57 protein-coding genes (2 of these 57 cut by a window edge) are annotated in these 57671 nt (G+C 49.5%); 40 read left to right on the top strand and 17 right to left on the bottom strand.

The genetic code is table 11. The features are described from left to right. The 10 genes from HMPREF9473_RS25665 to HMPREF9473_RS25620 form a co-directional block, all read left to right on the top strand. Positions 1-29 carry the 3' portion of an aminotransferase class I/II-fold pyridoxal phosphate-dependent enzyme gene (locus tag HMPREF9473_RS25665; protein WP_006783151.1) on the top strand. The gene continues 1453 nt to the left of window position 1, outside the view, so only the last 29 of its 1482 coding nucleotides appear in the window; the start codon falls outside the window, past its left edge; its stop codon occupies positions 27-29. Then, positions 17-691 (top strand): dTMP kinase, encoded by a 675-nt coding sequence (locus HMPREF9473_RS25660; RefSeq protein ID WP_006783150.1) that lies wholly within the window; start codon positions 17-19, stop codon positions 689-691. The genes HMPREF9473_RS25665 and HMPREF9473_RS25660 overlap by 13 nt, the downstream gene beginning before the upstream one ends. A gap of 68 nt (positions 692-759) precedes the next feature. Next, positions 760-1749, top strand: coding sequence for a DNA polymerase III subunit delta' (gene holB / locus HMPREF9473_RS25655; protein WP_006783149.1), 990 nt, complete (start codon positions 760-762; stop codon positions 1747-1749). 4 nt (positions 1750-1753) lie between these two features. Further along, the gene (locus HMPREF9473_RS25650) at positions 1754-2662 is read left to right on the top strand and encodes a PSP1 domain-containing protein (RefSeq protein ID WP_006783148.1); all 909 of its coding nucleotides are present in this window, start codon (positions 1754-1756) and stop codon (positions 2660-2662) included. Then, entirely contained in the window at positions 2652-3389 is a 738-nt protein-coding gene (locus tag HMPREF9473_RS25645) for a tRNA1(Val) (adenine(37)-N6)-methyltransferase (protein ID WP_006783147.1), read from the top strand. The genes HMPREF9473_RS25650 and HMPREF9473_RS25645 overlap by 11 nt, the downstream gene beginning before the upstream one ends. Before the next feature lie 79 nt (positions 3390-3468). Continuing rightward, a complete protein-coding gene (rsmI, locus tag HMPREF9473_RS25640) occupies positions 3469-4326 on the top strand; it encodes a 16S rRNA (cytidine(1402)-2'-O)-methyltransferase (RefSeq protein WP_006783146.1) in 858 nt (285 codons plus the stop codon). 108 nt (positions 4327-4434) lie between these two features. Beyond that, entirely contained in the window at positions 4435-4884 is a 450-nt protein-coding gene (locus HMPREF9473_RS25635) for a PTS sugar transporter subunit IIA (RefSeq protein WP_006783145.1), read from the top strand. 3 nt (positions 4885-4887) lie between these two features. Further along, entirely contained in the window at positions 4888-5952 is a 1065-nt protein-coding gene (locus tag HMPREF9473_RS25630; RefSeq protein ID WP_006783144.1) for a PTS fructose transporter subunit EIIC, read from the top strand. Positions 5953-5970: 18 nt separating this feature from the next. Beyond that, positions 5971-6279 carry a PTS fructose-like transporter subunit IIB gene (locus HMPREF9473_RS25625; protein WP_006783143.1) on the top strand — a complete coding sequence of 103 codons (309 nt, stop codon included), beginning with the start codon at positions 5971-5973 and terminating at the stop codon, positions 6277-6279. A gap of 129 nt (positions 6280-6408) precedes the next feature. Further along, on the top strand, positions 6409-8445 hold the full coding sequence (locus tag HMPREF9473_RS25620; RefSeq protein ID WP_034860224.1) for a BglG family transcription antiterminator: 2037 nt from the start codon (positions 6409-6411) through the stop codon (positions 8443-8445). 68 nt (positions 8446-8513) lie between these two features. Here HMPREF9473_RS25620 and HMPREF9473_RS25615 read toward each other — a convergent pair whose 3' ends face one another. The 7 genes from HMPREF9473_RS25615 to HMPREF9473_RS25585 form a co-directional block, all read right to left on the bottom strand. After that, a complete protein-coding gene (locus HMPREF9473_RS25615; RefSeq protein WP_006783141.1) occupies positions 8514-9275 on the bottom strand; it encodes a MerR family transcriptional regulator in 762 nt (253 codons plus the stop codon). A 59-nt stretch (positions 9276-9334) separates the two neighbouring features. After that, positions 9335-9688, bottom strand: a complete 354-nt coding sequence (locus HMPREF9473_RS25610) for an SdpI family protein (protein ID WP_434061521.1) — start codon at positions 9686-9688, stop codon at positions 9335-9337. A gap of 102 nt (positions 9689-9790) precedes the next feature. Continuing rightward, positions 9791-11002 (bottom strand): toxic anion resistance protein, encoded by a 1212-nt coding sequence (locus HMPREF9473_RS25605; RefSeq protein ID WP_006783139.1) that lies wholly within the window; start codon positions 11000-11002, stop codon positions 9791-9793. Then, the gene (locus HMPREF9473_RS25600; protein ID WP_006783138.1) at positions 10999-12285 is read right to left on the bottom strand and encodes a 5-bromo-4-chloroindolyl phosphate hydrolysis family protein; all 1287 of its coding nucleotides are present in this window, start codon (positions 12283-12285) and stop codon (positions 10999-11001) included. The genes HMPREF9473_RS25605 and HMPREF9473_RS25600 overlap by 4 nt, the downstream gene beginning before the upstream one ends. A gap of 164 nt (positions 12286-12449) precedes the next feature. Then, positions 12450-13721: a PTS ascorbate transporter subunit IIC gene (locus tag HMPREF9473_RS25595; protein ID WP_006783137.1), complete on the bottom strand. Its 1272-nt coding sequence runs from the start codon at positions 13719-13721 to the stop codon at positions 12450-12452. Further along, positions 13721-14005, bottom strand: coding sequence for a PTS sugar transporter subunit IIB (locus tag HMPREF9473_RS25590; protein WP_006783136.1), 285 nt, complete (start codon positions 14003-14005; stop codon positions 13721-13723). Before HMPREF9473_RS25590 ends, HMPREF9473_RS25595 begins: the two co-directional genes overlap by 1 nt. Positions 14006-14010: 5 nt before the next feature. Continuing rightward, positions 14011-14445 carry a PTS sugar transporter subunit IIA gene (locus tag HMPREF9473_RS25585; RefSeq protein WP_006783135.1) on the bottom strand — a complete coding sequence of 145 codons (435 nt, stop codon included), beginning with the start codon at positions 14443-14445 and terminating at the stop codon, positions 14011-14013. Between the two features lie 148 nt (positions 14446-14593). Here HMPREF9473_RS25585 and HMPREF9473_RS25580 point away from each other — a divergent pair, with 148 nt between their 5' ends. From HMPREF9473_RS25580 to HMPREF9473_RS25515, 15 genes are all read left to right on the top strand, one after another. Next, positions 14594-16645: a BglG family transcription antiterminator gene (locus HMPREF9473_RS25580; protein WP_006783134.1), complete on the top strand. Its 2052-nt coding sequence runs from the start codon at positions 14594-14596 to the stop codon at positions 16643-16645. Next, positions 16635-17387 (top strand): sugar isomerase domain-containing protein, encoded by a 753-nt coding sequence (locus tag HMPREF9473_RS25575; RefSeq protein ID WP_006783133.1) that lies wholly within the window; start codon positions 16635-16637, stop codon positions 17385-17387. The genes HMPREF9473_RS25580 and HMPREF9473_RS25575 overlap by 11 nt, the downstream gene beginning before the upstream one ends. A 111-nt stretch (positions 17388-17498) precedes the next feature. Continuing rightward, complete coding sequence (locus HMPREF9473_RS27530) at positions 17499-17795, top strand: hypothetical protein (RefSeq protein WP_006783132.1); 297 nt, start codon at positions 17499-17501, stop codon at positions 17793-17795. Positions 17796-17806: 11 nt separating this feature from the next. After that, a complete protein-coding gene (locus HMPREF9473_RS25570) occupies positions 17807-18289 on the top strand; it encodes an RNA polymerase sigma factor (protein ID WP_006783131.1) in 483 nt (160 codons plus the stop codon). Next, entirely contained in the window at positions 18282-19127 is an 846-nt protein-coding gene (locus HMPREF9473_RS25565; RefSeq protein WP_006783130.1) for an anti-sigma-I factor RsgI family protein, read from the top strand. Before HMPREF9473_RS25570 ends, HMPREF9473_RS25565 begins: the two co-directional genes overlap by 8 nt. Before the next feature lie 57 nt (positions 19128-19184). Then, the gene (locus HMPREF9473_RS25560; RefSeq protein WP_006783129.1) at positions 19185-20168 is read left to right on the top strand and encodes a CAP domain-containing protein; all 984 of its coding nucleotides are present in this window, start codon (positions 19185-19187) and stop codon (positions 20166-20168) included. Positions 20169-20445: 277 nt separating this feature from the next. Continuing rightward, positions 20446-22068, top strand: coding sequence for an ABC transporter substrate-binding protein (locus HMPREF9473_RS25555; protein WP_006783128.1), 1623 nt, complete (start codon positions 20446-20448; stop codon positions 22066-22068). Positions 22069-22181: 113 nt separating this feature from the next. Further along, the gene (locus tag HMPREF9473_RS25550) at positions 22182-23141 is read left to right on the top strand and encodes an ABC transporter permease (RefSeq protein WP_006783127.1); all 960 of its coding nucleotides are present in this window, start codon (positions 22182-22184) and stop codon (positions 23139-23141) included. Between the two features lie 19 nt (positions 23142-23160). Continuing rightward, positions 23161-24054, top strand: coding sequence for an ABC transporter permease (locus HMPREF9473_RS25545; protein WP_006783126.1), 894 nt, complete (start codon positions 23161-23163; stop codon positions 24052-24054). Between the two features lie 10 nt (positions 24055-24064). Next, complete coding sequence (locus HMPREF9473_RS25540; RefSeq protein WP_006783125.1) at positions 24065-25093, top strand: ABC transporter ATP-binding protein; 1029 nt, start codon at positions 24065-24067, stop codon at positions 25091-25093. Beyond that, positions 25094-26098, top strand: a complete 1005-nt coding sequence (locus tag HMPREF9473_RS25535; protein ID WP_006783124.1) for an ABC transporter ATP-binding protein — start codon at positions 25094-25096, stop codon at positions 26096-26098. It abuts the gene before it with no gap. A 2-nt stretch (positions 26099-26100) separates the two neighbouring features. Further along, the gene (locus HMPREF9473_RS25530; RefSeq protein WP_006783123.1) at positions 26101-26553 is read left to right on the top strand and encodes a YhcH/YjgK/YiaL family protein; all 453 of its coding nucleotides are present in this window, start codon (positions 26101-26103) and stop codon (positions 26551-26553) included. A gap of 52 nt (positions 26554-26605) precedes the next feature. Continuing rightward, positions 26606-27523: a dihydrodipicolinate synthase family protein gene (locus HMPREF9473_RS25525; RefSeq protein WP_006783122.1), complete on the top strand. Its 918-nt coding sequence runs from the start codon at positions 26606-26608 to the stop codon at positions 27521-27523. A gap of 45 nt (positions 27524-27568) precedes the next feature. Beyond that, positions 27569-29005 carry a hypothetical protein gene (locus HMPREF9473_RS25520; RefSeq protein ID WP_006783121.1) on the top strand — a complete coding sequence of 479 codons (1437 nt, stop codon included), beginning with the start codon at positions 27569-27571 and terminating at the stop codon, positions 29003-29005. 188 nt (positions 29006-29193) lie between these two features. Further along, positions 29194-29922, top strand: a complete 729-nt coding sequence (locus HMPREF9473_RS25515; RefSeq protein ID WP_006783120.1) for a DUF554 domain-containing protein — start codon at positions 29194-29196, stop codon at positions 29920-29922. Positions 29923-29944: 22 nt separating this feature from the next. On the opposite strand, the gene HMPREF9473_RS25510 is transcribed toward HMPREF9473_RS25515, so the two are convergent. The 7 genes from HMPREF9473_RS25510 to HMPREF9473_RS25480 all read right to left on the bottom strand — a co-directional run bounded on the left by HMPREF9473_RS25510 (position 29945) and on the right by HMPREF9473_RS25480 (position 37737). Beyond that, on the bottom strand, positions 29945-30829 hold the full coding sequence (locus HMPREF9473_RS25510) for a LysR family transcriptional regulator (RefSeq protein ID WP_006783119.1): 885 nt from the start codon (positions 30827-30829) through the stop codon (positions 29945-29947). 31 nt (positions 30830-30860) lie between these two features. Next, positions 30861-31805, bottom strand: a complete 945-nt coding sequence (locus HMPREF9473_RS25505; RefSeq protein WP_006783118.1) for a homocysteine S-methyltransferase family protein — start codon at positions 31803-31805, stop codon at positions 30861-30863. Positions 31806-31845: 40 nt separating this feature from the next. Continuing rightward, positions 31846-34050, bottom strand: a complete 2205-nt coding sequence (locus HMPREF9473_RS25500; protein ID WP_006783117.1) for a DNA topoisomerase III — start codon at positions 34048-34050, stop codon at positions 31846-31848. 61 nt (positions 34051-34111) lie between these two features. Then, positions 34112-34648, bottom strand: a complete 537-nt coding sequence (locus HMPREF9473_RS25495; RefSeq protein WP_034860219.1) for a flavodoxin domain-containing protein — start codon at positions 34646-34648, stop codon at positions 34112-34114. Positions 34649-34659: 11 nt separating this feature from the next. Beyond that, complete coding sequence (locus tag HMPREF9473_RS25490) at positions 34660-35142, bottom strand: MarR family winged helix-turn-helix transcriptional regulator (RefSeq protein WP_006783115.1); 483 nt, start codon at positions 35140-35142, stop codon at positions 34660-34662. Positions 35143-35247: 105 nt separating this feature from the next. Further along, the gene (locus HMPREF9473_RS25485) at positions 35248-37071 is read right to left on the bottom strand and encodes an alpha/beta hydrolase (RefSeq protein WP_006783114.1); all 1824 of its coding nucleotides are present in this window, start codon (positions 37069-37071) and stop codon (positions 35248-35250) included. Positions 37072-37221: 150 nt separating this feature from the next. After that, complete coding sequence (locus HMPREF9473_RS25480) at positions 37222-37737, bottom strand: MarR family winged helix-turn-helix transcriptional regulator (RefSeq protein ID WP_006783113.1); 516 nt, start codon at positions 37735-37737, stop codon at positions 37222-37224. Between the two features lie 284 nt (positions 37738-38021). On the opposite strand from HMPREF9473_RS25480, the gene HMPREF9473_RS25475 reads away from it, so the two are divergent. From HMPREF9473_RS25475 to HMPREF9473_RS25425, 11 genes are all read left to right on the top strand, one after another. Further along, positions 38022-38984 (top strand): beta-ketoacyl-ACP synthase III, encoded by a 963-nt coding sequence (locus tag HMPREF9473_RS25475; protein ID WP_006783112.1) that lies wholly within the window; start codon positions 38022-38024, stop codon positions 38982-38984. A gap of 118 nt (positions 38985-39102) precedes the next feature. Then, positions 39103-39336, top strand: coding sequence for an acyl carrier protein (acpP, locus tag HMPREF9473_RS25470; RefSeq protein WP_006783111.1), 234 nt, complete (start codon positions 39103-39105; stop codon positions 39334-39336). Positions 39337-39371: 35 nt separating this feature from the next. Then, complete coding sequence (gene fabK / locus HMPREF9473_RS25465; protein ID WP_006783110.1) at positions 39372-40298, top strand: enoyl-[acyl-carrier-protein] reductase FabK; 927 nt, start codon at positions 39372-39374, stop codon at positions 40296-40298. A gap of 87 nt (positions 40299-40385) precedes the next feature. Then, complete coding sequence (gene fabD, locus HMPREF9473_RS25460) at positions 40386-41306, top strand: ACP S-malonyltransferase (protein WP_006783109.1); 921 nt, start codon at positions 40386-40388, stop codon at positions 41304-41306. Between the two features lie 10 nt (positions 41307-41316). Continuing rightward, entirely contained in the window at positions 41317-42057 is a 741-nt protein-coding gene (gene fabG, locus HMPREF9473_RS25455; RefSeq protein WP_006783108.1) for a 3-oxoacyl-[acyl-carrier-protein] reductase, read from the top strand. A 44-nt stretch (positions 42058-42101) separates the two neighbouring features. Beyond that, on the top strand, positions 42102-43340 hold the full coding sequence (gene fabF / locus HMPREF9473_RS25450) for a beta-ketoacyl-ACP synthase II (protein ID WP_034860214.1): 1239 nt from the start codon (positions 42102-42104) through the stop codon (positions 43338-43340). Between the two features lie 17 nt (positions 43341-43357). Then, positions 43358-43903 carry an acetyl-CoA carboxylase biotin carboxyl carrier protein gene (gene accB / locus HMPREF9473_RS25445; RefSeq protein WP_006783106.1) on the top strand — a complete coding sequence of 182 codons (546 nt, stop codon included), beginning with the start codon at positions 43358-43360 and terminating at the stop codon, positions 43901-43903. Between the two features lie 68 nt (positions 43904-43971). Continuing rightward, complete coding sequence (fabZ, locus tag HMPREF9473_RS25440) at positions 43972-44394, top strand: 3-hydroxyacyl-ACP dehydratase FabZ (protein ID WP_006783105.1); 423 nt, start codon at positions 43972-43974, stop codon at positions 44392-44394. Between the two features lie 13 nt (positions 44395-44407). After that, complete coding sequence (locus HMPREF9473_RS25435) at positions 44408-45760, top strand: acetyl-CoA carboxylase biotin carboxylase subunit (RefSeq protein WP_006783104.1); 1353 nt, start codon at positions 44408-44410, stop codon at positions 45758-45760. Positions 45761-45808: 48 nt separating this feature from the next. Continuing rightward, positions 45809-47533: an acetyl-CoA carboxylase carboxyl transferase subunit gene (locus HMPREF9473_RS25430; RefSeq protein ID WP_006783103.1), complete on the top strand. Its 1725-nt coding sequence runs from the start codon at positions 45809-45811 to the stop codon at positions 47531-47533. 53 nt (positions 47534-47586) lie between these two features. After that, positions 47587-48687 (top strand): NAD(P)H-dependent flavin oxidoreductase, encoded by a 1101-nt coding sequence (locus HMPREF9473_RS25425; protein ID WP_006783102.1) that lies wholly within the window; start codon positions 47587-47589, stop codon positions 48685-48687. 6 nt (positions 48688-48693) lie between these two features. Here HMPREF9473_RS25425 and HMPREF9473_RS25420 read toward each other — a convergent pair whose 3' ends face one another. The 3 genes from HMPREF9473_RS25420 to HMPREF9473_RS25410 all read right to left on the bottom strand — a co-directional run bounded on the left by HMPREF9473_RS25420 (position 48694) and on the right by HMPREF9473_RS25410 (position 52877). Next, positions 48694-49554, bottom strand: coding sequence for a PhzF family phenazine biosynthesis protein (locus HMPREF9473_RS25420; RefSeq protein ID WP_006783101.1), 861 nt, complete (start codon positions 49552-49554; stop codon positions 48694-48696). 40 nt (positions 49555-49594) lie between these two features. Further along, positions 49595-50545 (bottom strand): adenosine deaminase, encoded by a 951-nt coding sequence (locus HMPREF9473_RS25415; RefSeq protein WP_006783100.1) that lies wholly within the window; start codon positions 50543-50545, stop codon positions 49595-49597. Positions 50546-50618: 73 nt separating this feature from the next. Beyond that, positions 50619-52877 carry an ATP-binding cassette domain-containing protein gene (locus tag HMPREF9473_RS25410; protein WP_006783099.1) on the bottom strand — a complete coding sequence of 753 codons (2259 nt, stop codon included), beginning with the start codon at positions 52875-52877 and terminating at the stop codon, positions 50619-50621. Between the two features lie 456 nt (positions 52878-53333). On the opposite strand from HMPREF9473_RS25410, the gene HMPREF9473_RS25405 reads away from it, so the two are divergent. The 4 genes in view from HMPREF9473_RS25405 to HMPREF9473_RS25390 are tightly spaced (at most 12 nt apart) and all read left to right on the top strand, a layout consistent with a single transcriptional unit that may run on beyond the window. Beyond that, the gene (locus HMPREF9473_RS25405; protein WP_006783098.1) at positions 53334-54971 is read left to right on the top strand and encodes an ABC transporter substrate-binding protein; all 1638 of its coding nucleotides are present in this window, start codon (positions 53334-53336) and stop codon (positions 54969-54971) included. A 3-nt stretch (positions 54972-54974) separates the two neighbouring features. After that, the gene (locus HMPREF9473_RS25400; protein WP_006783097.1) at positions 54975-55985 is read left to right on the top strand and encodes an ABC transporter permease; all 1011 of its coding nucleotides are present in this window, start codon (positions 54975-54977) and stop codon (positions 55983-55985) included. Continuing rightward, positions 55982-56815: an ABC transporter permease gene (locus HMPREF9473_RS25395; protein ID WP_006783096.1), complete on the top strand. Its 834-nt coding sequence runs from the start codon at positions 55982-55984 to the stop codon at positions 56813-56815. Before HMPREF9473_RS25400 ends, HMPREF9473_RS25395 begins: the two co-directional genes overlap by 4 nt. A gap of 12 nt (positions 56816-56827) precedes the next feature. Then, positions 56828-57671, top strand: the 5' portion of a protein-coding gene (locus tag HMPREF9473_RS25390) for an ATP-binding cassette domain-containing protein (RefSeq protein WP_006783095.1). 86 nt of this gene lie beyond the right edge of the window; the window shows 844 of its 930 coding nt (coding positions 1-844); the start codon lies at positions 56828-56830; its stop codon lies beyond the right edge, outside the window.

The following is a 57671-nucleotide window of genomic DNA, read 5'->3' as shown; positions in this document are numbered from 1 at the left end:
TAAAGGAGAAGGAAATATGGGAAAAGTAATTGTGATAGAGGGCAGTGACGGGAGTGGGAAGGCAACACAGACAGCATTATTGTATGAGTATCTGAAGGCGGCAGGGCGGCAGGTGCGGATGGTGACTTATCCCAACTATGACAGTCCGTCCTCTTCTCTGGTGAAGATGTATCTGGGGAAGGAGTTTGGGGATGACGCGTTTGCGGTAAATGCTTATGTGGCGTCGTCATTTTTTGCGGTGGACAGGTTTGCCTCTTATATTAAAGACTGGAAAGAGTTTTATGAGGCGGATGAGAACAACATTGTTATCTGCGACCGCTATGTGACCAGCAATATGCTGCATCAGACGGCCAAGATTGAGGGACGGGAAGAGAAACTGAAATTCCTGGACTGGGAGTATGATTTTGAGTTTGTAAAAGGCGGGCTTCCGGTGCCGGACAAGGTGTTTTTCCTGGATGTGAATCCGGATACCACGTTCCGGCTGATGAGGGACCGGGAGAATAAATTTACCCACGAGGCGGAGAAGGATATTCATGAGTCTAATCCGGAGTTTTTGATTAAGTCTTACGAGAACAGTCTTCTGCTTGGAGAGCGGTATGGGTGGGATAGAATCCCCTGCTGTGACGAGGAAGGGCGGATGAAGTCCATTGAGGCGATTCATGAGATTATCTGCCAGCATTTAGATGATTAGTTTTTCTATACAGAGTTTTGATAATGTGATATACTTATCGAGTATAGGTAAAATCAGGAGGACGTACCATGCTTGTTTTTCAGGACATTTTAGGACATGAGATGATAAAAGAGCATTTCCAGAAGGCGATTGAGGCCCAGAAGGTTTCTCATGCATATATCCTGTCTGGAGAGGCCGGTATGGGGAGGAAGTCGCTGGCCAATGCATTTGCCCTGACACTGCTCTGTGAGAAGGGGAAGAGCCAGCCGTGTATGGAGTGCCACGCCTGCAAGCAGGTGTTGTCCGGCAACCATCCTGATTTGGTATATGTTCACCATGAGAAGCCGGCCAGTATCGGTGTGGATGATATCAGGGAACAGATTAATGATACGATTATGATACGGCCGTACAGCAGTTATTATAAGATATATATTGTGGACGAGGCGGAGAAGATGACCGTGCAGGCGCAGAACGCGCTGCTCAAGACGATTGAGGAACCGCCGGCTTACGCGGTAATTATTCTGCTGACTACCAATCCGGATGCATTTCTTCCGACGATTTTGTCCAGGTGCGTGCAGTTGAAATTGAGGCCGCTTCCGGACAATGTGGTGAAGGGGTACCTGGTTGGAAATATGGGAGTATCGGAGAATAATGCGGAGCTTTACGCGGCATTTTCCAGGGGGAACTTAGGGAAGGCCATCAAGCTGGCAAGCTCGGAGGAATTCCGGGTGTTGTATGACTCGGTGTTGTTTTTGCTGAAGCACGTGAGGGATATGGATATCTCGGAGCTGCTGGATTATATCCGCAAGCTGAAGGATGAGAATCTGGATATCTACGAGTGTCTGGATTTCATGCAGATATGGTATCGGGATGCGTTGATGTTTAAGGTGACCAATGACGCTAATCTGCTGATTTTTAAGGATGAGTATACGATCATCAATGAGATGAGTAAGAATACGGGTTATGACGGATTTGAGAACGTGTTACAGGCCATTGACAAGGCGAGAGTCCGGCTGGATGCGAATGTTAATTTTGAATTAGCCATGGAGCTGATGCTGCTGGCTATGAAGGAGAACTAGATACATGACGAAAGTAATTGGAGTGAGATTTAGAAATGCGGGCAAGATTTATTATTTTGCGCCGGGGAAATTTGATATTAAGTCCGGGGACCATGTGATTGTGGAGACGGCCCGGGGGATTGAATATGGGTTTGTTGTGCTGGGAAGCCGTGAGGTGGAGGACAACAAGGTGGTACAGCCGTTAAAGTCCGTGATTCGGATGGCGAATGCGGAGGATGAGGCCACGGAGAGCAGCAATAAGAAAAAAGAAAAAGAAGCGTTCAAGGTATGTCTGGAGAAAATCAGGAAGCACAATCTGGAGATGAAGCTGATTGATGTGGAATATACGTTTGACAATAACAAGGTGCTGTTCTATTTCACAGCGGATGGGAGAATTGATTTCCGGGAGCTGGTGAAGGATTTGGCGGCGGTGTTTAAGACCAGGATTGAGTTGCGTCAGGTGGGTGTCAGGGATGAGACGAAGATTGTAGGCGGAGTCGGTGTGTGCGGCCGTGCGCTGTGCTGCCACTCTTATCTGTCGGAGTTTATTCCGGTTTCGATTAAGATGGCGAAGGAGCAGAATCTTTCTCTGAACCCGACGAAGATATCGGGCGTGTGTGGAAGGCTGATGTGCTGTCTGAAGAATGAGGAAGAGACTTATGAGTATTTAAACAGCAAGCTGCCGGGAATTGGCGATTATGTGACCACGGACGACGGGCTGAAAGGGGAGGTTCACGGAGTGAATGTGCTCAGACAGCTGGTGAAGGTCGTGGTGACGGTTGATAGGGACGAGAAGGAAATCCGCGAGTACAAAGTGGAGCAGCTGAAGTTCCGACCGAAACGCAAGAAAGAGAAGGTCCATGTGGACGATGAGCTTAAGAAACTGGAAGCTCTTGAAAAAAAGGAAGGAAAATCCAAGTTAGATGACAATTAATCTAAAAGACAATGAGCGCTTTGATGATTTGCAGCGGAATGGTTACCGGATTATCCAGAAGACGGACGGGTTCTGTTTCGGGATGGATGCGGTGCTGCTGTCGGGATTTGCACAGGTGAAGGATGGGGAGCGGGCGCTGGATCTGGGAACGGGGACGGGCATCATTCCGATTCTTCTGGAGGCGAAGACGGACGGGAAGCATTTTACCGGGCTAGAGATTCAGGAGGAGATGGCGGATATGGCCGCCAGAAGCGTTTTATACAATCATCTGGAAGATAAGATTGAGATTATAACAGGGGATATAAAAGAAGCCAGCCGGCTGTTTGGCTTGGCTTCTTTTGATGTGGTGACATCGAATCCCCCTTATATGAATGATGCCCATGGGCTCAAGAACCCGGATATGCAGAAGGCCATATCGAGGCATGAGGTGCTTTGTACGCTGGAGGACGTGGTGCGGGAGGCTTCGAGGCTTTTGAGGCCGGGAGGACGGTTTTATATGGTTCACAGGCCACACCGGCTGATCGAGATTATCACGGCATTGACGAAGCATAAGCTGGAGCCGAAGCGGATGAAGTTTGTGCATCCTTATGTGGACAAGGATGCCAATATGGTGCTGATTGAGGCGGTGCGCGGCGGGAAGCCGATGATGAAGCTGGAAGCGCCGATTATTGTATACAAAGAGCAGGGTGTGTATACGGATGAGATTTATGATATCTATGGGTATTAAGGTGTTTGGTGATTGTTGGTGAGGAATGGGAATGCCAAAATTTTTGGCGGCAGTTTAGAATGAAAGCAGGTTTGTAAACGTGGAAAATGCAGGGAAACTATATTTATGTGCGACACCCATCGGGAATCTGGATGATATTACACTCCGGGTGCTGAAGACGCTGGAGGAGGTGGATTTGATTGCGGCGGAGGATACGAGACACAGTATCAAACTGCTGAATCATTTTGAGATTAAGACGCCGATGACCAGTTATCATGAGTTTAATAAGATTGAGAAGGCGAGATACCTGGTGGAGCAGATGAGACAGGGAGTGTCCATTGCGCTGGTTACGGACGCGGGGACTCCGGGTATCTCGGACCCTGGGGAAGAATTGGTGCGGCAGTGTTATGAGGCCGGGATTGAGGTGACTTCCCTGCCGGGGCCTGCGGCCTGTGTGACGGCGCTGACGCTGTCGGGGCTGTCAACCAGGAGATTCTGCTTTGAGGCGTTTCTGCCTGCGGATAAGAAGGACAGGCAGTGGATTCTGGAGGAGTTAAAGCGGGAGACCAGGACGATTATCGTGTATGAGGCTCCCCACAGGCTTGTGAGGACGCTGGGAGAGCTTCTGGAGGCACTGGGGAACCGGAGCATCACGATATGCCGGGAACTTACCAAGAAGTATGAGGAGGCGTACCGGACGACGTTTGAGGACGCTCTGAAGCTGTATGAGATGCAGGAACCGAAAGGGGAGTGTGTGATTGTCATTGAGGGGAAACGGATTGCGGATATCCAGGACGAGCAGGTGAAATCCTGGGAGGAAATGCCGATGGAAGAGCATATGGCGATTTATGAGGGCCAGGGAATTGAGCGGAAGGAAGCCATGCGTCTGGTGGCTAAGGACCGGGGAATCAGCAAGCGGGATGTGTACCAGTATCTGATGAACCGGAAGGAGAGTTAAGGGTTAAAATTTGTGTAAAAACTTTTTGCAAATGTTCTAACTGTTCAGTTCGAAGTTTTAAAGGTATGATATGCCTAGAAACGAAAACGAACAGGAGGGGTTGCAAAAGTGAGTAAGTTATTGAGTGAAAATTGTATTGTGTTTGACATCGATGCAGCGGAGAAACAGGATGTTCTGATGGCTCTTGTGAAGGAACTTCATGCTGCTGGTAAGATTACAGATGTGAATGAGTTTTTTGAGGATGTGTTGGCGAGGGAAGCAATCGCACCGACTTATGTAGGATTTGACATGGGTCTGCCCCACGGAAAAACCGACCATGTGCTGGAAGCGTCCGTGTGTTTCGGAAGGACGAAGAATCCGGTGGCTTGGACGGAAGATGGGGAAACGGTTGATTTGGTTATCATGATTGCGGTTCCGCTTTCTGAAGCGGGGAATACCCACATGAAGATACTGGCCAGCTTATCCAGGAAGCTGATGCATGAGGAATTCAGGGAATCCTTGAGAAACAGCAGCAAAGAACAGGTATTTGCAATCTTAACAGAGGTATTGGAGGGCTAAGAGATGAAAGAGCAGTTAATGACATTAAAGAAACATATTTTGACGGGTACATCCCATATGATTCCGTTTATCGTAGCGGGTGGTATTCTGTTTTCTCTGTCGGTGATGTTTAACCCGGCAGGCGCGGCGACACCGGAGACCGGATGGCTGGCAGGTCTTGCAGATATCGGTCTTGCGGGACTGACATTGTTTGTACCGGTGCTTGGCGGTTACATAGCTTATTCCATAGCGGATAAACCTGGTCTGGCGCCCGGTATGATTGGCGCGTATCTGGCCAATTCCATGGGAGCGGGTTTCCTGGGAGGCATGGCAGCAGGTCTTATCGCAGGTGTGGTTGTAAAGCAGTTAAAGAGAATTAAACTTCCGATTTCGTTGAAGACTCTTGGTTCTATTTTTATCTATCCGTTGGTTGGTACATTTATCACAGGCGGTATTATTGTATGGGGTATCGGCGGCCCGATTGCAATTTTGATGCAGGCTTTGACTTCATGGCTGTCCGGCCTTGGTGATGTTGGCAAGGTGCCGCTGGCAAGTATTCTGGGCGCTATGACCGCATTTGATATGGGCGGTCCTATCAATAAAGTGGCAACACTGTTTGCACAGACACAGGTGGATACTCTTCCTTATCTGATGGGCGGTGTGGGAGTCGCTATCTGTACTCCTCCTATCGGTATGGGGATTGCAACGCTTCTGGCTCCGAAGAAATATAACGCGGAGGAGAAAGAGGCTGGTAAGGCGGCTATTCTGATGGGTTGTGTCGGCATCACAGAGGGAGCTATCCCGTTTGCGGCCAATGACCCGCTGCGTGTTATCCCGTCCCTGATTGTTGGTGCGGTTGTGGGAAACATTATCCCATTCCTGGCAGGTGTTTTGAATCATGCTCCGTGGGGCGGTTTGATTGTGCTTCCGGTTGTTGAGGGGCGTATCTGGTATATTATAGCGGTTCTGGCAGGCGGTCTTGTGACAGCGCTGATGGTAAACTTATTAAAGAAGAACAATATGGATGATGGCCCTGTTAAGGTTGCGGAAGATGACGGGCTGGATGAGATTTCATTTGATGAATTATAATTAAGAGGAGGTATTACAATGAAGGTAGTAGGAATTACATCATGTCCGTCGGGAGTGGCTCATACCTATATGGCGGCAGAGGCACTCAAACTGGCGGGACAGAAGCTGGGGATTGAGGTTCTTATTGAGACACAGGGGGGCGCCGGTGTGGAGAACCAGCTGAAACAGAAGGATATCGACGAGGCGGCCTGCGTGATTCTGGTCAATGATGTGGCGCTTGAGGGGATTGAGCGTTTTAAGGGGAAAAAGGTTCTGAAGATGGGCGTTTCCGATTTGATTAAGAAATCGGACGCGGTGATGAAAAAGATTCAGGATACGTTTCAGTAAGGATTGCGGGGAGTATTGACAGGATAGAAGAGAAAGAAACGGTGGAAAGAGGAGATGGGGAGACAGTCTCCTCTTTCCGCTATCAAAAAGTTTGGCTGGATAAGGATATCCGGCCTGGGAGAAGGACTTATGTTTAATGGGAGAATGCTTGGCATTATCCGTTATCTGAAGCTGCACCAGACCTCCACATTTAAAGAGATGGCGGAGAATCTGAAGGTTTCGGAGCGGAGTATCCGGTATGATGTGGACAGGATTAATGATATTCTGTCGCTGGAGAAGCTGCCGGAGATTGAAAAACATTCAAAAGGGGTGCTTGTGTTTCCGGAGGGGCTTGATTTGGAGGAGCTGGAAGAGGAAGCGGAAGTGATATATACCAGTAAGGAGCGGATGTCTGTCCTGCTCCTCATTTTGCTGCTCCGGAATGAAGAGTTGAAGATGAACCAGTTGAGCCGCCAGTTTAAGGTGTCCAGGTCCACAATCAAGAATGATATGGATGCGCTGGATGAGGAGCTTCGGAAGGATGGGCTGAGTATTGGGTACAGCGACCATTTTTATCTGGAGGGGCCGAGACGGAAGAGAATCACGCTGTTAAACCAGGAGTTTAAGAAGTATATTAATTATTTGATTAATCCGTTTACGAATTATAACTCTTATGAGTTTTACTGCATTCATATTATTCATATGGCATTTGAGGGGATTTCGATTCCCAATGTGGTGCTGGCGGTGAATGAGCTGCTGGAGCATTTGAACTGCACGCTGACCAATACGTCCTATGCCTGGTATATGTCCAATATTATGGTGCTTATCTGGTTTATCATCCATGGGAAGGAGTATCCGCTGGATTTACGGGTGGTGCCGGAGTTTGACAGGGAGAAGTTCGGGGAGTTTTCGAGGAAGCTGGAGGGGATTATCGGGCGGCCGGTGACGGAGGAGCATGTCTGTCTGATGGCCAAGCTGTTTGATTTTACCAATAAGTTTGCGGGAATCAACGAGAAGGTGGACCCGGTTCATGCGGAGGCGGTGACATTTTCCCTAATCTCGGTGATGTCGCAGGAGATGGGACTTCCCTTTGACAAGGATAAAATGCTGGTGGAAGGGCTGTTGAATCATATGATTCCACTGATTCAGAGGATTCAGGACGGGATTGAGATTCGGGATAATATGATATCGCTGCTGGGGCCGGAGGAGCTGAAGCTGTACGGGCTGATGAAGCAGGTGTGCGGGGAAGTGGATACGCTGAAGGAGATTACCAATGAGGATGAGATTGTCTATCTGACGGTCTGCTTTATGGCGAGTATCCGTAGGATGAAGAATACGCCTTATAAGCGGGTGCTGCTGGTATGCGGGCATGGGTATGGAACGACGACGATGCTGAAAGAGTCTTTGCTCAGTGAGTATCAGATTCATATTAAGGATACGATTCCGCTGTACAAGATTTCTTCTTATCCGGACTGGGCGGGGATTGATTTTGTGTTTTCCACGATTCCGTTTAACAACAGTCTGCCAAAGCCCTGTATTGTGGTGAATCCGATTCTTCAGGCGAAGGACAGGGAGGCGATAGAGGGCCTGGGGGTCGCCACAAAGACCATACTGTCCAGCTATTATGCCATTGAGGAGCGGCTGACGTTTCTGGATGAGAAAACGCGGGCGCGGGTGATGGAGGTGATTGAGCGGGAACTGGGGTATCAGACGGTGAAGCCGGTTCATAATCCCAAGAATTTTAGCAGCTTTTTGAAGTTTGACTGTATTGCGCTGACGGATTTGACGTACAGCTGGCAGCAGGCGGTGGAAATGAGCGCTTCGCTGTTGTTGAAACGCCATTTTATTGAGCGGGTGTACCTGGATGGAATGTTGGATTTTATTGAGAAGCAGGGATTTTACTCGGTGACGGATGGTTCCTTTGCGCTCCTTCACGGGAAGGGGAATGAGGGGATTGAGAAGACCAGTCTCAGCCTGCTGGTGAATAAGCAGCCGGTGGCGTTTGGGGATAAAAAGGTGAAGATCATCTTCTGCCTCGCCAGCAGGGATGGCAGAGAGCATATTCCGGCGGTGGTGACGCTGATGCGGATGGTGAAGACCACATCGCTGATTCAGGATTTGGAGCGGTGTAAGTCGGAGGAGGAGATTTACCAGACCATTTTGAATTGTGAGTTTGAAGTGTTGTAGAGATGTGAAATTGTAGAAAGAGAAGATGAAAAGACAGGCGTCCCGTTTGATTGGGACGCCTGTCTTTATCAGGAACAATAGACAGCCAGAGCGTTACGGAGGAATTCAGCGCCGCCCTCGACGATATTGTCATAGTAGGCTTTAAACCGGGCATCTGCCACGTAGCTTTCCGCCAGCGCTAAGTGTCCTTCTTTTGTGTAGGTGTTGTCGGGCCAGAACATGGTGAGCCAGATTTTATGGGTCTCACACAGTTTCTGGGCTATGGGGGATGAGGGGCTGCCGGTTTGGACGGCCTGAACTAAAAGGGTGGCGATAGTTTCTTCCAACTGTTTTGTCTCATTCCACTGGGCCTGAGTCATACCGGCCAGTCTGGCGTTGGAAGCGTCTACGGTTTTATCACCGTAGCGGTTCCGGATTTCCTGGCCGTAGGTTTCTTCATTTTCTTTTATGAAGTCTTTTTTAAAGCCTTCAAATTTCTCTGCATCATTCATGACAGTTTCTCCTTTCATGGAGGCAATGGTTTTCTTCACATTCTGAATCAGAAGTTCCATCTGCTGTCTGCGCGCTTCCAGCATGACTAAGTGGTCCGCCAATGCCTGTTCACGGTCGAAGTCCGGGGCTGTGACGATGGATTTGATGTCTTCCAGGCAGAAGTCCAAATCCCGGTAAAATAAGATCTGCTGCAGCAGATTGATTTGCTCGTCTCCGTAAATCCGGTAGCCGTTGGAATTGACCCGTAATGGTTTTAATAATCCAATCTTGTCATAATAGCGCAGTGTGCGTGTCGAGACGCCGGACAGCTTTGCTAAATGGTTCACTGTGTATTCCATGTTTCGTTACCTCCTGAAACTAAGGATAAACTATGACATCGGGTCAATGTCAACAGGTTTTATAAACGTTTTTTGCCATCTTTATCAAAATTTTTCCGGAGCGCCTTTTCTACAAAGTAGATGGGCAGGAGCAGGAAGACAATCTGGACGGCGCTTATGATTCCTGCGTAGATGGATGCCGTATCGTCATCTTTGCCCAGGGCGGTTATCATGAAGACGACGGTGAAGGCCAGCACACCCCAGCCAAGCTGCCACCACAGTTTTCCGCAGTAATGGTGGGCAAATTCCCAGGTGTCTCTGTTTTTCATGGACATGGAGGTGCGGTAGCCGAAGAGGGAGTTGATTTCCTTTGGGGCGTGTGATTGGAAGGACTTGCCAAATCCAATCATGGTTGCAGGTATTAGTAAATTCATGACGAATAAAAATATCCAGAATCCCATATCATATTCTCCAATCTTTTCTTAAAAATTAACCCGAGAAATAAGTCTTACTCATTATTTCTCGGGCGTAGGGTTTTATCGGCTCATTTCCAGTAATTTCTGTTTTAATTCTCCCTCCATGCGCGCTAATTCCTGCTCTGCGGCACGGCGTTTCTCACGGCCCTCGGTCTGAATCTTCACGACTTCATCCAGGGTGGTAATCAGGGACTGGTTGGTGGTCTTTAAGGTCTCGATGTCCACGATGCCGCGCTCGGATTCTTTGGCGGTCTCGATGGTGGCGGTCTTTAAGACTTCTGCGTTCTTGCGAAGCAGTTCGTTGGTCATGTCGGTGACTTCTCTCTGGGCTTTGGCGGCCTGGCTGGAGTGGTTGACACCGACGGCCAGCACCATCTGGCTCTTCCACAGGGGAATGGTGTTGACAATGGTGGATTGAATCTTCTCGGAGATCAGAGTGTCGTTGCTCTGGACCAGACGAATCTGCGGCGCCATCTGGAGAGATACCATGCGGGTCAGCTCCAGGTCGTGAATCTTTTTCTCAAACCGTCCGCACAGGGAAGCCATATCGTTGGCGGCCTGGGCATCCTCCGGCTGTCCGGTCTGCTCCGCTTTCCGGGCGAGAGCCGGAAGTTCCACGGTCTGGGCTTGTTCCAGCCGCTTCTTACCCGCTAAAATGTACATGGACAGCTCTTTGAAGTAATTGGTGTTTAACTCGTACATCTTGTCCAGCACGGCGATATCTTTTAAGAGCTGGATCTGATGATTCTCCAGTACTTTGCAGATACGGTCCACGTTGGTCTTGGCCTTGTCGTATTTGGCTCTCATATTGTCCAGCTTGTCGGAACTGCGTTTGAAGAGGCCGAAAAAGCCCTTGCTCTCTTCCTCCGGCTCGAAACTTTTCAGTTCCTTCACCACGCCGGTCAGCATATCGCCGATTTCACCTAAGTCCTTGGTTTTTACATGGTTTAACGCTCCCTCGGAAAAATCAGCGATTTTCTTCTGGGCGCCTGCCCCGTACTGGAGCACCATATTGGAATCTTTTAAATCAATCTGGGCGGCAAAATCATCCACCATCTTCTGTTCTTCCGGCGTCAGCACCACGGTGGGCTCCGGGGCCGGTGTTGTGGTGGCTGTCTCCTGGATGCGGGTATTCTGCTGTGCAGTGGTCCAGATATCCATATCAGGCGCCTGCGGTTCCTTCAAGGCCGCTTCCTGGCTGCCAGCCGCCTCCGTCACAAATGGCTCCAGTGTCAGTACCGGTGTAGCTGTGTTGTTGTTATCCTGGTTCATGATTCTTCCCTCCTGTCAAAATCACTGTTTACAAATCCGTCTTTTTTTAACATGGTCTGAAGCACGGTGGCATCGGTGCTGATATCAAAGGCTTCATCCTGATATAAACCATCCAACAGCTGTTCAAATGCCTGGTTGATGGTATCCAGTGTGGCTTCCACTTCGGTCTTTGCCATGGAAATGTTCTCCCCGTCGATACCGACGCTGTCAAAATCACGGTAGGCATTGATGAGCTTGACGGTGGTGGGGAGATAGTATTCCATAAAACGCTCGATGTCATCCAGTTGCTCGGGATGACGGTCAATCACGTCAAAAATCTTCTCGATAATATTCTCCAGGCGGTCCAGCTTGGAGGAAATCACTTCGCCTGGGATGGCTTCGTTGGCATCCCGCAGGGCTTTCAAGTAAGCTTGTCCCTCGGCGGTCACCTTACTCATCCGATTGTCGGACTTGGGCGGTGCGGCCTCCGGACTGTCCTGAATGGACTGGGCTTCCTGGGTGCGGAGTTTTAAGGACTCCATGGACTGGAGATACTGCTGGTAGGTCTTGTCATCCAGCATCAGATGGGTGTTCTGCTCATCCAGGTGGGCATGGGGCAGTATTCCGTCCTTTATCATTTTCTTTAAGTCTTTGATGACAAATTTCTCTGGTCTGCCGATACAGCCTACCAGCTCGCGGATGGAACAATAGGTCTTGTTATCGACCTCTTTCAAATAGAGCTTTAACCGGGCCAGACGGCCGCGGATGGAATTGCCAATGCCAATCATGGAGCCGAATATTCCTTCCAGAATCAGTAGGAAAATTATCAGTCCCCAGGCAGCGCCCCATACGGTGTTGGATAACAATGAGAGGAACAGCGCAGCCAGTAATCCTATCGTGGTAAGTCCAAGCCCAATACTGCCAAACACGGTCAGCAGGATTCCCTTTACACGGCTGGGGGGATGAATTCTCAGATTGCTGCTAAAACTGCCCGATTTTTCCGCTTTCTGTGCTGGAGCCTTCCGGTATTGGTAAGTGGCGCCGGAAGATGCCGAGTAATTGGTTCTATGCGGTGGTTCCGGCCTTGGCTGTTCATGGGAAATGTTCGAGTCCTGATGATATTCATACCGTCTCTTGTAGCCTGTCGGGTTACCGCCGGTAAACTGCCGCCGGACCTCGTCCACGGCATCGTTGACCGTATTGGATATCGTTTGATTTAATTGTTTAAAATCCATGGAGTCGATGGCATCTTCCACCGCATCCTGGATTTGTTTGCCTATATTTGAAAATTCGTTGTATCCCATTCAAGTCCGGACCTTTCCTTAATAAAATTCATTTAGAAAATTCATTCGATATTCAAAGCTATCATAACATGAATCAATCAAGTTTACAATCCGGGGATACAGAAAAACGCCCCCGCACCGCCAGGCGGCACGGGAGCATTTGCCAAAATGTTTATAAAAATCAATTATGCAATCAGTCTCGCAATCAGACCTTCCACAATTCCCCATAAGGAGAAATCCTGGCCACCGTATACCAGCATCCAGTTGTTGATGGTGTGTCCAAAGAAGTAGGAGCCGAAGCCTACCAGGAATACCATGACGATACCGGCAACCGCTGTTCCGATGATACATCCGCGGATACCGCCCTGGGCGTTGGAGATGATGGCCGCGCAGCCAATCTCGAAGAAGCAGGTGAAGGTCAGCGGGATGATAACGGTCGGGAACATTCCGGCAGTCAGTAATATCGTCAGTGTGGATGTAATCATAGCCACGATAAATCCGATAATCAACGCGTTAGGCGCAAATGGGAATAACAGTGGGCAGTCGAGGGCCGGGATGGCGCCTGGAACGACCTTTTCTGCAATACCCTTGAAAGCCGGGATAATTTCCGCAATCAACATACGCACACCTAACAGCAGGATGGTAACGCCCACACCAAAGTAGATGGCTTTTGTAAAAATGTAGGTGAAAATGCCTGTGGTGCCGCCTGCGTATCCCCACACTTCGCCCGGGTTAAAGCCATTGCCTTTGAGGATGAAGAACATCACAATGTAGGTGATGGCAATAACAAAAGAGCCGGTGATGGATACTTCACGAAGGAAATTCAAGCTCTTTGGGAATTTGATGTCCTCTGTGGAGTGGGATTTGTCTCCCGTAAATTTGGCAATCGTACCGGCCAGAAGTGACAGGCAGGTGGTAGGATGGCCGATGGCAAAACTGGAATCACCGGTCACTGCTTTGACATACGGGAACAGGATATTCGGTGAGATAATCATGTAAGCCGCGGTAAAGATGGCAGCCAGCCCAATCAGTTTGCCGCCTGTCAGCCCGGCGTCTACGCCAGCTGCGATAAACACGTATGGGAACCAGTAAAGCATATGGCCGGTCAAGAATACGGTTTTCCATTTGGTGAATCTGGCAAATACCAGGTTGGCCGCAAAGGCCAGCAGCATAACAATACCAATCTGGGTTCCGTAGATGGACATGTCGATGTCCGCTGTTCCGGAAGCCTGTGGCAGCATGGTGTTAAATGCCGAGGCAAGTCCGTCGATGGAGTTGCCGGTCACAATTCCGGTACCCTGTGATAACACGAAAAAGCCGATTGCCGTCATGACCGTTCCGCGGATGATATCCCCCACAGATTTTTTCTGCAGAATTAAGCCAAGCATGGCAATCAGAGCTAAGAATATGGCCCCTTGTCCAAAGATTTCATTGATAATAAAGTTTAACACACTCATTACATTCCCTCCTCCTGAAAGTATTGCAGTACTTTGTCTGTAATTTCTTTCTTATCTACGAAGCTGTTGATGACGATAACCGGAACGGATGCCCGCTCCTTGATTCTGTCCGCCAGTTCGGCAGATGTGAAGATAGCATCGCAGGGTGTTGCATTGGCGGTGCCCACATCTCCACAGAATACGTCGGCCTCCAGCCCCTGTTCTTTTAATACATCCTGAATCTTCATGCGAAGAAGCAGGGAAGAACCACAACCAAAACCACATACTGTTTGAATCTTTTTCATGAATCTCACCTCCTTAACAGTTGGATTACTTCGTCAATATGTTCAGCTGCTTCCAGCTTGTCCACCACTCCATCCTGCATCAGCACATCCGCTATCTCGGACAGTTTTTCCATATGGCTGGTTCTGTCGACACAGGCCAGACACAGGACAACGGAGACATTTCCATTGACGGAACCGAAGTCAACAGGCTGCTCCAGGGTAACCAGAGAAATGTCGGTCTTTTTTACCGCATCGCAGGGAGCCGCGTGAGCCAGAGCCAGCTTTGGCATCAGCACAATATAAGGGCCAAGTTCTTTCACTGCCTGAATCATGTTGGCTGTGTACTGGTCTGTGATACTGCCTGCGTCAACCAGCACCTGGCCTGCCGCCTGTATGGCTTCCTCCCAGGTGGCGGCGGGGACATGTACCTTGACATGTTTGTCGTCCAATAGAAAACTCATGGGATAACCTCCTTTAATTTTCTAAAAATATTATAAGACTTTTCACCATACACAGATAGTTCAAGTTATTTCAAAAGTTTTGAAACAATATAATCTTTACAGTAAAAATGGCAGGCCCTATAATGGGGACAGAAAGGCTGGGAGTAGGATGAATCAGAAAACACTGCAGGTATTGTCAATATTGACCAATTCACCCCAACAGTATTTTAAATATGAGGATTTGGCGAAAGCGTTGTGCGTGGGAACCAGAAGTATCCGGAATTATGTTCAGGTTATCTCTGACTATCTCAAGTTAAAGGAACCTGGGCGGACGCTGATATCTGTCTCGGACAAGGGCATTGCCTTTATGGGCAGTGCGGAAGAAGGGCGGAAGATCTATCTGACGATCTCGGACAATGACTTTTATCTGTACCGGCTGTCGCCAAATGAGCGGGTCAGGATGATTCTGCTTCTGTTGCTGCTGTCGGATTCCTATTTGAAGCTGTCAGATTTTTCGGAGCGGTTTAATACCAGCCGTGCCACGATTGTCAAGGATATGGAGCAGGTAAAGCGGCTGCTGGAGCGACACAATCTGTCCTTCAGCCCGCTGATTAACAAGGGTTATCTGCTGGTGATTCCCGAGGCGCAGCGGCGGGAGATGATAGAGAAGACCATTGCCGACAATTCGCTGTCGGGACTGCGGCACCCTTCCAATTATTCTTATCACGTTCTGGTGGATGAGAGCGGAGTGGATGAGCAGAAGCTGGCGGATTTGATCGTGAATCTGGAAGTGAAATATGATATCAACGTGTCGGACGCCTGTTTTGATGAGCTTTTGTTGTTTATGATTATCACGGCGGCCCGGTTGAAGGCAGGGCATGCGGTGGTTTCCTGTGATGTGGAGGAGCTGTCAGAGAGCGGCCGGCAGATATCCGAGCTTGCGGAGGAAATGCTGACGGAACTGACAAGGCTGGAACCCCATCTGGCGCTGCCGGTTGGCTTTGACAATGAGCGTTTTGACAGTGAACGGCGTCTGCTGGCGAAGAAGCTGCAGAGCTGCCGGTTTTATCCGTCGGCTTCCGGATGTAATGGAGCGGATATTCAGCTTCATATCGTCTTGTCCTATTTTCTGGTGTCGGTGGGGCAAGAGCTTTCCATTCCGTTTTACAGTGATAAGCCGATGATAGAGATGCTGGAAATGCATCTGGACAGCATGATAAAACTTCACGCCAGCGGTTCCCGGGTGGAAAATGAATATACCAGGCAGATTATAGAGGAATATCCGGAATACTATGAGGCGGTGAAGAAACACAAGAGGATACTGGAAAATTACTCCGGGTATGAGTACCGGGATGAGGACATTGTATTTGTGATTATGTATCTGCTGGTATCGGCGGACAAATATTTTACGGACGATGTGATACCGCGGGTGATTGTGTGCTGTCACACGGGGATGGGGACCGCCAATTTTTTGGCGAAGCAGTTGAAGGCCAGCTATAACATCGAGGTGGCGGCGGTGACCTCCAATCACAAGCTGCCGGAGCTTCTGAAACTGTGTGAGTGTGATTTAATTATTACAACCATGCCGCTGGCGGAGATGGACAAGGACTGGATTAAGGTCTCTCCCATGTTGACGGACCGGGATGTTGTGGAACTGAGCAACTGGTTTTCTTCTATTAAGAAGGAGAAGGGATACCGCAAGATAAAGCTGAATCTGGAGCATGCCTCCAGGAAATGTACTGGGGAGGGAAGCATAAGGGAAATCAAAGGATTTGGGGAGAGGAACATTCTTCTGGACAGAAGCTGTGAGACTCCGGAGGAAGCCATACGGCTGTCGGCAGGTCCTCTTCTTGAGAATGGAAGTATCCGGCCGGAGTATGTGGATGCCATTCTTGATTTTTATCACGAGAACGGGGCCTATTTTGTCTACTGTCCCCATGTGGCGCTGGCCCATGCCAGCCCGGATGATGGGGTAAATGCCTTTGGATTTACAATTCTGCGGCTGAATCCCCAGATTCCGTTTCACAGCCAGAATTTTGACCCGGTGCAGTATGTGGTGTGTATGTCATTGACGGACAAGCAGAGCCATACGAAGGAGGTGCTGAATATTATGACGATTTTCAGCATTCCGGAAAATATAGAAATCTTAAACAGTTTGAGAACACCGGGTGAGGTGTATCAAATGATATTAAAAAAGTGGGAGGATACCTATGAATCGTGACAGTTACAGCTTCAAGTATATGGAGCATATTGAGGAGATTTTTAACAGGATTAAAGAGACGCAGATGACAGCTATTGATGAGGCGGCGAAAAAAATTGCGGAAGCGATTGCCGGTGGACATGCCGTCTATATCTTTGGCGCGTCCCATGCGGGAATTCTGGCGCAGGAGATGTTTTACCGCACCGGCGGCCTGGCGGTGATTAATCCTATTCTTCCGGCGGAGTTTATGCTGAACACGAGGCCGGTGGACCAGACGTCAGCCATGGAGAAGCTGGAGGGATACCCCACTGTGATTTTAAACCACACAGCGATACAGGAGGGCGATGTATTGATTCTCCACTCGGTGTCCGGGCGGAATACAGCGGCGATTGAGATGGGAATTGAGGCCGGGAAGAAAGGGGTATATACGATTGCCATTACGAACATGACTTATACCAATGGTGTTACTTCCAGACACTCCAGTGGGAAGAAGCTGTTTGAAGTGTGCGATATGTATATTGACAACTGCGGTGATTTTGAGGACTCCAGCATGCTACTTCCGGGGATGGAGCAGAAGATTGCACCGACTTCCAGCGTGATTGGATGCGGGATTGTGAATATGATGGAAATCTGTATTGTGGAGCACTTACTGGCGATGGATGTGGTACCGCCAGTATTCCACAGCGCCAATGTGGACGGCGGGATGGAGTTTAACCAGGTGTTGTTTGAGAAGTATGGGGAGCAGATTCATTATATGAAATAACCACATGAAAAAATATTTTGAAAATTTTTCAAATTTATGAAAGGATTGGGCTTCTTCATTCGTATTTCTATTGGAAAGATGAAAAAGATATGATAAAATCGGAGGTATGAAATGAAGAAAGCAATTGGTCTGGCATTTTTGACAATGAGTTTGATGGCTGGGACTGTGACAGCATATGCGGCAACCGGAAGTGCGGCTGTTGGGCCTGGATGTGGGCAGGGAAGCTATTGTGAGGAGTATGAGTGTATGAGAGACGGCGTCTGTACGGTTTCAGATTGTGAGTATCACAGCACGACTACTTATGACGGTAATGGCTGTCGGTTAGACCATACTCATAACAGTAACTGCTCCGGAACACAGAGCGGTCATCACGGTGGCAGAGGCCATCATGGAAGAGGTCATTGCTAGAAGGAGTTATCATGCGGAGTGAGCAGGAAGCGGACCGGGCGATTACGTTATATTCGGATACGGTCCGCAAGATTTGTATGCTGCATTTGAAGAGCTATGCTGATACGGAGGACATATTTCAAACAGTGTTTTTGAAATATGTCCTCTATTCGGGTTCTTTTGAAAACAGTGAGCACGAGAAGGCATGGATTATCCGTGTGACCATCAATGCCTGTAAGGATTATTTAAAAAGTTTCTTCCGGAGTCATACGGTTCCGCTGGAGGAGATAACGGAAGTGGCGGGAGAGATGCCAAAGGAGCACAGCGAGGTGCTGGAGGCGGTGCTTTCTCTTCCGAAGAAATATAAGGATGTTGTGTATCTGTTTTATTATGAGGATTATACGGCGGTGGAGATCAGTGAGATTCTCGGCAGGAACGTGAATACGGTTTATACGCTTCTTGCCCGTGCAAAGGTGATGCTGAGAGAGATGCTTGGAGGTGATGACTTTGAATAATCAGTTGAAACATGCGTTTGATACCGTGGTTGCGGAGGATAAATTAAAAGAGAATACAAGGAATTACCTGCATTATAGATTATATGGAAAATATAGACGGAGAGCGATGTACGGAAAACTGGCAGTGGCCTTCAGTCTTTTGTTGCTGCTTGGGTTTGGCGGACATCTGTTTTATTTCACGCCGGTGTCCTTTATCAGTATTGATATCAACCCGTCTATTGAGCTGGGGATAAACAGGCTGGACAGGATTGTCTCTGTCACACCGTTCAATGTGGACGGCGCGGCGGCGTTGGAGAATCTGCAGTTGAAGAACCGGAAGTATGATGAAGCCATTGTGATACTGCTGGACAGCAGGGGAATGTCCTCGTATGTGACGGAGGAATCCCAAATCAGCATTTCCGTGGCGTCTGATTACAATGAAAAGAATACGGAGATTCAGGAGCGGGTGAGGGCTTGCACGGAAGATAAATATGAAAATGTGAGCTGTCATTCCAGTAATGAAGGAGTGATGGAGAGCGCCCATCACGAAGGGGTTTCCTTTGGAAAATACCAGGCATTTCTGGAATTGCAGTCCCTGGATGCGGATATCCGGCTTGAGGATGTGAAGGATTTGACCATGCGCCAGATTCAGGATTTGATAGATGCGTTTTCAGAGACTACGGAGACAGGAGATGTCAGTTCGGAGACGACTGGTTCAGAGAACGCGGGTTCCGGCTCAACGGATTCCGGTATGTCGGATTACCGTGAGATAACTGGGGAAACCGACAGAATGGACTGCGAGAATAATGAGATATATGGCCATGGTCATGGGCACAGCGGAGGAAAATGCCAAAATTGACATTGCGTAGATTGTCGGCTATAATGAAGACAAAATACGTGCACGGAGGAAGCGGGAATGAGGAAATTTTGTTTGACGGTGGCGATGGCGGCGGTGATGTCTCTCTCGGCGGCCGGGGCTGCATTTGCGGGGCAGTGGATTCAGGATGCGGCGGGGTGGAAGTATCAGAAGGATGATGCGTCTTTCCATGTGAACAGCTGGCAGTGGGTTGATAATAAATGTTATTACTTTACGCCGGAGGGTTACTGCCTGTTAAATACGACGACTCCGGATGGATTCACGGTGGACGCCAGCGGCGCCTGGACGGTGAATGGCGTGGTCCAGCTGCAGCAGGTGACGCCGCAGGAGGGCTGGAACCAGCTGGGAGATGTCTGGAAGTACTATACCAACAACAAGTATGTGACTTCTGCCTGGAGAGCGGTGGATGGGAAACGCTATTATTTTGATGAGAGCGGCAATATGGTGACCGGTTTCCGGAATGTGAATGGAGAGAAGTATTATTTTAATTCTGACGGTTCACTTGTGACTGCCTCCTTTACGCTGGATGGAATGCGGTATGTGGTCAGCTCCACAGGGGTGATTACGGATGAGATTGATGAGTTTGACTGGTTCTCCGGCAATTATTCTTCTACGACCTATGATTCCGGCAATAACAATAGCAGTGATAAGAGCAGCTATGCGAAGCGGGTATTTGAGATTGTGAATGAAAATCGCCGGGCGGCCGGTGTGGAAGAGCTGGAGTGGGACGATATATTGGCCTCCTGCGCGACGGAGCGCGCTTATGAGCTGCAGGACAGAATGAGCCATACACGTCCGGATGATTCCAAATGGTCCACAATTTTGGAGGAGACAGGGGTCTCTTACAGTAAATCCGGCGAGAATATTGCTTCCGGACAGACATCGGCGAAGGCGGTTATGACAGCCTGGATGAAGTCCACAGGCCATAAGAATAATATTATGAATACCGGCTATGAGCGCATGGGCGTTGGCTGTGTGTATATCGACGGAACCTATTACTGGGTACAGTTATTTACGGATTAAAAAAAATTATTTTCATAATAAGATTAGTAAGACCGATTTTGGCAGACTGTGAGGAATGTGAAAAACCTCTTGACAGTACGCTGAATCGGTCTTTTTTTATGAAATGAGAGTGCTAAATGTTATAATTACACAAATTGTAAGGGTTTTCATGTGCACATTGCACAAATAAAATAAAAATTTTCATCAATATAAAATATTGAAAAAAATTTCCAAAAATAGTATAGTGGACATATCACTTGAGGCAGTAAGATGTCTCACATTATAAGGAGGAAGTAATATGAAAAAAACGTTGGCATTGGTTTTAACGGCTGCTCTGGCTGTCACGGCGCTTAGCGGATGCGGTTCGAAAAAGACGGACACCACGACCCAGACCCAGGCGGCGGCAGAACAGACAACAGCGGCAGGGGAGACGGCAGCCGCAGGCGGAGCTTCCGCTTCGGCAGGAACTCTGAAATTGGCGGTGACCACAGGCGATGGTTCCACGACCGATGATAAGATTCCAACTCCGTGGTACAATCGTATCATGGCGACGAATCTGATGTACAGAGCCCTGTTCCTGGCTGACAGCACGTTGACAGAAGTGACTCCGGATTTGGCAGATACATACACCGTAAGCGATGACGGTCTGGTTTACACCATTACCCTGAAGGACGGCCTGAAATGGTCTGACGGACAGGATTTAACGGTTGACGATGTTCAGTTCTCCATCGAGACCGGTCTGAAAGCAGCTACCATCAACTCGATTTACACGGCGGCTTTCAAGAACATTAAAGATATCAAAACCGATGGCAATACCATCACATTGACCTTAAGCGAGCCATACGCGGCTATGCTGAACGTACTGGCACAGTTTGCAATCCTTCCAAAGCATTCTCTGGAAAATGCGGACCCGTTAAGCCTGGAGTCTGACCCGTTCTGGACCAACCCGGTTACTTCCGGCATGTATGCACTGGATGAGTTAAGCGTTGGCAACTACTTCACCTTAAAACGGAACGAGAATTATGAGGGAGCGGCTCCTAAGATTGACAAGGTTATCTGCTACTTCGTATCAGACTATGTGACAGCGGCACAGGCCGGAAACACCGATTATGTGTTTGGCAACGCGGCGGATCTGGTGGAAGCTTTGCAGGGAATGTCCAACTTTACGGCTCACGAGGTAGATGTTCTGTTCTACAAATACTTTATCTTTAATATGAAGGGAATCGACGGCAACGAGAATCCGGCTATGCAGAATGTGGAAGTCCGCAAGGCCATCATGGAAGCCATTGACCGTGCCACCCTGGCGACTCTGTATCCGAACGCCAACGTGTTAAACAGCGGTGTTCCAAATTCCAGTCCGGCTTACAATGGCTTTGAGTACAAGTTTGATGCGGAGAAAGCAAAAGCCGACCTTGCGGCATCCGGATATGACATGAGCCGTACCTTAAAAATTTGCTATTACAACAACGACCAGACAAGTATTGACCTTATCAACACCGTAGTTTATTACTTAGAGCAGGCAGGGCTGAAAGTGGAAGCGACTCTTTCCAACGACGGAACCACAGATTTGTTTACCACGAGAGCTTATGATATCGGATTCAAGGGCAAGAGCGCATTCTCTATTGATGAGTGGTACACCGAGTATATGAGTTCTGACGGCCTGTTTGCCAACATTTTCGGCGGCGACACTGATTTTGACGGTCTTGTGGCTGACCTTTCTAAGGCGGTTGACGAGAGCAGCAGAAACGAGGTCCTCAAGAAACTTCAGGATATGGAACAGGAGAAAGTGTATAAAGTGCCGGTATTTACCGTTGGTACCTACATTTTCACAAGCAATAACGTAACCATACCAAGCGGCGTGGAGTTCTGTAATCCGCTGTACATGAGCGATTTGGATTTCGCAAACTGGGAAGTGAAATAATCTGAAATAGGACACGGAAACTATGAATCTCATGCGGCGAAATCCGCAGCCAAAGAGGAGACAGTGAGTCTTATCTCCTGTCTCCTCCTTTTGTAAGATTGGAGAGAGATAGAATGCTGAAATTTATTGTCAAGAAGCTGCTCATGATGATTCCCATGCTGCTGCTTATCAGCTTTATAGTGTATTTTGGGCTCCAACTCACGGGAATTGACCCAATTAACTTTATGGTCAGCCCGGAAATGCTTTCCGCCAACAAGGAAAATGTGGAAGCATTGAGAGAGTCTTTAGGATTGAATGACCCTCTGATTATCCAGTATTTCCGCTGGCTGGGCAACTGCCTCCACGGGGACCTGGGTTATTCTTTTGATGGTTCCTCCATCGCTTCTATTATTGCCGTGCGTCTTCCATACACCTTTGAACTGGCCGGATATTCTCTGGTCTTATCGGCGGTGATTGGTATCGGAATCGGCATCATTTCCGCTGTGCGTCAGAATGGTATCATTGATTATGTAGGCCGTGTGCTGGCAGTTCTTGGCCAGGCGGTTCCGCAGTTCCTGGTTGGCATCATCCTGATTCAGGTGTTTGCTATTAAGCTGGGCTGGTTTCCGTCAGCAAACCGGGTCAGTCCCGATGCGACCAATGCGTTTGTGGATGCGTTCAAGCATCTGTTCCTGCCGGTTTTGACGCTGACCATCTGCATGGTGGCTGTTCTGATGCGTTATGCCAGGAATACCATGCTGGATGTGCTGAACAGTGACTATATCAAGACGGCACGCTCCAAGGGCATTCCGGAGTGGAAGGTTTATTTGAAACATGGCTTTCGAAATGCCATGAAGCCGGTGCTGGTTATCCTGGTGTTCCGTATTCCCATGCTGGTGGGCGGCTCCGTGGTAATCGAGAGTGTATTTTCCTACCCAGGCATCGGTCTGACCATGACCAACGCCATTGTTTCCGCGGATTACCCCATCGTTCTGATTACCACTCTGATTATTGCAGCGGCCATGCTCATCTGTTCGTTTATGGTGGATGTGTTCAATGCCCTGCTTGACCCAAGAGTGCGGTTGGGCGAGTGATGAAAGGAGGGGCAAATAAATGAGCAATTCTGCAGGCACAAGCATTAAAGAACAAAATAAGAGCGCGGCTTCTTCTCTTCTGAAACGAAATGTCCGCAAGTTCATGAACAATAAACTGGCGTTGTTTGGTCTGATAGTGGTGGTGATGATTGCCGTGGCCTGTATCGTGGGCATGGTAATCGGCGTGGATTACAACACCCCGGTTCTGCCGGATATGAAAAAACCGCCCAGCGGCATCCACCTGTTTGGCACGGATACCATCGGGAGAGATTTGCTGGCCCGTGTTTTGGTGGGCGGCTGTTACTCCATCCTGATTGGTGTGTTCTGTGCGGTGATGAGTTCCGTGATTGGGGCGGCGTTAGGCGCGGTGGCCGGATATTTTGGTGGGAAGACGGATACGATTCTGATTCGTATCTCTGAAGTGTTCCAGGCATTTCCGCAGCTGGTACTGGTAATGATGCTGGTGGCCATCGTCAACAAGAGAGGTCTTGGCAACCTGCTGTTTATCTTTGTGCTGACCGGATGGATGACCACCTTCCGTATGGTCCGCAATGAGTTTATGAGTATTAAGGGGGAGACCTATGTCAAGGTGTGTGAAGCCTTTGGCATGAGCAGGAACAACATTATGTTCAAGCAGATTCTTCCCAATGTGATGAGTCCGATTATCGTGTCGACCACCACCAACGTGGCGTTCTTTATTCTCCAGGAAGCGGCCCTTTCCTTTATCGGTCTGGGTGTCGCGGACAGCACGCCTACCTGGGGCAATATTTTAAATGCCGCCAAATCCGTTTCCGTGGTAACTAACCAGTGGTGGATCTGGTTATTCCCGGGACTTGCAATCAGCTTATTTGTACTTGCCATCAATTTCCTGGGCGACGGTCTGAGAGATGTGCTGGATGCAAAACAGCAGTAAGGGGGAAATCATGGATAACAGAGAGATTATTTTAAATGTTGAGAAATTGAATACCTCGTTTTGCTCAGACAAGAAAGTGGTCAAGATTGTGAAGGATGTGTCATTCCAGCTGAAAAGAGGGAAAACACTGGCCGTTGTCGGCGAGTCCGGCTGTGGAAAGAGTGTGACCATGAATTCCATCATGCGCTTTACGGGGAAAAATGCAATTGTGGAAGCGAAGAGTATCCAGTATAATGCATTAAAGGACGGAAAAATCAAGGAATACCATCTGGAGAGTATCAAGGAGCCCAATGGGCCGGAGATGCGCTCCCTCAGAGGACCTGATATGTCCATGGTGTTTCAGGATCCTATGAGCAGTTTAAATCCGGTCTACAAGGTGGGAGACCAGGTGGCGGAGGGACTGCTTCAGCACAATAAGGGCATGACGAAGCAGCAGGCCCGCGAGAAGGTGCTGGAAATGTTTAAAAAGCTGGGAATTCCGGACCCGGAGGAGCGGATTGACTGCTTTCCACATCAGTTTTCCGGTGGAATGAAGCAGAGAGTGGTGATTGCCATCGCCATGATTTGTAATCCGGAACTGATTATCTGCGACGAGCCGACGACGGCGCTGGATGTGACCATTCAGGCGCAGATTATGGAGCTGTTGAAGGAGCTTCAGGTGAAGGACGGCAAATCTATCATTTTGATTACCCACAACATGGGACTGGTGGCGGAGATGGCCGATGAGGTCTGCGTCATGTACATGGGCCGGGTGGTGGAGTTTGGAAGCCTGGAGGATGTGTTTGACAGAACCAGTCATCCCTATACGAAGGCGCTGCTTCGCAGTGTGCCGGTGCTGGGGCTGGCGGACGGACAGAAGCTGGAGACGATTCCGGGGGCGACGCCCAATCCTTCTGATTTGAAAGAGGGCTGTGAGTTTGCGGACCGCTGTCCGGAATGCACGGAGAATTGCCGTAAGGGAGTCATCCCCGCTTATGAGGTTGGCCCAGGCCATCACGTGCGCTGCCTGAAGTATCGTTCCTGTCCGGAGGTGGAGTAGATGAATGAGAATAGAGAAGTCATTTTTAAGGTTGAGAATTTACAGACCTGGTTTCCAATCACCAAGGGAATGCTCAAGAAGGTGGTTGGGCATGTAAAAGCGGTAGATGATGTGAGCCTGGAGGTCTACAAGGGGGAAACCCTGGGAATCGTGGGCGAGTCCGGCTGCGGGAAATCCACGTTTGGAAAAACGGTTATGATGTTGGAGCGGCCCACGGGTGGCCGGGTGCTGTTTAATTTTGGCGACGAGTTTAAGGATATCACCCAGTTTAATAAAGAGGAAATGTTTAACTTCCGCAGAAAGGTACAGATGGTGTTCCAGGACCCGTACTCGGCGTTGAATCCGCAGAAGAAAATATACTCTTCGTTTGAGGAGCCGTTGAAGGTTCACGGCATTGACACGCTGGAGGAGCGGGAAGAGGTGATGCAGAAGGTACTGAAGATGGTAAATATCCAGCCGGATTACCTGATGCGGTATCCCCATGAGTTCTCCGGCGGCCAGCGGCAGAGGCTCTGCATCGCAAGAGCGCTGGAGGTAATGCCGGAGGTATTAATCTGTGACGAGCCGGTTTCGGCGCTGGACGTGTCGATTCAGGCGCAGGTGCTGAACATGATGAAGGAGATACAGGAGGAGATGAAGCTGACATATCTGTTCATCGCCCATGATTTGTCGGTGGTTCAGTATATGTCGGACAGGATTATGGTGATGTACCTGGGGCGCATTGTGGAGGTGGCGGATTCCAGAGCGCTGTATGACGAGCCGCTGCATCCGTATACACAGGCGCTTTTGTCGGCGATTCCGGTGGCGGATATCCATAAGACGAAGAAGCGCCAGGTTCTGGAGGGTGAGGTGCCCAGTCCGATTCACAAACCGGATGGCTGCCCGTTCCACAACCGCTGTCCGAAATGTATGGAAATCTGTAAGACCCAGCCGCCGGTTATGGTGCACCGCGGGGCCGAAGGGCATATGGTTGCCTGTCATCTGTATGACGGGGAAGGGAAATAGTCATGATTTATACGGATATGAAGCATTTGGCGCGGTATCGGGGAATGAATAAAAACCTGGATGCGGCGATCGAGTATCTGGCGGTGAATGGTTTACATAAGTTGAAAATGGGGAGCAATGAGGTAGACGGCGGGAATGTGTTTATCAACCGGTTTGACTATACTACGGTGCCGGAGGAGGATGCGGCTTTTGAGGCGCATCTGGCTTATGCGGATATTCATCTGCTGAGGTCCGGCAGGGAACTGATAGGGGTCACACCCGTTGGCTTGCTGGAGATAACCGGGACGGACCGGGAGGCGGACAATATGGAATGCTGTGGCCCGGTGGAGACATATGTTCCCATGGAGCCGGGCAAGGTGCTGATTGTGTTTCCGGAGGATGCCCATATGGTGAAAATCCGGTCGGGTAAATGCGTAACGGTGGAAAAGGCAGTTGTGAAGGTTCGAGTGCAGTGAAATTAAAATAAGGATATGCCCGTAAGAGGGCCCGAAAGGAAGGTAAATAGATATGAGAGACATTTCTAAATATCAGGGTATTATCCCGGCATTTTATGCATGTTATGATGATGAGGGAGCTATCAGCCCTGAGAGAGTGGAAGAATTGACACGTTACATGGTCCGCAAAGGAGTGAAGGGCCTCTATGTGGGCGGTTCCTCAGGCGAGTGTATTTATCAGAGCGTCAGCGAGCGCAAGCTGGTGCTGGAGCATGTGGTGAAGGCGGCGGAAGGGAAGCTGACCATCATTGCCCATGTGGGCTGCAACAATACGGCGGACAGTATGGAGCTGGCGGCCCATGCACAGAGTCTGGGTGTGGACGCGATTGCGTCGATACCTCCGATTTATTTCCATCTGCCGGAGTATGCGATTGCGGAGTACTGGAATGATATCTCTTCCGCGGCGCCTGATACGGATTTTGTTATTTACAATATTCCGCAGCTGGCCGGAGTGGCGTTAACTATGCCGTTGTTCCATGAAATGCTGAAGAATCCGAGAGTGGTGGCGGTGAAGAACAGTTCCATGCCGGTTCAGGATATCCAGATGTTTAAGATGGATGGCGGCGAGGGATTTGTGGTATTCAACGGTCCGGATGAGCAGCTGGTGAGCGGTCTTGCCATGGGTGCGGACGGTGGAATCGGTGGAACCTATGGGGTGATGCCGGAACTGTATATCAAGATTATGGAGCTGGTGGAGGCGGGGGATATCCCGAAGGCCAGAGATATTCAGAATGCGGTTGACGGGATTATCTATAAAATGTGCTCCTGCAGAGGAAATTTATATGCGGTTATGAAAGAGATTTTGAATATCCGCGAGGGTCTTAAACTGGGGAGCGTGAGAAAACCGATGCCGGGTCTGGTGGACAGCGATATGCCGTGCGTGAAGGAATGTGCGGACATGATTGGTGAGGCGATTGAGAAATATAGATAAGTGTTAGGAAATACCTTAAGTAAGCATGTCCGGAGGTGAAAGTACATGGCAAAATATTTGATGCTTGACCGGAGACTGTTAAATCCCCAGGCAATGGAGAATATCCAGTTAATCGTGGAGCCGCCGGTGAAGGATGAGATAAATAATCCGCTGTTTACGGAGGAGAAGCCCTGGGAGGTGCGGATTGACAATGGGTATCCCAACGTGCTTTATGACAGGGAGGCGAAGGTTTACCGCTGTTATTATACGTTATTTATAGAGGACGAGGACAGCAGGAAAGCGGATAGAAGGGAGCGGGCGGCCAGGGATTATATTCCCCGGCCGGACCGGGCTCCGGGGCTTGCCTATGCGGAGAGCGTGGATGGGATTCATTGGGTGAAACCTTGTCTGAACCGGGTGGAATGGCAGGGGAGTAAGGAGAATAACCTGATTTTTGCCTTTGCCCATGGGACCGGAGTGATGATTGATGAGCGGGAAACGGATGCGGCCCGCCGTTATAAGATGGTGACGAAGATGGACCAGCCGGGTAAGGAGGCTTACATGGCGGTATCATTTTCGCCGGACGGTGTTGACTGGGAGACGCCGATTCCCTGGCCGGAGCATAATCCGCCGGCAGACAGTCATAATCTGCCGTTCTTTGATGAGCAGGAGAACTGCTATATGCTGTTGTCACGTATCTGGAAGGATGGAATCAGGATTACGACTCTCAGCAAGAGTAAAGATTTTCTTCACTGGAGTGAGCCGGAGGAGACGCTGCGGGGAATCGGGTTTGAAAATCAGGTTTACGCCATGCCGGTGTTCCGGTGGGGAGATTTGTATCTGGGGCTGGCGTCGGTGATCCATGAGGGGGACAGGACTTCAGAGGATTTCGACCAGGTGGATTTGGAACTGGCCTGGGCGGCGGAGCCGGAGCGGTTTGATTTTGTGGCCGCGGGACAGCATCTGATACCACGGGGACGCGGCAGTTACCCGGACGGGGCGTTTGACTGTGGATGTATCTACGCATCGCCGCCGGTGATGACGCCGGAGGGGGAGATGTGGGTCTACTACATGGGTGGCAATGGCTGCCACACCAATTTCCGCGAAAGCTCTCTGGCCAGGGCGAAATGGCAGCCGGATAAATTTGCCGCGCTGACGCCGAGAAGAGTCTATCAGGACAGCGTGCTGGCGACCAGCAGGCTGCGGGTGGAAGGCGGAACATTGGAGCTTCTGGCAGAGCCGGTTGATGAGGACGAGGAGTGGATGCTGGAGGCGGAGATGAGTCCGTTCTGGAATAGTGAGCCATTTGATGGATTTTCTTATGGTGACAGCTGTTATGAGCAGCTGGATAACGGTTGGATTTCGATTCGCTTTGAGAAGGGATTGGAGGTCCTGGCTGGGGAGAAGGCCAGCTTGAAGCTGCAGTTTAGAAACCTGAAGATATGGGCCGTGCAGGGCGATGTGGTGCAGGCGGAACATCGGCTTTGGGAAGGGGCGGAATAGATTATATAAGTTAAAATATCCGGGATATCTTTTGATTTTAGAGATTTCCGGATATTTTTGTTTTTTAATCATTCCGTTTTGGAATAGATATGCTGGAAACGCGAATTGTTTGTCTTCCTCTTTTGTGCTAGGATTTGAAAAGTAGAACATATAGGGAATTACTTTAGGATTGGGAGGATGAAAAGGGTATGCCTACTGGGGTGATAATTAATGCAGTGTCCATACTGTTTGGAGGAATTTTCGGCGCGCTGGCCGGTCATAAGCTGAGCGCTAAGTTTAAGGCGGAAATCACGCTGGTGTTTGGTGTGTGTTCCATGGGGATGGGAATCAGTACTATTGGATTGATGAAGTATATGCCGGCTGTTATTTTTGCTCTGGTTGTGGGGACGGGAATCGGTCTGGCACTGCATCTGGGGGAAGCGTTCAATAAGGGAGCTATGTTGATGCAGAAGCCTATCTCGAAGTTGATGAAGAACCAGAGGACGGAGCTGTCGGAGGAGGAATTCATGGAAACGTTGGTCACGATTATTGTGTTGTTTTGTGCCAGCGGGACCGGTATTTATGGAAGTTTAAGTGCAGGAATGACAGGGGATAATACTATCCTGATATCAAAGTCTATCCTGGACTTTTTTACGGCGGCCATTTTTGCATGTAATTTAGGTTATGTGGTATCTATGATTGCGGTGCCGCAGTTTATTATCTTTTTTATCCTGTTTTTGCTTGCGAAAATCATTTTCCCAATGACGACGCCGGATATGATTCTGGATTTTAAGGCATGTGGAGGATTTTTAATGCTGGCTACCGGGTTCCGGATGGTGAAGCTGAAGGAATTTCCTACGGCGGATATGATACCGGCCATGATATTGGTGATGCCGTTCAGCTGGATTTGGGTTAATTATATTATGGCTTGGGTGTAGGGGATAAGTGTGACCGGCCTTGTTAAGCGCCGGTCATCACATCCATGCAGTGGATGAAGTGTCTTGCAGCCGCGGACAGCGGCATATTCTTTTTATAATATAAACTGACGCGGGAGCAGATGGCGGGTTCGATATCGGCTATGGAGACATTGGGGTTGTTGAAAAATTGGGCCTGCTTTTTCATGAGTAGGGAGATGCCCATGTTTTTGGATGTTAAATCGAGGATGCTTTCCAGGCGGTGCCCGGTGTAGGTGATGTTGGGCTTGAAGCCGGCCTGGCGGCAGGCTGTCTCACAGATGGCGTGAAGCATGGTTCCCTGCTCCAGCAGCAGGAAATCTTCATTGCTCAACTCCTCCAGGCGGATGGACGGTCTGCCTGCCAGAGGGTGGGTGTTTGGCATCACGACCGTCAGATTGTCGGAAAAATAGGGAATCCGGACGAATTCCTTATCTTCCTCATCCGTCTCACGGATAAAGGCCAGTTCACATTCCCCGCGGCGCAGCATGATTTTTAGATCCCCGGAGTCCTTCTCCACCATACGGAGGGAAAAATGGGGATTTTCCCGTTTAAACTGCACGATAATATCCGTAATCTGATATTGCGCCATCACCGGAATGGAGCCGATGGTGATGGTGTCATTGACATCCTTTTTCAGGTTATAAAAAACAGTGGTATACTCGTATTCCGTCTCCGTGATTTTTCTGGCGTATGGAAGCAGCAGCTCTCCATACCGGCTCAGCCCCACCTTCCGGCTGGTTCTGTCAAAGAGAGGGAATCCCAGTTCCTGCTCCATCTGCCGGATATGTTTTGATATCACGGATTGGGAGGTAAAGTGGCGTTCCGCCGTTTCTGTAAAATTCTTTGTCTCAGCTAAGGTGAGAAATTCCCGAAAATATTGTATTTCCATACAATCTCCTATGTGTATTGAGTGAGATTATTTATTTGCGTGACAGCCGTTTCGCAACCTCTTCCATATGGCGGTTGTCCGTTCCACAACAGCCACCATAGATTTTTATCCGGCTGATGTCCTTAAGCGCCGCCATGTCATTTGCAAATGCTTCTGGCTCGGAACATTTTAAATCCTTAGACCCGTCCAATTCCGCATAGGACAAGGGGGATGTGTTGGCCTGAATGCCGAGGAAACGGCTCTGCACCAGTTCACTGCGGTTAAATGGCTGTAACAGAGCTTTCTGCAGGATGACGGGGTGAACACAGTTTGTCATATAGCAGACAGGCGGTTGCCATACTCCATTTACACAGGTATCAAGACTGTCAATATATGCAATCGCGTCATGAATCGTGGTACCGTCTATCAGCCGTCCATCCTTTTGAATGGTAAAACTGATGATATAAGGGACACCGGTTTGCGCCATGGCCCGGGCCATACCGGCGGCTTCCGGCAGTGTAGGCATAATTCCGGCGTAGAGAAAATCCACGTCGACATCACGAAAAAGTCCGGCCTGCCATCCGTGAAAAATTTCCGCTTCCTGTTCTGATAATGCATCCGCCCCCGTGTAGGCATCTCCCTTACAACCCATCAATCCGCCCACATACATTTCAATATCAGACGCCTCCTGTAAACGACGGAGAAACTGAACGTTCCGCCTGATAAGAGCGGTATCATATCCACCAAGCGTCATCCGCTCTCTGTTTGCGCGACGGGTGGGTGTGGTGGCTAAAAAAGGCAGGTGATACGTTCGGGCTATCTGCATATATTCCTGCCAGATAGCGTTTAATGCGCTGCGCCCCTCAACCGTATCAATGAGATTGGCCATAGCCACCTGTTCATCAAATGTCAGATGGTATTCCCGTTTTAAACGTTCGCCCAGTGCGCCTTCCATCAATATGGCGTTATGATTTCGGATACAGTCGTAAAAACTCATACAGGATACTCCTTTTTAGCCTGCGAAACACAGGGCAAATTTATTTATCCAAATTCAGTTTTGCCAATGCATCGGCAAAGGCGGAATTGATTGGTTGCTCAGCCTCTTTCTGTTGTTTATTTAAATATTTGGCCACATCTTTTTTGGACACTCCGGCGCCTTCTTTTTTGCGGCGTTCCTGGAAGCTGGTCAGTTTTTCTTTGTAGCCACATTTACATACGAAGATCTGGGCGTCGCCCTTGCCGCGCAGTTCCATCTTTTTGTGGCACTTGGGGCAGCGGGCGTTGGAGGTGCGGGAAATGGTTTCCCGGTGTCCACATTCCCGGTCCTGGCAAACCAGCATCTCGCTGTTTTTGCCTTTGACCAGAAGCATCCGCTTGCCGCATTCCGGGCATTTGGTGTTGGTTAAATTGTCGTGGCGGAACTGGCCTTCACCGGATTTGATGTCGTCAATCAGTTCCACAGAGTAATGGCGGATATCCTTCATAAAGGCAGCGCGCTTTAAACTGCCTTTGGCAATCTGAGATAATTTCATCTCCCAGTCGGCTGTGAGCTCCGGTTTTTTCAAATCCTCAGGAACCAGGGTGAGCAGCTGTTTGGCCTTGGAGGTCAGATAGATATCTTTGCCACGCTTTTCCAAAAGGAAGCTGGCAAATAATTTCTCTATAATATCGGCCCGTGTGGCGACTGTTCCCAACCCTCCGGTTTCACCCAGTGTTTTTGCCATAGCTTTGTCCTTGGATTCCATATAGGCTACCGGGTTTTCCATGGCGGATAACAGGGTGGCTTCGTTGAATGGCGCAGGCGGTTTCGTTTTCCCTTCTGTCATGGAAACGGACAGCCGGGGCAGCTTGTCGCCCTTCTTTAGTTCCGGCAGAGTCTGGCCCTTGATGTCCGGCTCGCTGTCCTCCTCGTCGTAGCTGTCGGCGTCCTGCTCATAGACTTCCTTCCAGCCCTGGGATTTCACGATTTTTCCTTTCGCCGTAAAATGTTCTCCGCCCACATTGATATCGAGAGTCGTCTGCTCGTATTCAAACGGAGGGCAGAGGACAGCCAGGAATCGGCGCACTACCAGGTCATAAATCCGGCGCTCATCCACGGTCATGTGGTCCATCTGGACAAACTGCTCGGTCGGGATGATGGCGTGATGGTCGGATACCTTGGCATTGTCCACGAAGGACGGTTTTGCCGTGATAGGCTGCATGGCCAGGCGTCCGGCGATTTTCTTGTAAGGGCCAATGCTGATGGCCTTTAAACGCTCCTTCAGCGTGGGAACGATATCCGTACTGATGTAGCGGGAGTCGGTTCTTGGGTAGGTCAGCACCTTGTGGTTTTCATAGAGGCGTTGCATGATGTTTAAGGTCTCCTTCGCAGAGTAGTCAAACCGCTTGTTGGCGTCCCGCTGGAGTTCGGTTAAATCATAGAGCTGGGGCGCGTAGGTTTTCTTGGGGGTACGCTTTACGTCTTCCACGGTTCCATCTGTCATGTTTAATTTTTGTACCAACGACTGAATCCGCTCTTTGTCAAAGGAACGACAGCTCTTCGATGTGCCATCCTGCCAGGTAAGTGTCAGGGACGGCGCCATGCATTTGGCGGTAATTCCATAGTAGGACTGTGGCACAAAGGCCCGGATGTCCTCTTCCCGCTTCGCAATCATCGCCAGTGTCGGTGTCTGGACGCGGCCGCAGGAGAGCTGGGCGTTGTATTTGCAGGTAAGCGCGCGGGTGGCGTTGATGCCCACCAGCCAGTCTGCTTCCGCGCGGCACATGGCGGCATCGTAGAGATTGTCATATTCATGACCGTTTTTTAAATGGCTGAATCCTTCTTTGATGGCCTTGTCGGTCACGGAAGATATCCAGAGACGTTTAATGGGCTTTTTGCTTCCGGCTTTTTCCAGAATCAGGCGGGCAACCAGCTCCCCCTCCCGTCCCGCGTCTGTGGCGATAATGATTTCCCCCACGTCTGGGCGGTGTATCTGGGATTTGACAGCCTGATACTGTTTACCGGTCTGCTTGATGATTTCCAGCTTGAAGTGATCCGGCATCATGGGAAGGTGTTCCATCTTCCATTCCTTATATTTAGTGTCATAGTCCTCCGGGTCTGCCAGGGTGACCAAATGCCCCAGCCCCCAGGTGACAATATAATCATTTCCCTCAATATAACCAGGTGTTTTCTTCGTACAGTGAAGGACCCGTGCAATGTCGCGGGCCACGGAAGGTTTTTCTGCAATGACTAATGATTTCATATTATATACTCCTTGTATTCGTGACTGTGTCATTGTCCTTACTATACCATAAATCACTGGGTTATAGCAAATGAAGCAGCTCTGCAACCGGAGTCAGACTGTCAAAATCTACGAAATTCACGGTTTGATTGTAGGTATCAATGATTGCCTGGGTTTCTGCGGAACGGGCCTGCTCGGGCTGCTTCTTTAACTGGTTATAAAAAAGTTTCATCATGAGCCGGTGGGTGACATGTAGCTTCTGGTAGTCAATTCCTCCCCGAAGGTGCATGATGTCGGCTTTCTGAAAAATGTCCGCCGGTATCTGTTTGCGGATAGACTCCTTGATGTGGTCCGCGTTGGCTTTATCGGCGGGAGAGGCCAGACCTACGGTAATGATAACGAGCCGCTGTGTTCCATCGCCGGCCAGCCGCTTCGCTGTTTTTGGCAGGCCGGTAACTCCCCCGGCATAGAGACTTCCAAAATAAATGACCGTATCATATTCCGAAAGGTTTTTAACTTCCGTATAGCTGTGGACTTTGATACCGGTTCTTCTTGAAAATTCTTCGGCGTACTGTTTGGTGGTACCATATTTGCTTCCATATAGGATTATACTCTTCATAATGTTTTCTTTCATTCTTCTTCTCCTTGCTCCCACGCATCAATGGCGGGATGTAATTTCATTAACAGTTGAAACAACGTCCGTATTTCCTCATCGGTATAAGACTGAAACAGACCGTCCAAATGCTTCTGATGGCTGTCTGCCATTTGATGAAAATACTGAAACAGCGATTCCGTCGGTATCATAACACATGCCCGCGTATCCTTCGCACCCGGTTTTAAGGTGATAAATCCCTTCTGCTCCAGAGCCGCCGCCAATTTCTTGATATTCTGGCGAGAACACCCCAACAGCCGCCCAGCCTGGGTTAGTGTCAATTCCGTCTCCGATTGCCGGACCATCGTCAGCAGCATAAACTGCTTTAAAGATACCTGTGAATCTACCTTATCAAAAATCGTCTGCAACCGGTTCTGGGCGATAAATAAAGTACTAAAAATAGCTTTTACCTGCCGCTCCCTGGACGAACTGAAACGTTGAATCAAGTCTGACAGTTCCATAATCAATCGGTCTCCCCTTTCATAATAAAAAATAAGAGTAACTAGTTACTATAAGTAATATAGCAACTAGTTACTCATTTGTCAATGATATAACATAAATAGAATTTACTTCCAGGTCAACGTATTGCTGCAGCTAATCAGGGCAACAATGACCCCATTAATAATGCCTGCAATATACGGATTGCGGGTTACCTGGTAAATCTTCCTTGAGATAACCACGGTTACCGGCAGAATCACTAAGAATGGGAACAGCCATACAATCTGCATATTGGCGTCCGGCCATGCCAGGAAGCCGGTGGTAAAAAACTTACTGTACTGGATGATGAGAAGAATGATGGCAGGCAGGGCGGATGTGACTGCGATAATTGCCGTGTTCACCCATTTTTTTCTTCCAATACTGTTGTAATTAAAGCAGTTTACCGCAACAGAGTTTGCTATGTAGTAAACCAAAAGCAGAGGCATATATGGGAACAATGATGTCACAATCTTATCTTTTTCAAATGCTTTTACCGCCAGCGTCCAGATTCGGAAGTCGGTTTGGAAAAAGTAATCTGCAAAAAATACACAGGTAAATGCCGCACAGATAACGGTAAGAGCTAACGCAACCGTTTTGACCCATGTTGCTGCTGGCAGAATAACGCCTGATGTTTTTAAATCAACCCCATTTTTCTTTCCGTAGCAATAGTAGGATACTATCATACTGAGAATCGCAAACACCCCACAGACACATGCCCACAATCCAATGCCCCAGGTTTCGCTCTGTGACCAAGGGTCCTTAAACATGGTAAATGTCTTTGCATTCATCATAACCGGAAGATACACCAACGTTCCAAATAGAGCGCCAGCCGCGATGCTTCCCAAAAACCATATCTTTCCTTCCTTTGTAATTGCCGCGGGTTCCACGATTTCCTTTGCTCTTAAGTCCTCAAACACTTTTGTAAATACGAGAAGTGTTGTCAAAGTTACAATGAAGATACCAAAGGCAATCAGTCCAAGCAGATTAAGGGCCTCTTTCCACTGCCAGATTTGATTGTCTGCATCAATTGGATTCGGCGCACCAAACGCATGATCAAAAAACTGAATTACGTCGGTGGTTGCCCGTTTGCTGAAATGGGACCAGGGGTGTGTGATTTTAGGATTGTAAATAACTCTGGCCGCCTTTGTTCCATCCTCCTGATTATAATAAATCGTGTCACTTTGCCTTAATTCCAGACCTGTCGGATCCGTTCCACCATACAGGAAGGACTGGGCGTTTTTATTCTGTACATAATCCCGTGGAGAAGTTTGATTTCCGGCCGCGTCGGTGTCTACCATAAAAAATTCATCATACTGTGCCGCCACAATACCGGCTGTTCTGTCGCCATAAACATCCGTATAATCACCGGCATCATCCACATAAGTTGCATCCGCACAGTTTAACAGCACCGCTGAAATTAATGGTTTTTCTGCCATGTTATCAAGGGTGATTGCAACATTGCTGGACATACCGCCAAGAGAATGGCCAGTGATTCCTATTTGCTCAGTATCCACACAGTTTAAGGTTGCAAGATACTTGACGGATTCATAAAGTCCCGTCAGGATAGTACCGACATCTCCTACGTTATCGGAATTGCCGTGGGATGGCATATCCTGTGCAAGAACAACGTACCCCCTGCGTGCCAGCTCGATATAATTGGCGTCCTGCATTTCTTTGTTGTTAAACATTCCGTGGCTTGTGACAATGCCGGGCGCTTTCTGTTCCGGGCCTGCTTGCTTGGGAAGGAACAGAAGACCGCTCATTTCAAAGCCCTGCGTAGTTTCCCATTTTATTTCTTTGACAGTAACGTTTCCCCCGTTTGACTGAATCATGGATGCGCCAATCATACTGATTAACATACATACAATTGCTATGCAGCACCATTTTTTTGCTTGTTTTTTTCTGTTTTCCATACTCTGCTTCTCCTTTTTTCCAATAGTATTGTTGGTAATGTGATGCGTGTCGTCCCTCCTTTTTCATTTATCGTGTGTTTCTTATATCAAAAAAGGGCATAAAGATGTTCTCTCTTCATGCCCCTATTCTCTTCTTCTCCAGGGATTCTTTTATTTGTTTCCTTTGTTTTTGACGATGGGAATCAGTTCGTTTCCCTCCGGTATCCGTTTTATCTCATATTGGGTCAGGGCTTGTATCATCCTGGTGAATTTCCGCAGCTCTTCATCACTGACTTCACTTCCCACCTGAAACATGCCCTCAAATAATTTTTTGGCAATGTTATCACAATATTCCGTATAAAGTTTTTTCCCTTTATCTGACACAAGAACGACGATATTCTTTTGATTATCCGGTGTTCTGTATTTTTCCAGAAGCCCTTTATCTTCAAGGCGGTTTACCAGCTTTGTAAATGCACTTGCCTTCAAACCTAACCGCTCCGCCACACCGCGCATATTTAATTTTAATTCCTCATTTTCCAGTAAATACTCGATAATCTGAATCTGCTCAAAAGAATACAGCACATCCGTGCCAAGCACTTCTTTTGTCTTAATGGAAGAGTATTGATTGGCAAACAGGATAATTCCCTCAACTAAATCTCGATACCGGTCAAGCCACTCTAACTTCATTTATAATTTCTCTTTTCAATAAAATGATTTCTTTTAGAAACTATATTCACTATATCATGGGATAAGTATTTAAACAAGAATGTTTATGAACAAGAATGGGAGTCTGTTTTTGTCTATTATCCACAAGATTTTTTGATAACTGGCTTGTGGAAACTGTCACAAACCGCGATAAATAACTCTTGACAAATACAACGGCTTCCTATAATATTAGTTTGAATATCAAAACATTTTAAACTCTAACTATTTTTATAATCAATTGAGATAGAATTCAGATAGGAAAAACTATGACGACAAAAATAATTGGAACCGGTTCTTACGTGCCGGAGCGGGTGGTGTCCAACGACGACTTGGCGAAGGTGGTGGAGACCAGCGATGAGTGGATTCAGTCGAGGACCGGAATCAGGGAGCGGAGAATTGCTGACTGTGAGGGAACCTCCGAACTGGCGGCCAAAGCGGCGGCGGCGGCGATGGAAAATGCCGGGATAGAGGCAAGTGAGATTGATATTATCATACTGGCGACTTCTTCCCCGGACAACTGTTTTCCCAACGGGGCCTGCGAAGTCCAGGCGGCGATTGGGGCGGAGAACGCGGTGGCATTTGACATCAGTGCGGCCTGTACCGGATTTGTCTACGCACTGAATACCATGCACGCGTTTCTGAAATCCGGCCTATATCAAACGGGGCTGGTGATTGGCGCGGATGTGATGAGCAAGCTGACCGACTGGACGGACAGAGGAACCTGCGTGCTGTTTGGCGACGGGGCCGGCGCGGCGGTTGTCCGGGCGGAGGAGAGCGGAATTGTCCGGATGGTGATGAAGGCGGACGGGAAAAAGAGTCATGTACTCACCTGCAAGGCCAGAACCTCGGAGAATTTCTCTACAGGAAAGACACCGGAGCTTGGATATACGGCCATGGATGGCCAGGAGGTATTCAAGTTTGCGGTAAAGAAAGTTCCCGAATGCGTCCGGCAGGTGCTGGAGGAAAGCGGAACGGATATCGAAGAAATTAAATATTTTGTGATGCATCAGGCAAATTACCGGATATTTGAGTCCATAGCAAAGCGGTTGAAGGTCTCCATGGAGCGGATACCTATGAATATGGACCGGTATGGCAACACTTCCGGAGCATCAGTTCCCATCATGCTGGATGAACTGAACCGGGAAGGAAAATTGCAGCCGGGGGATAAGTTGATTTTGTCCGGATTTGGTGCAGGACTGACCTGGGGAGCCACTCTGATAGAGTGGTAATAAAAAGTCCATATAGTTTGATAGTCAAAGTAATGTCGGAATCTGTCGAATTCCAGATTACTTTCTATATATGAAAAAATAAAAATAAGAATGAAACGAATTAAAGGAGAATGAAACCATGTTTGAGAAGATGAAAGAAATTATCGCAGAGCAGTTAAGTGTTGACGCAGAGACCATTACGGTGGAATCTACATTTAAAGAGGATTTGGGAGCAGATTCCCTGGATTTATTTGAGCTGGTGATGGCGCTGGAGGATGAGTATTCCGTTGAGATTCCGGCTGAGGATTTACAGACACTGACTACCGTTGGCCAGGTTATGGATTACTTAAAGAACAAAGGCGTAGAGGCATAAGCATTTTACACAGATTGTATCACTTGGAGGGAACCATGAAAACAAGAATTACAGAACTTTTAGGAATCAAATATCCCATTATTCAGGGCGGTATGGCATGGGTGGCCGAGCATCATCTGGCGGCAGCCGTATCGGCGGCCGGCGGCCTGGGACTGATTGGCGGAGCCAATGCACCGGCGGAGGTAGTACGGGAAGAAATCCGCAAGGCCAAGGAGCTGACAGACAAACCAGTCGGTGTGAATGTCATGCTGTTAAGCCCTCACGCAGATGAGGTGGCAAAGGTGATTGTGGAGGAAGGCATTAAGGTTGTGACAACCGGCGCCGGAAACCCGGAAAAATATATGGAAATGTGGAAGGCCGCAGGTGTAAAGGTGATTCCGGTGGTTGCTTCGGTGGCGCTTGCGAGACGTATGGAGCGTTATGGCGCTGACGCCGTGGTAGCGGAGGGCTGTGAGTCTGGCGGACACATCGGAGAGCAGACGACGATGACCCTGGTTCCCCAGGTGGTGGACGCCGTTTCCATCCCGGTGATTGCGGCAGGCGGCATCGGAGACGGAAGAGGCATTGCGGCGGCATTTATGCTGGGCGCTGAGGCGGTGCAGATTGGAACTCGGTTTGTGGTTTCCAAGGAATCTATCGTCCATGACAATTACAAGCAGAGAGTGATTAAGGCGAAGGATATTGATTCTGCGGTGACGGGAAGAAGCCACGGCCATCCAATCAGATGTCTGAGAAACCAGATGACCAGAGAGTATGTAAAGCTGGAGCAGGAAGGAAAATCCTTCGAGGAGCTGGAGTATTTGACTCTGGGATCCCTGCGCAACGCGGTTATGGAAGGTGATATCACCAACGGAACCGTGATGGCAGGACAGATTGCAGGTATGATATCCAAAGAGCAGACCTGTCAGGAAATGATGGATGAAATGATGGAGCAGGCATCCGCGCTGATGCACTGGAATTAATGATAGAAACATAACATTCACAGCCCGGCACCATGCCGGGGCGGTGTATTTTATTTGGTGATGTACATAGAAAAAGGAGTTTAGGTGATGAGCAGAATCGCATTTATTTTCCCGGGGCAGGGAGCACAGTACTGTGGCATGGGTAAAGATTTTTATGAGCAGACAGAAACGGGCCGGAAGGTATTTGACAGGGCGTCAGAGCTTTTGGGCTTTTCCGTGCCGGAACTGTGCTTCACGGAGAATGACAGGCTGGATATTACGGAGTACACACAGGCGGCCATGGTGACCACCAGCATTGCCATGATGGATGTGCTGAAGGAACATGGAGTGAAGCCGGATGTGACAGCAGGGCTGAGCCTTGGAGAATACTGCGCGCTGGCAGCCGCTTCGGTTATGTCGGAGGACGATGCCATCACCACGGTTAGACAGAGAGGGATTCTGATGCAGGAAGCGGTTCCGGCCGGCGTTGGCGCCATGGCGGCCATTCTTGCACTGGATGCCGCAAAGATTGAGGAAGTACTTGGCGGGATAGAGGATGTCCAGATTGCCAACTACAACTGTCCGGGTCAGATTGTGATCTCCGGAAAGATAGAGGCGGTGGAGAAGGCCAATGAAGCTCTGCTGGCGGAGGGAGCGAAACGCGCCATTATGCTGAATGTCAGTGGTCCCTTCCACTCCGATATGCTGCAGGGAGCAGGTAAAAAGCTGGGAGCTGTGCTGGAAGGCGTGGAGATTCATCAGCCGGCCATCCCCTATGTGGCAAATGTGACCGCATCCTACGTGACAAGCGCGGATGAGGTAAAACCCCTTCTGGAAAAACAGGTATCATCTTCTGTCAGATGGCAGCAGAGCGTGGAGACGATGATTGCCGACGGCGTAGATACCTTTATCGAGATTGGGCCGGGCAGGACACTGGCCGGGTTTATGAAGAAGATTAGCAGGGATGTAAAAGTCTTTAATATAGAGAAACTGGAAGATGTTGAGAAGGTTGTAGAGCAGCTTAAGTAAAGGAGATATTATGTTGACTGATAAGATAGCACTGGTCACCGGCGCAGGCCGTGGAATTGGAAAAGAGATAGCAAAGACACTGGCGAGAGATGGCGCAACGGTGATTGTCAATTATAACGGTTCGGCAGCTAAAGCCGAGGAAACCGTGGCCGAGATTGTGGCGGCCGGCGGCAAAGCGGAGGCCGTACAGTGTGACGTCTCCGACTTTGGCAAATCCGGGGAACTGATGGATTATGTGATTAAGACCTATGGAAAGCTGGACATTCTGGTGAACAATGCGGGAATCACGAGAGATGGATTGCTCATGAAGATGTCGGAAGCGGACTTTGACGCGGTTATCAATACCAATCTGAAGGGGGCATTTAACTGTATGCAGCATGTGGCCCGCCAGATGATTAAGCAGAAGGGCGGACGGATTATCAATATCGCCTCTGTGGTAGGGGTGATGGGAAATGCGGGGCAGGTGAATTACGCGGCCTCCAAAGCGGGAATTATCGGCATGACAAAGTCGGCGGCGAGAGAGATGGCCAGCCGGGGAATTACGGTCAATGCCATTGCACCGGGATTTATTGTGACAGAGATGACGGATGTGTTGTCTGACGCGGTGAAGGATGCTATGAAGCAGCAGATTCCAATGAAGGCATTTGGTGAGACATCGGATGTAGCGGAGACGGCGGCATTTCTGGCATCGGAAAAGGCGAGATATATTACCGGCCAGGTAATCAGCGTTGATGGCGGTATGGCAATGTAATACGATAAGGACGTAGTGCGGAAGGGAAAGGAACAGGAATGAATATGAAGAACAGAGTAGTCGTAACAGGAATGGGAGCCATCACGCCAATCGGCAATGATGTGGAGAGCTTCTGGAACGGTCTGAAAGAAAAGAAGGTAGGCATCGGGCCTATCACATATTTTGACACCACAGATTATAAGGCAAAGCTGGCGGCTGAGGTAAAGGACTTTGACGCCAAGAATTATATGGACCCAAAAGCGGCAAAGCGTATGGAGGTATTCTCCCAGTTTGCAGTGGCGGCTTCCAAGGAAGCGCTGGAGGATTCCGGCCTTGATATAGACAAGGAGAACCCGTTCCGTGTTGGTGTCAGCGTTGGCTCCGGTATCGGAAGTCTTCAGTCTGTGGAGAGAGAGCACAAGAAACTGCTGGAGAAAGGGCCAAACCGTGTGAATCCACTGTTGGTTCCCATGATGATTGGCAACATGGCGGCAGGAAATGTGGCGATTCAGTTCGGTTTAAAGGGAAAATGCATCAATGTGGTGACTGCATGTGCGACCGGCACTCATTCTATCGGAGAAGCATTCCGTTCCATTCAGTACGGGGAGGCCGAGGTGATGCTGGCAGGCGGTACGGAAGCAAGTATCTGCCCGATCGGCGTGGCCGGATTTACGGCGCTGACTGCATTGAACACAACGGAGGACCCGATGAGAGCATCCATTCCGTTTGATAAGGAGCGTTCCGGATTCGTCATGGGAGAGGGAGCCGGTGTTGTGGTTCTGGAATCCCTGGAGCATGCGAAAGCGCGGGGGGCTCATATCTATGCCGAGGTGGTTGGCTACGGCGCTACCTGTGACGCTTACCACATTACCTCTCCTGCAGAGGACGGAAGCGGCGCGGCCATGGCTATGACCTACGCCATTCAGGATGCCGGTGCGGCGCCGGAGGACATTGACTATATCAATGCGCACGGAACCAGCACCCACCATAACGATTTATTTGAGACAAAGGCCATCAAGACGGCGCTGGGTGACCATGCCTATGACGTGCATATCAATTCCACGAAATCCATGATTGGCCATCTGCTGGGAGCGGCAGGCGGTGTGGAATTCATTACCTGTGTAAAGTCCATTGAAGAGGGCTATGTCCATGCGACAGCCGGTCTTGAGATAGATGATGAAGAGTGCGATTTAAACTATACAAAGGGCGAGGGTGTCAGCACACCGGTCCGTTATGCCATCAGCAATTCCCTTGGCTTTGGCGGACACAACGCCAGCATTTTAGTAAAGCGGTTTGAAGAATAGGATTGGGGGAAAACCAGATGGAGATTCAGGATATATTAACGCTGATTCAGGCAGTCGATGAGCATAAACTGACAGAATTGAAGCTGGATGACGGGAATATAAAGTTGTCCTTAAAGAAAGAAGAGGCGTCCCAGATTGTAAATGTGACCGGAGGTGGTTTCCAGGGCGCACCGGCGTGGTCCGCTGCGGATGTGGCGGCTGTTTCGGCGGCAGGAGCAGCAGCGGCCGGGATGCCAATGACTGGCGTGTCAGGTGGAGCTGGCGCGGCGGAAGCGGTGGCCGGCGGCATTTCCGGGGAAGGATTAAATGGAGCGGCTGGGATTGACTCTGACAAGGTAGTCAATTCTCCGCTGGTGGGAACCTTCTACAATGCGGCGACACCGGAGTCGGAGCCGTTTGTGAAAGTCGGCGACACGGTGAAAAAGGGCCAGGTGATGGGTATCATCGAGGCCATGAAGCTGATGAATGAGATTGAATGTGAATTTGACGGCGTGGTGGAAGCGGTGCTGGTGAATAACGAGGATGTTGTGGAGTATGGCCAGCCGCTGTTCCGCATCCGCTGATAAGCAAGAAGCAGGTTTAGATACCGGCGTCTGCCGCAGGGACGTGGCAGCGCAGAATGGAGATAAGTATGTTAGGAATCAAGGAAATACAGGAAATTATCCCTCACCGTCACCCGTTTCTGCTGGTTGACTGTATCGAGGAGCTGGAGCCGGGCGTGAGAGCCGTGGGCTATAAATGTGTGACGTTCAACGAACCGTTTTTTGCAGGACATTTCCCGGGAGAGCCGGTGATGCCGGGCGTGCTGATTATCGAGGCGCTGGCACAGGTTGGAAGCGTTGCTATGCTGAGCGTGGAGGCGTACAAGGGGAAAATCGGTTATTTTGGCGCCATCAACAATGCCAAATTCAAGCAGATGGTCCGTCCTGGCGACAAACTCCGCCTGGAATGTGAAATCATCAAGCAGAAGGGGCCGGTAGGAATCGGCAAAGCCACAGCCACGGTTGACGGCAAACTGGCGGCCAGCGCAGAACTGACATTTATGATTGGATAGGGGATAGAAGCTGATGTTTAACAAGATATTGATTGCCAACCGGGGTGAAATCGCTGTGCGTATCATCCGTGCGTGCAGAGAAATGGGAATAAAGACGGTCGCCATCTATTCGGAGGCCGACAGGGATTCACTTCACACCATGCTGGCTGACGAAGCCATCTGTATCGGACCGGCCGCGTCCTCACAGAGCTATCTGAATATGGAGCGGATTTTGACAGCGACGGTGGCCATGAAGGCGGATGCCATTCATCCGGGATTCGGTTTCCTGTCAGAAAATGCCCGGTTTGCCGAGCTTTGCGAGAAGTGCAATATCACCTTTATCGGTCCGTCAGCAGATATCATCAACAAGATGGGCAACAAATCCGAGGCCAGAAAGACCATGATGGAAGCCGGCGTGCCGGTGGTTCCAGGCGGCAAGGAGCCGGTTTACACGGTGGAGGAAGCGAAGGCCATGGCACAGGAAGTCGGTTATCCGGTGATGATTAAGGCATCCTCCGGTGGCGGCGGAAAGGGCATGAGAATCTCTTACAGTGATGAAGATTTCGAGGCCAATTTCCAGAATGCCCAGATGGAGTCCGTCAAAGGATTTTCCGATGACACCATGTATATTGAGAAATATATTGAGAAGCCGAGACATATTGAATTCCAGATTATGGCGGATAAGCACGGCCATGTGGTTCATCTGGGGGAGCGTGACTGTTCTATTCAGAGACGCCACCAGAAGGTGCTGGAGGAATCCCCGTCAGCGGTGATTTCGGAGGAGCTGCGTCAGCGGATGGGTGAGACGGCTGTCCGTGCGGCCAAGGCCGTCGGCTATGAAAATGCGGGAACCATCGAATTCCTGTTGGATAAGCACAAAAACTTTTATTTTATGGAAATGAACACCAGAATCCAGGTGGAGCATCCGGTGACCGAGATGGTAACCGGGATGGATTTAATCAAGGAGCAGATTCGTGTGGCGGCGGGAGAACCATTGAGCGTTGGCCAAAAGGATGTGGAAATCCGTGGTCATGCCATTGAGTGCAGAATCAATGCGGAAAACCCGTCCAAGAACTTCATGCCATGCCCGGGGCTTATCACCAACGTGCATGTGCCAGGCGGCAACGGTGTGAGAGTTGACAGCCACATTTACAACAATTATAAGGTTCCGGCCAACTATGATTCCATGCTTCTGAAACTGATTGTCCATGGGAAAGACCGACAGGATGCCATCAGGAAGATGAGAAGCGCGCTGGGGGAACTGGTGATAGAAGGGATTGAGACCAACCTGGATTTCCAGTTTGAGATTCTCAGCCATGAGGCATATCAGGAGGGGGATACGGATACCCATTTTATTCCCACCTATTTTCCTCAATACTGTAAGTAGTTTTTAGATAAGATTTGTCCGTAGTAGACCCGGCACAGGAGGTTAAAAATGTTAAGAGACATGTTTAAAAAGACTTATACACTGATCGATACCAAGTATAAGACACCGGCCAAAGAAGAGCCAAACATCCCGGAAGGGCTGTGGAGAAAATGTAATAAATGCGGCCAGCCTGTGTATGTGGAGGACGTGAAGAATAATTATTATGTCTGCCCCAAGTGTAAAGGATATTTCCGTGTCCATGCGTACCGCCGGATAGAGATGGTGGTGGACGAGGGGACCTTTGAGGAGTGGAATAAACAGATGGAGTTCAGCAATCCGCTGAATTTTCCAGGATATGAGACCAAGGTGAAGGCGGCTAGGGAGAAGACGAAGCTAAATGAGGCTATTGTTACCGGAAAAGGGCTGATACACGGCCAGCCGGCGGCCATTGGCGTCTGCGACGCCAGATTCCTGATGAGCAGCATGGGGCATGTAGTCGGGGAGAAAATCACCAGCATGGTGGAGAGAGCCACGAAGGAGAAACTTCCGGTGATTATCTTTGCCTGTTCCGGCGGTGCCAGAATGCAGGAGGGAACGGTTTCCCTGATGCAGATGGCAAAGACCTCGGCGGCCTTAAAGCGCCATCACAATGCCGGCCAGTTGTTTATCAGCATGCTGACGGACCCGACGACTGGGGGCGTGACGGCCAGCTTTGCCATGCTGGGAGACATTATCCTGGCGGAGCCCAATGCTTTGATTGGGTTTGCGGGGCCGAGAGTGATTCAGCAGACCATCGGACAGAAGCTGCCGGAGGGATTTCAGCGCTCGGAGTTTCTGCTGGAGCATGGGTTTGTAGATAAAATCGTGGAGCGGCACGAGCTTAAGGATACGCTGGCGCGGATTCTGGCGATTCATGCCGGTTCCAAAGATTCGGCGGAGAAGATATCCAGAGAGTCCGTGGAGAAAATCAGGGCTTCTGTGGATAACTTTAACAAGAAACCGAAGGTCAGTGGAAAAACAGCGTGGGATACGGTGCAGTTGTCGAGAAAGGCCGACCGGCCGGTGGCGACGGACTATATCAACCACATTTTTGATAACTTTATGGAGTTTCATGGGGACAGATATTTTGGTGATGACGGCGCTATTGTGGGCGGAATTGCCACGTTCCATGGAATGCCGGTGACGGTGATCGGGCAGCAGAAGGGGAAGAACACCAAGGAGAATATCAAGAGAAATTTTGGTATGCCATCCCCGGAAGGTTACAGAAAGGCGCTGCGTCTGATGAAGCAGGCGGATACCTTTGGAAGACCGGTGATTTGCTTTGTGGATACACCGGGTGCGTTCTGCGGTCTTGAGGCGGAGGAGCGCGGACAGGGGGAAGCGATTGCGCGGAACTTATTTGAGATGGCAGATTTGCAGGTGCCGGTACTATCCGTTGTGATTGGAGAAGGTGGAAGCGGCGGTGCGCTGGCGATGGCGGTGGCCAATGAAGTCTGGATGATGGAAAATTCCATCTATTCGATTTTGTCGCCGGAGGGATTTGCATCGATTTTATGGAAAGACAGCAAGAAGGCAGACCAGGCGGCCCAAGTGATGCGGGTGACGGCCAGGGATTTGCTGGATATGCATTTGATAGAGAGAATCATCCCGGAGGAGGAGCCGGTCAGCGTGGACAATGTGGGCCGGGCGGCTTCCTATATGGAGCAGGCCATCAAGGTGTTCCTGGCTGATTATGGCAGTATGTCCGGGGAAGAGTTAGTGGAGCAGCGTTATCAGAGATTCCGGGGGATTTAAGGGATGAGAGATTCCGGAGTACAAAGGGATTCGTTAGAATATAGGAGATTATCATGAGTACATGGAAACCGTTGGTAATTGGGGATTTAACAGCACCCAAGCCGGTGATACAGGGCGGCATGGGGGTGGGCATCAGCCTGTCATCCCTGGCCGGAGCCGTAGCGGCTGAGGGGGGCGTTGGGATTATATCCACGGCCCAGATAGGATTTCGGGAGCCGGATTTTAAGAAGAATCCGCTGGAAGCCAATTTGCGGGCGATTGGGAAAGAGTTTCAGAAAGCCAGGGAGATTGCGCCGAAGGGAATCATAGGATTTAATATCATGGTTGCCACGAAGGGTTATGCCCTTTATGTGAAAGAGGCGGTAAAGGCCGGGGCGGATATCATTATCTCCGGGGCCGGACTTCCAATCACGTTACCGGAACTGGTGCAGGGAGCGAAGACGAAGATTGCACCGATTGTGTCCTCCGCAAAGTCAGCCATGGTTATCCTGAAAATGTGGGATAGAAAGTATCAGGTGGTTCCGGATTTGGTGGTGATTGAGGGGCCGCTGGCCGGTGGACATCTTGGATTTTCCGTAGAGCAGCTGGAGGAGATTGGAGCCAGCAGTGAGAACCGGGAGGAGACTTACCGTCAGGCGGATTATGATGAGGAAGTGAGAAGCATTTTAAAGATTGTAAAAGAATACGCGGAGAAGTACGGGAAGAAGATTCCGGTGGTTACCGCAGGGGGAATTTATAATCATGAGGATGTGCTTCATCAGATGGAGCTGGGAGTTGACGGCGTCCAGGTGGCGACGCGTTTTGTGACGACAGAGGAGTGCGATGCTCCGGAGGCTTACAAGCAGGCTTATATTCATGCCAGACAGGAGGATATCGTCATCACAAAAAGCCCGGTGGGAATGCCGGGGCGGGCGATTAAGAATCCGTTTTTAAATCTGGTAAGCAAGGAAAAACAGCCGATTGAGCACTGTTACCAGTGCTTGGAGAAATGTGACCATAAGACGATTCCTTACTGTATTACGAGGGCGCTGGTAAATGCGGCGGAAGGTGATACGGACCGTGCGCTGGTGTTCTGCGGGAGCAATGCGTACCGGGCAGAGAAGATTGAGACGGTTGCGGATGTGTTGAATGATTTGCTGGGAGATGCACACTGATTTAGGTCAGTGTGCATTTTTTGAATCCAGGTCGATGGATAGCGTCTCTACGAGGTATCCGTTTCCACCAACGGCGACATTTGAGATGGTATTGTTTTCACTCTGTATATGAACAATGATTCTCGATGGATTGTGGAGTTCATAACCTTGTTCAAAGAGATAGGTGTCTTTTTTGATTCCATATTTAAAAAGATAACAGGCCAGTGCGCAATTGGAGGTCCCGGTTGCGGATTCTTCGTTGATTCCGTACAGCGGGGCAAAATTTCGACAGATGGCAGTTACATGTTCCTGATTTATGAGTGTAAATGCATGGATTCCTACGACATTTTTGTCACGGCTGATGTTAATCATCTCTTCAAAATCCGGGTTTAAGTTTTGAAGATTTTCTATATGATTGATTGGGACTAAAATATCCTTTAATCCGGTGGAAACAATTTGGATGGGATAATCGTTCTGCAAAATGCTGTTATCAATGCATTTGGCAATTTCACTGCTTGAGATAATATCAAAATAGGATGGCAGGTTTTGCTGCATCAGAATTACATCGTCGTCAATGTTTATAGTTAAGATTCCGGACTTGGTCTCTATTTTGTATTCTGGTTTTGACAGCATACCCAGATGTTTTAATACTACAAAAGCAGCAATCGTCGCGTGCCCGCACATGGGGACTTCTTCGACGGGGGTAAAATATTCGAATTGGAAGTCCGCATTTCTGCTGGCGCTGATAAAAGCCGTTTCAGAATATCCCAACTGCCTGGCAATTTTTATTTTCTGCTTATCTGTCAAATGATAATCTCTAACAACAACGCCAGCTTTGTTACCACCTGTATTATTTTTGCTGAATGCACTAGCTACATAAATTTCCATAGATACTTTCCTCGAGTTTATATATTATTAGTTTGTCTGCTTATAATTCCCGCAAGCCGTTTAAACGTATCCGATCGAGTTCTTCTGCCTCCAAAACATGGTTGTTATATAAGGATAGATACTCTTTGGAAACATCGCTGTCAAAGATTAAAACATCATCGGAGTTGACTGTGACATCGAGTCCGACCCGGAATAGTTTGGCGATGGGGTGTTCTTTCATGTGAGCGACTCTGCCTAAAAGGACGTTGCTTGACGGTGTGATATTTAAGCGAATCTGGTGCTCCAACAGATAGTCAATGGCCCTGTTAGACACTGTCGCTGAAATTCCGTGCTGAACCTCATCAAGTGATAACAGTTCGATTCCCTGAATCACATCATCGGATGTTCCCCACTCGCCGATATGTGCCTTGAGTCTTAATCCATGTTCCTTAGCCTTTTGGTAAATAGGAACAAAGTTCTCGATGGGCTGTGCAAATTCATCGCCATACAAATCAATGGAATAAAATTCTTTTCTGCCCCAAAACGGTTCCAAACAGGATAAAAGATAGTTAATCCCACAATGCCGTGACATCCCAATCTGAAGCCGAAGCTCTATATCCGGTGCAATCCGTTGGTGTGCCTGTTCAAATGCATCAATCAGTGCGTCAATATCATGATTAAAAAACGTCCCCAGCGCCCATACATCTTCACCTATTTCCAACACAGAGACTCCGTCCAGCTTTGCCTGTTCAAATGAAGCATCAATCAACAACTGCCGCATTTCTCTGCTCTCAAAACGCTTCCCAATATTCACACTTGACCATGCGTGCATTTCATCCATGGAATGCAGAGGAGTCGTTATCGGCAGGATGTCAAAACCCGTTTTCTGCTTAATATATGCCCTGTCCCCACCTAATACAAAGTGGTTGTGTAAATCGGCTTTGGGAATTTTTCTAAGTTCATTTAGGTTATTATCTTTTAGGGCGGAGATGAAAGTTGTTGAATCATTCATGGTGGTGTATTCCTCCTGCTGATTATATGTTTTTGTGTACCATAGTTTAAGTATATAGAGGAGATATACAAAGTCAAGTCAATTCGAGGTTATGGGAACACGATGCCCGAAGGCAATCGGCTGTGAGGGTTTTGGCGGTTTGGAGCATTTGGGTGGGGGTGCCGGTGAAGACTACTTCGCCGCCGTTTTTGCCGCCGTCGGGGCCGATGTCGATGAGCCAGTCGGCTTGCTTCATGACGTCGAGGTTGTGCTCGATGACTACCAGGGTGTTTCCGCGGTTGACGATTAGGTCGAAGAGTTTTAGCAGGTTTTGGATGTCGGACATGTGTAGTCCGGTGGTGGGCTCGTCCATGACGATGATGTTTCCTTTTTTGTTGAGGTTTTTCGCCAGTTTGATTCGCTGGCGTTCACCGCCGGACAGGGTGCTTAGGGGCTGGCCCAGGGTTAGATAGGATAATCCTACCTGCTGCATGACTTTCAGGTGCTTTTTGATTTTTGCGTCGTCGAAGACTTCCAGGGCCTGGGATGCGGTCAGGTTCAGGAGGTCGACGATATTTTTTCCTTTGTAAGTGCAGGCGAGAGCTTCCTGGTTGTACCGCATGCCGTTGCAGGATTCACATTCCGTGACAATCGGGTCCATGAAGGCGAGTTCGGTTACGATAACACCTTTGCCGCCGCATACGGGGCAGGCGCCGGTGGAATTGAAACTGAACAGACTGTCCGGTTTGTCGTTTTCCCGTGCCAGGAGCTTTCGTATTTCATCAAAGAAACCAAGGTAGGAAGCGGGGGTGGACCGGTTGGTTGCAGTGATTGGACCCTGGTCTATCATCACGATATCGCTGTCATACTGCCTGGCAAATACACGGGAGATTAATGTACTTTTCCCGGAGCCTGCCACTCCGGTCACAACGGTCATGATGCCGAGAGGGATATCCACATCCACGTTCTTTAAATTGTGCAGACTGGCCCCGCGAACCGGCAGACTGCCCTGCGGCTGGCGTGGATTTTCCTTGATGGGCAGGGACTGGCGCATGGCTCTGCCTGTCAGTGTGTCGGCTTGGAGCAGTTCCTGATAGCTGCCGGCAAAGACAATTTCGCCTCCATGCTGACCCGCCTGCGGTCCCACGTCGATGATATAATCGGCTATGGAGATGACATCCTTGTCATGCTCTACCACGAGAACGGTGTTGCCTTTGTCGCGGAGCTGCTTTAACAGGTTGTTCATGCGGTAAACGTCGCGGGGATGCATACCCGCGCTGGGCTCGTCGAAAATATAGGTCATGCCAGTCAGACTGCTGCCCATATAGCGGACCAGCTTTAACCGCTGTGCTTCCCCGCCGGACAGGGAAGGGGTATCACGGTTTAAATGCAGATAGGGCAGGCCGATTTCTATCATTCGGTCCAGTCCCTCCAGTAGTGTCCGGACCAGCACTCCCACTGTTTCATCGGAGATATGAGCCAGAACATCCCTCAGCTGTGTCAGTTCCATCTCACACATATCCGCGATGGAATACCCGTTTATTTTGCAGCTTAAAGCAGCCGGGTTCAGCCGTTTTCCATGGCAGTCATCGCATTCCATCTCGACAACCAGATTCTGTGATTTCTCCTGGGTGTGGCGGCTTTTGCTGCTGATATCCCGGTTAAGAAGAGTCTTGGTGTATTTGTGATAGATACCGGTTACCTTCGGATTTTCCGGCTCACTGATACCGTCGCGGGAGCCATATAGGAGAAGATTGTACTCCTCAGCCGAATAATCCTTAATCGGCTTGTCAAGGTCAAACAGTCCGGACTGGGCATACTGTTTCCAGTACCAGGAGCCGGGGCGGAAGAGGGAATCCTTCAGACAGCCCTCGTTCCATGACTTATCCGGGTCTAGCACGGATTCCATATCAACCCTTGTGACTTTTCCCAGGCCGGAACACGTCTTGCACATCCCGTTGGTGTCGTTAAAAGAAAAATAGGACGCGGTGCCGATATAAGGCAGGCCGATTCTTGAAAATAACAGCCGCAAACTGGAGTAGAGACCACTGATAGTTCCGACGGTTGAACGGGCATTTCCGCCCAGAGGAGACTGGTCCACAACGACAGACGCTGTCAGATTGTCAATCCGCTCTACTGCCGGTTTTGGATACTTCGGAAGTCTGGAGCGGACAAATGCCGGATAGGTGGCATTCATCTGCCGCTGTGATTCTGCGGCGATGGTATCAAACACAATGCTGGATTTACCGGAACCGGATACGCCCGTGAAGACGGTGATTTTTTCTTTCGGAATCTGAAACGTGACATGTTTTAAATTGTTTTGGGTAAGCCCCTGTATGATGATATCTTTCATATGCGAAGACCTCTTTTCCTGTGCTGTTTTGTTTGGTTTTGTGGGTGGAATTATAACGGTTATCTTGTAGTATACCAGAGAAAAGCAATACATTCATGATATTTCTTGCGAACGTGGATGTGGCGGCTTCTTTCTGTGCTGTAATTTCCCCAGAAAAAATCCAGGCAAAATTCAGACAAAATGATAGAACGATTTACACAAACGTTTGGGGAAAATAATGTTGACGTTTGTCTGAAAATTGCGTATAATTTCTTTAACAGGTGACCGAAGTCCCTAACATAAATTAAAAATGGTAATTAGTGAAAAATAAAAATATCAGTGAAAATCATATAGAACGAATTATACCAGGAAGGTAATTTGTATTCTCAAGGAATGCACATATTATATTTCTGGTATTTTTTATGGCAGAAATTCAAAACAGAATAGTGGGCAAAACAGAAAGGGAACTACGAAACGATGAAAAAGAGAAAATTGGGATATGCGGCGATGATAGTGGCCGTGGCGATGCTCGCTGCCGGCTGTGGAAACAATGGGAATGGAACGAACAAGACAACTGCGGATGAAAATTTGCAGGAAACCACAGGTGTCAGTGCCGGGAACCGGGAGGACGTCATCGTGGTGATGGGGCCGACCTCGGAGCCGGAGGCCGGATTTGACCCTGCTTATGGCTGGGGCGCAGGCGAGCATGTGCATGAGCCGTTGATTCAGAGCACATTGACGGTGACCACACCGGACTTAAAGATTGATTATGATTTGGCTACCGATATGTCAGTTACGGATGATGGACTGACATGGACGGTGAAAATCCGGGATGACGTGTCATTTTCCGACGGGGAGAAGCTGACGGCGGAGGATGTGGCATTTACCTACAACACACTGCGGGATACCAGTTCTGTTAATGATTTCACAATGCTGAAGGAAGCGAAAGCCCTTGATGACACGACGGTAGAGTTTCAGATGAACCGTCCGTATTCTATCTGGCCGTATACCATGGCGATTGCCGGGATTGTGCCGGAGCATGCTTATGGACCTGATTATGGGGAACATCCCATCGGCTCCGGCCGGTATCTGCTGAAACAGTGGGATAAGGGGCAGCAGGTGATCTTTGAGGCCAACCCGGATTATTATGGGGAGGCGCCGAAGATGAAAAAGGTGACAATTTTGTTCATGGATGAGGACGCGGCGTTCGCGGCGGTTCAGTCCGGACAGGTGGATTTGGCTTACACGGCGGCCTCCTATTCGGACCAGGTTGTGGATGGATTCGAGCTGCTGTCCTTTGAGACGGTGGATAACCGTGGATTCAATCTTCCGGCCACCGCTGCCTCAGAGAATGCAGGTATGATGATTGGAAATGATTTTACCTCCGATGTTCTTGTAAGGAGGGCCATCAACATCGCCATCAACAGAGATGAGATGATAGAAAACGTATTAAATGGCTATGGAAGTCCAGCATACAGCGTCTGCGACAAAATGCCGTGGTATAACAGCATTGCCAAAACAGATTACAATCCGGAACAGGCCGCCGCGCTTTTGGAGGAAGCTGGATGGGTATCCGGAGCGGACGGCATCCGGGAGAAGGATGGAAAACGGGCGGAGATGACTCTGATGTATCCGGCCAGCGATTCTGTCCGACAGGCGCTTGCCGCAGACACTTCCAACCAGCTGAAGAAAATCGGGATAGATGTGAAGACAGAGGGCGTTGGCTGGGACGAAGCCTACGACAGAGCGCAGTCAGAACCGCTGATGTGGGGATGGGGGGCGCATACTCCTATGGAGCTCTACAACATTTACCATTCCATGGAGGGAACCGGCCTTGCGGAGTATTCTCCCTATGCCAATTCTACCGTGGACCGGTACATGGATGAGGCACTCGCAAGCAGTGATTTGGAAGAATCCTATGAGCTTTGGCAGAAAGCCCAGTGGGACGGGACAACCGGTATCACGCAGGATGGAGATATCCCATGGATTTGGCTGGTCAATATCGACCATCTGTACTGGTCAAGAAACAACTTAAAGGTGGCGGAGCAGAAACTTCATCCCCACGGTCACGGATGGTCTATTGTAAATAATGTAGATGAGTGGAGCTGGAATTAAAACATGAAAAATAAGGCGCATCGCACAGAAATGGCATGGTTTATCGCTAAAAACTTCATACGAATGGCGGTCCTTCTGGCGCTGGTGAGCATGGCGGCATTTTTCCTTGTGGAAATGTCTCCGCTTGACCCGCTTCAGACCAACGTGGGACAGGCGGCGCTGGGGAGCATGAGCAGCGAGCAAATACAGAAACTGCGGGAATACTGGGGAGTCGGCGTTCCAGCCACGAAACGGTTCCTGTCCTGGGCGGGGGATTTTATACGGGGAGACATGGGTGTCTCCCTGCTGTACCGCCAGCCGGTCTCCCATGTCATCGGTGTGAAGCTGATGAATTCGCTGTGGCTGATGGCATCAGCGTGGATACTGTCCGGCGTTGTGGGGCTGGGGCTTGGAATTGCAGCAGGTGTAAAAAAAGGCAGAATGACGGATAAAGTCATATCTGCCTATGCGCTTATCACGGCCAGTACACCGGCCTTCTGGCTGGCGCTGGTGCTTCTGATGGTATTTGCCGTATGGCTGAAACTTCTGCCCATCGGTCTCAGTGTGCCTATCGGCGTGGAGGCGTCCGGCGTCACGGTTGGGGACAGGATTGTCCATGCTATTTTGCCGGCGGTCACGCTGTCGATTACGGGGATATCCAACATTGCCATGCACACCAGGGAAAAGATGATTGAGGTGATGGAGAGTGATTATGTCCTGTTTGCAAGGGCCAGAGGGGAGTCTACGGGGAGTATTGTGTGGCGGCACGGTATCCGGAATATCATTCTTCCGGCCATGACACTGCAGTTTGCGTCTGTCAGTGAGATATTTGGCGGTTCCGTGCTGGTGGAGCAGGTATTTTCCTATCCGGGTCTGGGACAGGCGGCGGTGACGGCGGGGCTGGGCGGTGATGTGCCGCTGCTGCTGGGAATTACGGTTATCAGCGCGGCGATTGTATTTGCCGGTAACCTTACGGCGAACCTGCTGTACGGAGTACTGGACCCCAGAATTCGCAGAGGGAGGAAACGGGTATGAAGGGATTGCGTGTAGGAAACAGGCGCCAATCCATGGTATGCCTGATGATAGTTTCTGCGATTATTCTGGCTGGGATTACAATAGCCGGAGGATTGCTGGAGGAACAGGCCATGGTGACGGATTTCTCCAGAAAGAATCTGACGCCCTGTCTGCGGTACCCGTTTGGTACGGACTGGATGGGGAGAGACATGTTTGTGAGAACGCTGACCGGCCTTTCGCTGAGTATTCGGCTGGGGCTTTTGACAGCGGCAGTCAGTTCGGTGGTAGCTTTTTTGATGGGAATCGCGGCGGCATCCATGGGACGGTTTGTCGATGGGGCGATAAGCGGCCTGATTGATTTGGTTATGGGGATTCCCCATATTTTACTGTTGGTGCTGATTTCTTTTGCAGTGGGAAAAGGATTCTGGGGCGTTGTCGTTGGCATTTCCCTGACTCACTGGACATCGCTGGCCAGGCTGATGCGTGGAGAGGTGCTTCAGTTGAAGGAGAGCCAGTACATAAAGGTGGCGGAAAAGCTGGGAATGGGGCGGTTTCAGATTGCCATGAAGCATATGACGCCCCATTTGATTCCGCAGCTGCTGGTGGGATTGATACTGCTGTTTCCCCATGCGATCCTGCATGAGGCCAGCATTACATTTCTGGGATTTGGACTTTCGCCGGAGCAGCCGGCTATCGGGGTGATTCTCTCGGAGAGTATGAAATATCTGGCGATGGGAAGATGGTGGCTGGCGCTGTTTCCGGGGCTTTTGCTGGTGCTGGTGGTGCTGATGTTTCATGTGCTGGGCGATAACTTAAGCAGGCTGATTGACCCGAAACAGGCGCACCGGTAGGAGGAGTAGGAGATGGATGAGAGAAAAACAGTGTTGTCGGTGGAACATTTGACGGTGTCATTTACCCAGTATGAGCGGGGCTTCCGGCAGGTGAGCTTTGCGGCCATCCGGGATTTGAGTGTGACGGTTCATGAGGGGGAAATGGTGGCGGTTGTGGGTTCCAGCGGTTCGGGAAAGAGTCTGCTGGCCCACGCTGTGATGGGAATCCTGCCGTATAATGCTTCCTGGGGCGGGGAGATTGCTTACTGTGGGGAGAGTCTTACACAAAAGAGATTGAAGGCGCTGCGGGGGCACGAGATTGTTCTGGTTCCCCAGAGTGTGTCCTATCTGGACCCGCTTATGAAGGCGGGGGCGCAGGTGTGTGGCGGGAAACGTGATGAAACGAGCAGGAAACGGTGCCGGGAGGTGCTGGGACGTTATGGACTGGGAGAGGAAACGGAAAATCTGTATCCATTTGAGCTCTCCGGTGGTATGATAAGAAGAGTTCTGATATCCACGGCGGTGATGGAGAAACCAAAGCTGGTGATTGCGGATGAGCCGACGCCGGGACTTCATATTGAGGCGGCGAAGCGGGTGATGTCCCATTTCCGGGAGATTGCGGATGAGGGAGCGGGAGTTCTCCTGATAACCCATGATTTGGAATTGGCGCTGGAGACGGCGGACAGAATTGTGGTGTTCTATGCAGGGACCAATGTGGAGGAGGCTGGGAGGGACGATTTTGAGGATTTGGATTGTCTCAGGCATCCGTATACGAAGGCGCTGTATCAGGCGATGCCGCAGCATGGATTTAAGCCGGTGGCCGGTACGCAGCCGTTCAGTAAGAATATGCCGGAAGGGTGCCCCTATGGGCCGAGGT

The sequence above is a fragment of the Hungatella hathewayi WAL-18680 genome, assembly GCF_000235505.1.
Taxonomy (GTDB): domain Bacteria; phylum Bacillota; class Clostridia; order Lachnospirales; family Lachnospiraceae; genus Hungatella_A; species Hungatella_A hathewayi_A.
This window is presented reverse-complemented; position numbering and strand designations above follow the sequence as displayed.

What these genes read in the sequence shown, in the direction of transcription:
- HMPREF9473_RS25570 (WP_006783131.1), top strand. Translation starts at nt 17,807, where the DNA reads ATGCGGAGTGAGCAGGAAGCGGACCGGGCGATTACGTTATATTCGGAT.
- HMPREF9473_RS25535 (WP_006783124.1), top strand. Translation starts at nt 25,094, where the DNA reads ATGAATGAGAATAGAGAAGTCATTTTTAAGGTTGAGAATTTACAGACC.
- HMPREF9473_RS27530 (WP_006783132.1), top strand. Translation starts at nt 17,499, where the DNA reads ATGAAGAAAGCAATTGGTCTGGCATTTTTGACAATGAGTTTGATGGCT.
- HMPREF9473_RS25550 (WP_006783127.1), top strand. Translation starts at nt 22,182, where the DNA reads ATGCTGAAATTTATTGTCAAGAAGCTGCTCATGATGATTCCCATGCTG.
- fabK (WP_006783110.1), top strand. Translation starts at nt 39,372, where the DNA reads ATGAAAACAAGAATTACAGAACTTTTAGGAATCAAATATCCCATTATT.
- HMPREF9473_RS25400 (WP_006783097.1), top strand. Translation starts at nt 54,975, where the DNA reads ATGAAAAATAAGGCGCATCGCACAGAAATGGCATGGTTTATCGCTAAA.
- HMPREF9473_RS25650 (WP_006783148.1), top strand. Translation starts at nt 1,754, where the DNA reads ATGACGAAAGTAATTGGAGTGAGATTTAGAAATGCGGGCAAGATTTAT.
- HMPREF9473_RS25430 (WP_006783103.1), top strand. Translation starts at nt 45,809, where the DNA reads ATGTTAAGAGACATGTTTAAAAAGACTTATACACTGATCGATACCAAG.
- HMPREF9473_RS25660 (WP_006783150.1), top strand. Translation starts at nt 17, where the DNA reads ATGGGAAAAGTAATTGTGATAGAGGGCAGTGACGGGAGTGGGAAGGCA.
- holB (WP_006783149.1), top strand. Translation starts at nt 760, where the DNA reads ATGCTTGTTTTTCAGGACATTTTAGGACATGAGATGATAAAAGAGCAT.
- HMPREF9473_RS25425 (WP_006783102.1), top strand. Translation starts at nt 47,587, where the DNA reads ATGAGTACATGGAAACCGTTGGTAATTGGGGATTTAACAGCACCCAAG.
- HMPREF9473_RS25615 (WP_006783141.1), bottom strand. Translation starts at nt 9,275, where the DNA reads ATGGAATACACAGTGAACCATTTAGCAAAGCTGTCCGGCGTCTCGACA.
- HMPREF9473_RS25590 (WP_006783136.1), bottom strand. Translation starts at nt 14,005, where the DNA reads ATGAAAAAGATTCAAACAGTATGTGGTTTTGGTTGTGGTTCTTCCCTG.
- fabF (WP_034860214.1), top strand. Translation starts at nt 42,102, where the DNA reads ATGAAGAACAGAGTAGTCGTAACAGGAATGGGAGCCATCACGCCAATC.
- fabZ (WP_006783105.1), top strand. Translation starts at nt 43,972, where the DNA reads ATGTTAGGAATCAAGGAAATACAGGAAATTATCCCTCACCGTCACCCG.
- HMPREF9473_RS25540 (WP_006783125.1), top strand. Translation starts at nt 24,065, where the DNA reads ATGGATAACAGAGAGATTATTTTAAATGTTGAGAAATTGAATACCTCG.
- HMPREF9473_RS25505 (WP_006783118.1), bottom strand. Translation starts at nt 31,805, where the DNA reads ATGAGTTTTTACGACTGTATCCGAAATCATAACGCCATATTGATGGAA.
- HMPREF9473_RS25620 (WP_034860224.1), top strand. Translation starts at nt 6,409, where the DNA reads ATGTTTAATGGGAGAATGCTTGGCATTATCCGTTATCTGAAGCTGCAC.
- HMPREF9473_RS25495 (WP_034860219.1), bottom strand. Translation starts at nt 34,648, where the DNA reads ATGAAGAGTATAATCCTATATGGAAGCAAATATGGTACCACCAAACAG.
- HMPREF9473_RS25555 (WP_006783128.1), top strand. Translation starts at nt 20,446, where the DNA reads ATGAAAAAAACGTTGGCATTGGTTTTAACGGCTGCTCTGGCTGTCACG.
- HMPREF9473_RS25630 (WP_006783144.1), top strand. Translation starts at nt 4,888, where the DNA reads ATGAAAGAGCAGTTAATGACATTAAAGAAACATATTTTGACGGGTACA.
- HMPREF9473_RS25575 (WP_006783133.1), top strand. Translation starts at nt 16,635, where the DNA reads ATGAATCGTGACAGTTACAGCTTCAAGTATATGGAGCATATTGAGGAG.
- HMPREF9473_RS25515 (WP_006783120.1), top strand. Translation starts at nt 29,194, where the DNA reads ATGCCTACTGGGGTGATAATTAATGCAGTGTCCATACTGTTTGGAGGA.
- HMPREF9473_RS25480 (WP_006783113.1), bottom strand. Translation starts at nt 37,737, where the DNA reads ATGAAGTTAGAGTGGCTTGACCGGTATCGAGATTTAGTTGAGGGAATT.
- fabG (WP_006783108.1), top strand. Translation starts at nt 41,317, where the DNA reads ATGTTGACTGATAAGATAGCACTGGTCACCGGCGCAGGCCGTGGAATT.
- HMPREF9473_RS25545 (WP_006783126.1), top strand. Translation starts at nt 23,161, where the DNA reads ATGAGCAATTCTGCAGGCACAAGCATTAAAGAACAAAATAAGAGCGCG.
- HMPREF9473_RS25610 (WP_434061521.1), bottom strand. Translation starts at nt 9,688, where the DNA reads ATGAATTTACTAATACCTGCAACCATGATTGGATTTGGCAAGTCCTTC.
- HMPREF9473_RS25475 (WP_006783112.1), top strand. Translation starts at nt 38,022, where the DNA reads ATGACGACAAAAATAATTGGAACCGGTTCTTACGTGCCGGAGCGGGTG.
- HMPREF9473_RS25585 (WP_006783135.1), bottom strand. Translation starts at nt 14,445, where the DNA reads ATGAGTTTTCTATTGGACGACAAACATGTCAAGGTACATGTCCCCGCC.
- HMPREF9473_RS25415 (WP_006783100.1), bottom strand. Translation starts at nt 50,545, where the DNA reads ATGAATGATTCAACAACTTTCATCTCCGCCCTAAAAGATAATAACCTA.
- HMPREF9473_RS25605 (WP_006783139.1), bottom strand. Translation starts at nt 11,002, where the DNA reads ATGAACCAGGATAACAACAACACAGCTACACCGGTACTGACACTGGAG.
- HMPREF9473_RS25420 (WP_006783101.1), bottom strand. Translation starts at nt 49,554, where the DNA reads ATGGAAATTTATGTAGCTAGTGCATTCAGCAAAAATAATACAGGTGGT.
- HMPREF9473_RS25485 (WP_006783114.1), bottom strand. Translation starts at nt 37,071, where the DNA reads ATGGAAAACAGAAAAAAACAAGCAAAAAAATGGTGCTGCATAGCAATT.
- HMPREF9473_RS25530 (WP_006783123.1), top strand. Translation starts at nt 26,101, where the DNA reads ATGATTTATACGGATATGAAGCATTTGGCGCGGTATCGGGGAATGAAT.
- HMPREF9473_RS25595 (WP_006783137.1), bottom strand. Translation starts at nt 13,721, where the DNA reads ATGAGTGTGTTAAACTTTATTATCAATGAAATCTTTGGACAAGGGGCC.
- HMPREF9473_RS25510 (WP_006783119.1), bottom strand. Translation starts at nt 30,829, where the DNA reads ATGGAAATACAATATTTTCGGGAATTTCTCACCTTAGCTGAGACAAAG.
- HMPREF9473_RS25580 (WP_006783134.1), top strand. Translation starts at nt 14,594, where the DNA reads ATGAATCAGAAAACACTGCAGGTATTGTCAATATTGACCAATTCACCC.
- HMPREF9473_RS25405 (WP_006783098.1), top strand. Translation starts at nt 53,334, where the DNA reads ATGAAAAAGAGAAAATTGGGATATGCGGCGATGATAGTGGCCGTGGCG.
- HMPREF9473_RS25625 (WP_006783143.1), top strand. Translation starts at nt 5,971, where the DNA reads ATGAAGGTAGTAGGAATTACATCATGTCCGTCGGGAGTGGCTCATACC.
- accB (WP_006783106.1), top strand. Translation starts at nt 43,358, where the DNA reads ATGGAGATTCAGGATATATTAACGCTGATTCAGGCAGTCGATGAGCAT.
- HMPREF9473_RS25560 (WP_006783129.1), top strand. Translation starts at nt 19,185, where the DNA reads ATGAGGAAATTTTGTTTGACGGTGGCGATGGCGGCGGTGATGTCTCTC.
- HMPREF9473_RS25500 (WP_006783117.1), bottom strand. Translation starts at nt 34,050, where the DNA reads ATGAAATCATTAGTCATTGCAGAAAAACCTTCCGTGGCCCGCGACATT.
- HMPREF9473_RS25410 (WP_006783099.1), bottom strand. Translation starts at nt 52,877, where the DNA reads ATGAAAGATATCATCATACAGGGGCTTACCCAAAACAATTTAAAACAT.
- HMPREF9473_RS25490 (WP_006783115.1), bottom strand. Translation starts at nt 35,142, where the DNA reads ATGGAACTGTCAGACTTGATTCAACGTTTCAGTTCGTCCAGGGAGCGG.
- HMPREF9473_RS25435 (WP_006783104.1), top strand. Translation starts at nt 44,408, where the DNA reads ATGTTTAACAAGATATTGATTGCCAACCGGGGTGAAATCGCTGTGCGT.
- HMPREF9473_RS25520 (WP_006783121.1), top strand. Translation starts at nt 27,569, where the DNA reads ATGGCAAAATATTTGATGCTTGACCGGAGACTGTTAAATCCCCAGGCA.
- HMPREF9473_RS25600 (WP_006783138.1), bottom strand. Translation starts at nt 12,285, where the DNA reads ATGGGATACAACGAATTTTCAAATATAGGCAAACAAATCCAGGATGCG.
- HMPREF9473_RS25525 (WP_006783122.1), top strand. Translation starts at nt 26,606, where the DNA reads ATGAGAGACATTTCTAAATATCAGGGTATTATCCCGGCATTTTATGCA.
- HMPREF9473_RS25395 (WP_006783096.1), top strand. Translation starts at nt 55,982, where the DNA reads ATGAAGGGATTGCGTGTAGGAAACAGGCGCCAATCCATGGTATGCCTG.
- fabD (WP_006783109.1), top strand. Translation starts at nt 40,386, where the DNA reads ATGAGCAGAATCGCATTTATTTTCCCGGGGCAGGGAGCACAGTACTGT.
- HMPREF9473_RS25645 (WP_006783147.1), top strand. Translation starts at nt 2,652, where the DNA reads ATGACAATTAATCTAAAAGACAATGAGCGCTTTGATGATTTGCAGCGG.
- acpP (WP_006783111.1), top strand. Translation starts at nt 39,103, where the DNA reads ATGTTTGAGAAGATGAAAGAAATTATCGCAGAGCAGTTAAGTGTTGAC.